This window comes from Macrococcus epidermidis (genome assembly GCF_024205965.1).
In the GTDB taxonomy this organism is placed as follows: Bacteria; Bacillota; Bacilli; order Staphylococcales; family Staphylococcaceae; genus Macrococcoides; species Macrococcoides epidermidis.
The window spans coordinates 865073-922743 of the sequence record NZ_CP073819.1; the positions used below are offsets into that span (position 1 = coordinate 865073).

At 30.6% G+C, this 57671-nt stretch carries 50 protein-coding genes and 1 pseudogene (2 of these 51 running past the window's edge); 34 read left to right on the forward strand and 17 right to left on the reverse strand.

Translation table 11 applies throughout. The features are described from left to right. The 3 genes from mgtE to fabI form a co-directional block, all read left to right on the forward strand. Positions 1-1063, forward strand: the 3' portion of a protein-coding gene (gene mgtE, locus KFV12_RS04650) for a magnesium transporter (protein ID WP_239242274.1). The gene continues 314 nt to the left of window position 1, outside the view; only the last 1063 of its 1377 coding nucleotides appear in the window; its start codon lies beyond the left edge, outside the window; it ends in the stop codon at positions 1061-1063. Between the two features lie 9 nt (positions 1064-1072). Continuing rightward, on the forward strand, positions 1073-2911 hold the full coding sequence (locus KFV12_RS04655) for a monovalent cation:proton antiporter family protein (protein WP_254257415.1): 1839 nt from the start codon (positions 1073-1075) through the stop codon (positions 2909-2911). Positions 2912-3064: 153 nt separating this feature from the next. Next, positions 3065-3838, forward strand: coding sequence for an enoyl-ACP reductase FabI (gene fabI, locus KFV12_RS04660; protein ID WP_111714398.1), 774 nt, complete (start codon positions 3065-3067; stop codon positions 3836-3838). A 28-nt stretch (positions 3839-3866) separates the two neighbouring features. Here the strand turns inward: fabI and KFV12_RS04665 are convergent, their stop codons facing one another. Together KFV12_RS04665 and KFV12_RS04670 are read right to left on the reverse strand one after the other, a co-directional pair. Further along, positions 3867-4376 carry a YjcG family protein gene (locus KFV12_RS04665; protein WP_111714399.1) on the reverse strand — a complete coding sequence of 170 codons (510 nt, stop codon included), beginning with the start codon at positions 4374-4376 and terminating at the stop codon, positions 3867-3869. Between the two features lie 44 nt (positions 4377-4420). Continuing rightward, on the reverse strand, positions 4421-5143 hold the full coding sequence (locus tag KFV12_RS04670) for an alpha/beta hydrolase (protein WP_170122430.1): 723 nt from the start codon (positions 5141-5143) through the stop codon (positions 4421-4423). A gap of 92 nt (positions 5144-5235) precedes the next feature. Between KFV12_RS04670 and KFV12_RS04675 the strand changes: the two genes are divergently transcribed. Both KFV12_RS04675 and galU read left to right on the forward strand, forming a co-directional pair. Further along, positions 5236-6333 (forward strand): AI-2E family transporter, encoded by a 1098-nt coding sequence (locus KFV12_RS04675; RefSeq protein WP_254257416.1) that lies wholly within the window; start codon positions 5236-5238, stop codon positions 6331-6333. 148 nt (positions 6334-6481) lie between these two features. Next, the gene (gene galU / locus KFV12_RS04680) at positions 6482-7357 is read left to right on the forward strand and encodes a UTP--glucose-1-phosphate uridylyltransferase GalU (RefSeq protein WP_111714402.1); all 876 of its coding nucleotides are present in this window, start codon (positions 6482-6484) and stop codon (positions 7355-7357) included. Between the two features lie 37 nt (positions 7358-7394). Here the strand turns inward: galU and ltaA are convergent, their stop codons facing one another. The 4 genes from ltaA to KFV12_RS04700 all read right to left on the reverse strand — a co-directional run bounded on the left by ltaA (position 7395) and on the right by KFV12_RS04700 (position 11783). After that, complete coding sequence (gene ltaA / locus KFV12_RS04685) at positions 7395-8594, reverse strand: lipoteichoic acid biosynthesis MFS flippase LtaA (protein WP_111714403.1); 1200 nt, start codon at positions 8592-8594, stop codon at positions 7395-7397. Continuing rightward, positions 8572-9741, reverse strand: a complete 1170-nt coding sequence (locus tag KFV12_RS04690; RefSeq protein ID WP_254257417.1) for a diglucosyl diacylglycerol synthase — start codon at positions 9739-9741, stop codon at positions 8572-8574. The genes ltaA and KFV12_RS04690 overlap by 23 nt, the downstream gene beginning before the upstream one ends. A gap of 141 nt (positions 9742-9882) precedes the next feature. Then, positions 9883-11070 carry an ABC transporter permease gene (locus KFV12_RS04695; RefSeq protein ID WP_254257418.1) on the reverse strand — a complete coding sequence of 396 codons (1188 nt, stop codon included), beginning with the start codon at positions 11068-11070 and terminating at the stop codon, positions 9883-9885. Continuing rightward, a complete protein-coding gene (locus KFV12_RS04700) occupies positions 11070-11783 on the reverse strand; it encodes an ABC transporter ATP-binding protein (protein ID WP_239242267.1) in 714 nt (237 codons plus the stop codon). Before KFV12_RS04700 ends, KFV12_RS04695 begins: the two co-directional genes overlap by 1 nt. A gap of 124 nt (positions 11784-11907) precedes the next feature. On the opposite strand from KFV12_RS04700, the gene KFV12_RS04705 reads away from it, so the two are divergent. The 6 genes from KFV12_RS04705 (at position 11908) to KFV12_RS04730 (ending at position 19029) form a co-directional block, all read left to right on the forward strand. After that, the gene (locus KFV12_RS04705; protein ID WP_254257419.1) at positions 11908-13404 is read left to right on the forward strand and encodes a UDP-N-acetylmuramoyl-L-alanyl-D-glutamate--L-lysine ligase; all 1497 of its coding nucleotides are present in this window, start codon (positions 11908-11910) and stop codon (positions 13402-13404) included. Beyond that, positions 13385-13624, forward strand: coding sequence for a YueH family protein (locus KFV12_RS04710; RefSeq protein ID WP_096076963.1), 240 nt, complete (start codon positions 13385-13387; stop codon positions 13622-13624). The genes KFV12_RS04705 and KFV12_RS04710 overlap by 20 nt, the downstream gene beginning before the upstream one ends. 11 nt (positions 13625-13635) lie before the next feature. Beyond that, complete coding sequence (locus tag KFV12_RS04715) at positions 13636-15198, forward strand: peptide chain release factor 3 (protein ID WP_111714408.1); 1563 nt, start codon at positions 13636-13638, stop codon at positions 15196-15198. Positions 15199-15276: 78 nt separating this feature from the next. Then, on the forward strand, positions 15277-16050 hold the full coding sequence (locus KFV12_RS04720) for a TerC family protein (RefSeq protein WP_111714409.1): 774 nt from the start codon (positions 15277-15279) through the stop codon (positions 16048-16050). 76 nt (positions 16051-16126) lie between these two features. After that, entirely contained in the window at positions 16127-17653 is a 1527-nt protein-coding gene (locus KFV12_RS04725) for a S1C family serine protease (protein ID WP_254257420.1), read from the forward strand. 32 nt (positions 17654-17685) lie between these two features. After that, positions 17686-19029, forward strand: coding sequence for a TrkH family potassium uptake protein (locus KFV12_RS04730; RefSeq protein WP_111714411.1), 1344 nt, complete (start codon positions 17686-17688; stop codon positions 19027-19029). 58 nt (positions 19030-19087) lie between these two features. On the opposite strand, the gene KFV12_RS04735 is transcribed toward KFV12_RS04730, so the two are convergent. After that, the gene (locus KFV12_RS04735) at positions 19088-20605 is read right to left on the reverse strand and encodes an ATP-binding protein (RefSeq protein ID WP_254257421.1); all 1518 of its coding nucleotides are present in this window, start codon (positions 20603-20605) and stop codon (positions 19088-19090) included. 64 nt (positions 20606-20669) lie between these two features. Here KFV12_RS04735 and KFV12_RS04740 point away from each other — a divergent pair, with 64 nt between their 5' ends. Further along, entirely contained in the window at positions 20670-21539 is an 870-nt protein-coding gene (locus tag KFV12_RS04740) for a bifunctional UDP-sugar hydrolase/5'-nucleotidase (RefSeq protein ID WP_239242263.1), read from the forward strand. Between the two features lie 7 nt (positions 21540-21546). Here KFV12_RS04740 and KFV12_RS04745 read toward each other — a convergent pair whose 3' ends face one another. The 3 genes from KFV12_RS04745 to KFV12_RS04755 all read right to left on the reverse strand — a co-directional run bounded on the left by KFV12_RS04745 (position 21547) and on the right by KFV12_RS04755 (position 22909). Beyond that, complete coding sequence (locus tag KFV12_RS04745; protein ID WP_111714414.1) at positions 21547-22146, reverse strand: CPBP family glutamic-type intramembrane protease; 600 nt, start codon at positions 22144-22146, stop codon at positions 21547-21549. 4 nt (positions 22147-22150) lie between these two features. After that, positions 22151-22333, reverse strand: a complete 183-nt coding sequence (locus tag KFV12_RS04750) for a YkvS family protein (RefSeq protein WP_111714415.1) — start codon at positions 22331-22333, stop codon at positions 22151-22153. Positions 22334-22435: 102 nt separating this feature from the next. Continuing rightward, positions 22436-22909, reverse strand: coding sequence for a sigma-70 family RNA polymerase sigma factor (locus tag KFV12_RS04755; RefSeq protein ID WP_111714416.1), 474 nt, complete (start codon positions 22907-22909; stop codon positions 22436-22438). A 217-nt stretch (positions 22910-23126) separates the two neighbouring features. Between KFV12_RS04755 and KFV12_RS04760 the strand changes: the two genes are divergently transcribed. After that, positions 23127-23606, forward strand: a complete 480-nt coding sequence (locus KFV12_RS04760; RefSeq protein WP_111714417.1) for a competence protein ComK — start codon at positions 23127-23129, stop codon at positions 23604-23606. 29 nt (positions 23607-23635) lie between these two features. On the opposite strand, the gene KFV12_RS04765 is transcribed toward KFV12_RS04760, so the two are convergent. Together KFV12_RS04765 and KFV12_RS04770 are read right to left on the reverse strand one after the other, a co-directional pair. After that, positions 23636-25219, reverse strand: a complete 1584-nt coding sequence (locus KFV12_RS04765) for a M20/M25/M40 family metallo-hydrolase (RefSeq protein ID WP_170122433.1) — start codon at positions 25217-25219, stop codon at positions 23636-23638. Positions 25220-25374: 155 nt separating this feature from the next. After that, on the reverse strand, positions 25375-26364 hold the full coding sequence (locus KFV12_RS04770) for an acyltransferase family protein (RefSeq protein ID WP_254257422.1): 990 nt from the start codon (positions 26362-26364) through the stop codon (positions 25375-25377). Positions 26365-26555: 191 nt separating this feature from the next. Here KFV12_RS04770 and KFV12_RS04775 point away from each other — a divergent pair, with 191 nt between their 5' ends. Further along, complete coding sequence (locus KFV12_RS04775; RefSeq protein ID WP_254257423.1) at positions 26556-27002, forward strand: MarR family winged helix-turn-helix transcriptional regulator; 447 nt, start codon at positions 26556-26558, stop codon at positions 27000-27002. A 115-nt stretch (positions 27003-27117) separates the two neighbouring features. On the opposite strand, the gene KFV12_RS04780 is transcribed toward KFV12_RS04775, so the two are convergent. The 3 genes and pseudogenes from KFV12_RS04780 to KFV12_RS04790 form a co-directional block, all read right to left on the reverse strand. Beyond that, on the reverse strand, positions 27118-30126 hold the full coding sequence (locus KFV12_RS04780; protein WP_254257424.1) for an N-acetylmuramoyl-L-alanine amidase: 3009 nt from the start codon (positions 30124-30126) through the stop codon (positions 27118-27120). A gap of 247 nt (positions 30127-30373) precedes the next feature. Next, entirely contained in the window at positions 30374-30841 is a 468-nt protein-coding gene (locus KFV12_RS04785) for a DUF2538 family protein (RefSeq protein WP_111714422.1), read from the reverse strand. 280 nt (positions 30842-31121) lie between these two features. Continuing rightward, a pseudogene (locus tag KFV12_RS04790) lies at positions 31122-32312 on the reverse strand (LCP family protein); the annotation flags it as partial. 345 nt (positions 32313-32657) lie between these two features. Between KFV12_RS04790 and KFV12_RS04795 the strand changes: the two are divergent. The 11 genes from KFV12_RS04795 (at position 32658) to KFV12_RS04845 (ending at position 47020) form a co-directional block, all read left to right on the forward strand. Continuing rightward, positions 32658-33467 carry an ABC transporter permease gene (locus KFV12_RS04795; RefSeq protein WP_111714424.1) on the forward strand — a complete coding sequence of 270 codons (810 nt, stop codon included), beginning with the start codon at positions 32658-32660 and terminating at the stop codon, positions 33465-33467. Between the two features lie 42 nt (positions 33468-33509). Continuing rightward, complete coding sequence (locus KFV12_RS04800; protein WP_254257426.1) at positions 33510-34412, forward strand: ABC transporter ATP-binding protein; 903 nt, start codon at positions 33510-33512, stop codon at positions 34410-34412. A 159-nt stretch (positions 34413-34571) separates the two neighbouring features. Further along, on the forward strand, positions 34572-35519 hold the full coding sequence (locus KFV12_RS04805; protein WP_254257427.1) for an SGNH hydrolase domain-containing protein: 948 nt from the start codon (positions 34572-34574) through the stop codon (positions 35517-35519). Between the two features lie 123 nt (positions 35520-35642). Beyond that, positions 35643-36926: a glycosyltransferase gene (locus KFV12_RS04810; protein ID WP_254257428.1), complete on the forward strand. Its 1284-nt coding sequence runs from the start codon at positions 35643-35645 to the stop codon at positions 36924-36926. 155 nt (positions 36927-37081) lie between these two features. After that, the gene (locus KFV12_RS04815) at positions 37082-38287 is read left to right on the forward strand and encodes a glycosyltransferase family 4 protein (protein ID WP_254257429.1); all 1206 of its coding nucleotides are present in this window, start codon (positions 37082-37084) and stop codon (positions 38285-38287) included. Further along, a complete protein-coding gene (locus KFV12_RS04820) occupies positions 38287-39213 on the forward strand; it encodes a hypothetical protein (protein ID WP_239242853.1) in 927 nt (308 codons plus the stop codon). The genes KFV12_RS04815 and KFV12_RS04820 overlap by 1 nt, the downstream gene beginning before the upstream one ends. Before the next feature lie 2 nt (positions 39214-39215). Beyond that, complete coding sequence (locus KFV12_RS04825) at positions 39216-41849, forward strand: glycosyltransferase (RefSeq protein WP_254257430.1); 2634 nt, start codon at positions 39216-39218, stop codon at positions 41847-41849. A 5-nt stretch (positions 41850-41854) separates the two neighbouring features. Beyond that, positions 41855-42655, forward strand: coding sequence for a glycosyl transferase (locus tag KFV12_RS04830; RefSeq protein WP_254257431.1), 801 nt, complete (start codon positions 41855-41857; stop codon positions 42653-42655). 13 nt (positions 42656-42668) lie between these two features. After that, positions 42669-44378 carry a heparinase II/III domain-containing protein gene (locus KFV12_RS04835; RefSeq protein ID WP_254257432.1) on the forward strand — a complete coding sequence of 570 codons (1710 nt, stop codon included), beginning with the start codon at positions 42669-42671 and terminating at the stop codon, positions 44376-44378. A 69-nt stretch (positions 44379-44447) separates the two neighbouring features. Beyond that, positions 44448-45227: an accessory Sec system protein Asp2 gene (locus tag KFV12_RS04840; RefSeq protein ID WP_111714431.1), complete on the forward strand. Its 780-nt coding sequence runs from the start codon at positions 44448-44450 to the stop codon at positions 45225-45227. A gap of 17 nt (positions 45228-45244) precedes the next feature. Then, positions 45245-47020, forward strand: coding sequence for a hypothetical protein (locus KFV12_RS04845; RefSeq protein ID WP_254257433.1), 1776 nt, complete (start codon positions 45245-45247; stop codon positions 47018-47020). A 39-nt stretch (positions 47021-47059) separates the two neighbouring features. Here the strand turns inward: KFV12_RS04845 and KFV12_RS04850 are convergent, their stop codons facing one another. Continuing rightward, a complete protein-coding gene (locus KFV12_RS04850) occupies positions 47060-48391 on the reverse strand; it encodes a trypsin-like serine protease (protein WP_254257434.1) in 1332 nt (443 codons plus the stop codon). 315 nt (positions 48392-48706) lie between these two features. On the opposite strand from KFV12_RS04850, the gene KFV12_RS04855 reads away from it, so the two are divergent. Further along, entirely contained in the window at positions 48707-49960 is a 1254-nt protein-coding gene (locus KFV12_RS04855; RefSeq protein WP_254257435.1) for a nucleotide sugar dehydrogenase, read from the forward strand. A 42-nt stretch (positions 49961-50002) separates the two neighbouring features. Here KFV12_RS04855 and KFV12_RS04860 read toward each other — a convergent pair whose 3' ends face one another. After that, positions 50003-50572, reverse strand: coding sequence for a hypothetical protein (locus KFV12_RS04860; RefSeq protein WP_254257436.1), 570 nt, complete (start codon positions 50570-50572; stop codon positions 50003-50005). 129 nt (positions 50573-50701) lie between these two features. Here KFV12_RS04860 and KFV12_RS04865 point away from each other — a divergent pair, with 129 nt between their 5' ends. The 8 genes from KFV12_RS04865 to KFV12_RS04900 all read left to right on the forward strand — a co-directional run. Beyond that, complete coding sequence (locus tag KFV12_RS04865; RefSeq protein ID WP_254257437.1) at positions 50702-51622, forward strand: glycosyltransferase family protein; 921 nt, start codon at positions 50702-50704, stop codon at positions 51620-51622. Next, positions 51622-52245, forward strand: a complete 624-nt coding sequence (locus KFV12_RS04870) for an acetyltransferase (protein WP_240838176.1) — start codon at positions 51622-51624, stop codon at positions 52243-52245. Before KFV12_RS04865 ends, KFV12_RS04870 begins: the two co-directional genes overlap by 1 nt. A gap of 10 nt (positions 52246-52255) precedes the next feature. Beyond that, the gene (locus KFV12_RS04875) at positions 52256-53269 is read left to right on the forward strand and encodes a glycosyltransferase (protein WP_254257438.1); all 1014 of its coding nucleotides are present in this window, start codon (positions 52256-52258) and stop codon (positions 53267-53269) included. Positions 53270-53311: 42 nt separating this feature from the next. Continuing rightward, positions 53312-54454, forward strand: coding sequence for a glycosyltransferase family 4 protein (locus KFV12_RS04880; RefSeq protein WP_254257439.1), 1143 nt, complete (start codon positions 53312-53314; stop codon positions 54452-54454). Further along, positions 54455-55735, forward strand: coding sequence for an oligosaccharide flippase family protein (locus KFV12_RS04885; RefSeq protein WP_254257440.1), 1281 nt, complete (start codon positions 54455-54457; stop codon positions 55733-55735). It begins immediately after the preceding gene. A gap of 171 nt (positions 55736-55906) precedes the next feature. Beyond that, positions 55907-56575: a YveK family protein gene (locus KFV12_RS04890; RefSeq protein WP_239242860.1), complete on the forward strand. Its 669-nt coding sequence runs from the start codon at positions 55907-55909 to the stop codon at positions 56573-56575. A 26-nt stretch (positions 56576-56601) separates the two neighbouring features. Beyond that, positions 56602-57303, forward strand: a complete 702-nt coding sequence (locus tag KFV12_RS04895; protein WP_099580633.1) for a CpsD/CapB family tyrosine-protein kinase — start codon at positions 56602-56604, stop codon at positions 57301-57303. Positions 57304-57327: 24 nt separating this feature from the next. Then, positions 57328-57671 carry the 5' portion of a polysaccharide biosynthesis protein gene (locus KFV12_RS04900; protein ID WP_254257441.1) on the forward strand. Its footprint extends 1468 nt past the window's final position, so 344 of the gene's 1812 nt are visible here — the first part of the coding sequence; its start codon is at positions 57328-57330; its stop codon lies off the right edge, out of view.

The following is a 57671-nucleotide window of genomic DNA, read 5'->3' on the forward strand; positions in this document are numbered from 1 at the left end:
TGATATTTTAAAGATGCTACCAAAGACGAAGATAGCGAGTTTGCTTCTGCTCATGGAAAAAGAGACAGCAGGTGAAATCAAAGCACTGTTACATTACGAAGAGGATACAGCCGGTGGTTTGATGACAACTGAATTTATTTCAGTATCTTCACTAAGCACTGTGCGTGAAGCAATGATTCAATTGAAGGAACAAGCACCTCAAGCGGAAACGATTTACTATATCTTTGTGCTGAATGAAAAGAAACAACTTGTCGGCGTAATCTCTCTTAGAGATCTCATCGTTGCAGAAAATGATGAATATATCGAAGACATAATGAATGAGAGAGTTATTAGCGTGAATGTTGCTGATGATCAGGAAGATGTCGCTAATATTATGAAAGACTATGATTTCTTAGCGATTCCTGTTGTAGATTATCAAAATCATTTGCTTGGTATCATTACTATCGATGATATTTTAGACGTTATTGATGAAGAGGCAAGTGAAGACTACTCAAAACTTGCCGGGGTAAGTGATATTGATTCTACAGATGATTCTATGTTTGCGACAGCCCGTAAACGTCTGCCATGGCTTATGGCATTAACTGTTATGGGAATGATCACAGCATCAATATTAGGACAATTTGAAGATACATTAAGTAAGGTCGCTTTACTTGCAGCATTTATTCCGCTTATCGGTGGGATGGCAGGTAATTCCGGTACACAAAGCTTAGCCGTTGTAGTTCGTGGTATTTCAACAGGCGAGATTGATGAACAAAGTAAGTTTAAATTAGCATTGCGAGAAGCGGGATCGGGATTTATTACCGGGTTAAGCTGCTCAGTTATGTTATTTATTATCATTTGCGTATTATATAAAACACCAGTGCTCGGGTTGATTGTCTGTTTTAGTTTAACGATTGCAATGACGGTAGCTACATTAGCCGGGGCAATGGTTCCTTTAGTGATGCATCGATTAAAGATAGATCCTGCTGTTGCCAGTGGTCCATTTATATCTACTACCAATGATATTATCAGTATGTTAATCTATTTCGGATTAGCAACCACTTTTATGAGTTATTTAACTTAGGAGGAAAAGATGGGAAATCATGCAGAATTATTATCACTCGTAATTGTTGTCGTTTGTGCTTTCTTAACACCAATATTACTAAATCGATTACGTATTAATTTCTTACCGGTAGTTGTCGCAGAGATATTGATGGGTATTATCGTAGGAAAGTCTCTATTTAACTGGGTAGATCGTACAGCGATGTTAAATATGTTATCAACTTTAGGATTTATATTCTTAATGTTCTTAAGTGGTTTAGAAATTGATTTTAAAGCATTTAAATCATCACCGAAACAGAAAAAAGCAAAACAAAAAGAACCAAACCCAATTGTAATCTCATCAATTATATTTACCGGCATTTTGATACTGTCGATTATTGCAGCTTATTTATTTAAATGGACGGGTATTATAGACGATGTATTATTGATGGTCATTATTATTTCTACCATTTCTTTAGGTGTGGTAGTACCTACCTTAAAAGAAATGAATATTATGCAGACTACAATTGGACAAATCATATTGTTGGTAGCAGTAATCGCTGATTTAGCCACAATTTTATTATTAACCTTATATGGTACGCTTTATGCTGAAGGCGATTCACCGATTTGGTTAATTGGCATATTAATCGTATTTACCGGATTATTTTATATTACCGGTAAGAATTTCAAAAAAGCGCCATTCCTGGAAAAACTGATGGCAGGGACCACTCAAATTGGAATTCGTGCAGTATTTGCCTTAATTATTCTGCTCGTTGCACTTGCAGAAGGTGTAGGTGCTGAAAATATATTAGGCGCCTTTTTAGCAGGATGTGTTGTGAGTCTTCTAGGTCCAGATAAAGATATGGTTAATAAACTAGATTCTTTTGGATATGGCTTCTTTATTCCGATGTTCTTTATTATGGTAGGTGTTGATTTAGATATACCAGCTTTATTTAAAGATCCTTCAGGATTAATTGTTATTCCATTCTTATTAATTGCATTCTATTTAACTAAAGTCATTCCGATAGCAATATTAAAAAAGTGGTATGATACTAAAACAGTTATTGCGTCTTCATTCTTACTGACATCAACGCTATCACTTGTTATCGCTTCGGCAAAAATCGCTGAACGATTAGGTACAATTGATGGTGCTACAAGTGGTACTTTAATATTAGCAGCTGTAATCACTTGTGTCATTGTTCCTATATTATTTAAGAAGACTTTCCCGGTTGCAATTACTGAAGAAAAAACGATTAAAGTGGCATTTATCGGTAAGAACCAGTTATCAATACCTGTCGCGCAAAGCTTTAAATCAGATTTATATTTACCGACGTTATTCTACTTAAAGAATAATGTCGATAAAAGAACGATTCAGGATCTGGAAACAATTGAACTTGATGAATATAGTTACGAGGCATTATCTGCATCTGGTCTGTTTGATTTTGACATTGTTGTTTGTTCGGCGAATGATGAATCAATTAATAGAAGTGTTGCAGAAATGGCGAAACAAGAAGGCGTACCACGTGTAATCTGCCGTTTAGAAACATTGCAGGAAGACGATAAGTTAACTGAAGCAGGTATTGAAGTATTCAGTGAATTCCAAAGTACAAAAACGTTATTAAAAGGTTTAATCGAATCACCAAACATGTTAAATCTTTTATCTAACGTTGAAACTTCATTATATGAAATTGAAATGTTAAATACAAAATATCATGAGATGCAATTACGTGAATTCCCATTTTCAGGTGATATTATCTTTGTGCGAATATTACGTGGAAATGATTCTATTGTGCCACATGGTGAAACGGAACTTCACTTTAAAGACCGATTAATTGTTACTGGTGAAAGAAACTATGTAGATGAAATAAAACGTGAATTAGAATTATTTTAAGTATCAACAATCTGGCCATGTCCCATAGAGACATGGCCAGATTGTTTTTTGTTTAAAGGAAAGATATGATTCGCTTTTTTTGAGTAATGATTTATGTTATAGTTAAATAAATTAGTACTAGATACTAGAAGTTGCATATAAAGGAGAACGATGATGTTAAATTTTAAGGATAAAGTTTACGTGATAATGGGGATAGCGAATAAAAGAAGTATTGCATATGGGGTCGCACAAGTTTTAGATGAAGTTGGCTGTAAACTTGTATTTACGTATCGTAAAGAAAGAAGTAAGAATGAATTAGAGAAGTTGCTACCTAACTTTAAGAATAATCAGAATGCAGAAATGATACAATGTGATGTACAGAGTGATGATGATGTTGTTAATGCATTTAAACAAATTGGAGATAAATTCGGACGAATTGATGGTGTATTTCATTCTATCGCGTTTGCAAATATGGAAGATTTGCGTGGTCGCTTTATCGATACGAGTCGTGAAGGATTTTTGCTGGCTCAGGACATCAGTTCATATTCATTAACAATTGTCGCTAGAGAAGCTTCAAAGTTAATGCGTGAAGGTGGAACTATCGTTACAACAACATATATCGGCGGAGAATTTGCTGTTCCTAACTATAACGTAATGGGTGTAGCGAAAGCATCGTTAGAAGCTAACGTTAAATATTTAGCATCTGATTTAGGACAAGATGGTATTCGAGTTAATGCAATTTCTGCGGGACCAATCAGAACATTGAGTGCCAAAGGTGTCGGTAGCTTTAATACGATACTAAAAGAAATTGAAGCGCATGCACCATTAAGAAGAAATGTTGATACTATTGAAGTAGGTAAAACTGCATTATATTTATTAACTGACTTATCAAGTGGGGTTACTGGTGAAAATATTCATGTAGATGGTGGATATCATATCGTTGGATAAAAATAAAAAAAGCCGAAATGGCTTTTTTTTATTCCCCTAATTTAAATGTTTCTTTTACATTCCATGTATCATTATCTAATTGATAACATAAACTAATCTTATCGATAACTTCAGAGTGTGTAACATCTTTCATTGATAATTGACCTTTTAAGTCTTCGAATTCCTGCGAAGAAAAACCCTGTCCAACTGTAAAGTGTGGCACGAATGGATATGTGTTCGTACCATAGAATGAACCATCATTCAATAATTCGAATAACTTAACGAGATTTTCATTTGGATTAACTTTTAAATAGATGATATTTTGAGTAGGTGCAAAATCTGATACTTTTTCTACGTTAATTTCTACTGGTTGTATAGTTTTTGCTACCTCTTTTAATTTATCAGTAACAGCGTCAATGTCATGATCATCTACCTCAAATGCTTCTTTAATCGTAATATGTGGTGTGATTAACGCATAATGAGAATCATAGCGCTTACGATACTGATTGATTTCATCCTGATATGCTTTTGATGGGTATAATACAATGCCTAGTTTCATAATGAATCCCCCTTTTTTTCTGATAATTCAATTATATCAGAATTTCAAATTAAGTAATAATTTAAACATTTTTCTATTTCTTTTTGCCATGTTTTCCATGTGTGTCCACCGTCCAATTCATCATAATAATGTGAAATATTATTATCTATTAGCACTTGATGTAATTGTCTAATTGGTGTTAAAAAATCGGCATAATCTCCAGTCAATAGTTTAAAATAATCTTCCTCTTTACCTACAATTAAATAGAGATTCAATTCGCTTTTTCTTTCTTGGGAAAGATTATTTATTTGATTTAATATTTTATCTGTTATCATTGGAGAGAATAGACAACATTTTGAAGTTAGTTCAGAATATTCTATAGCAAGTGTTAAAGAGATACTAGCTGCTAAACTATCTCCGATAACAATCGTATTATTTTTATCATGCACGAAATTAAAAGTGTCTTGTATGTAATCCAGCAATTCTTGAGACACAAATTTCTGGAATTTTTCACGGTGAATACCTTCTGGATGATATTCATCTTTTCTCTCATCAACATTATTATAATGTACGAAAAGAAATACTGAAGGGTTATCAAAATCATCTTTTAAAGTTTCATATTTACGATGAATTCTTCCTATCTGACTTAAATCCTGTCCATCAAAACAAATAAACAATGTGTGTTGTACGAATGGAGAGTAATCTTCTGGAAAGTATATGCCAAGTTTTACTGTTCTATTTAAATGTTCACTATTCATAGTAAATGGTGTTATAAGACCATTTTTCATCATCATCAACTCTTTTCATATAATTATTATTTTAAATTAATAATATCATTATTTTTGGGTATAATAGACTATATCATTTCTAGGAGGACATTATGACAAAAAAAGTGTGGTTTAGATTTGGGGTTGCATTATTATTATCATTTCTAATCATCAAGTATTTTTTAGAAATTAATCATATTTTTTACCCTATAATAGTAATTGTTAAGTCGATTATCTTACCTTTATTACTAGGCGGTTTTCTTTACTATGTAACTGTTCCATTTCAGGATAAACTGGAGAAGAGATATCATCTCAAGCGATGGCAGAGTTTAACAACAATTATGTTAACACTCGTTATATTAACGGGTCTATTTTTATCATTTGTTGGACCAATTATTATGAAACAGGGTAATAATTTTGTAGATAATTTTCCAACAATCCAAAAAGAATTTCAATCTTATGTTAATATCGCATTAGATCAACGTGAAAAACTACCAGAAAACGTTAAGGATGGTATCAATAATGGGATTGAAAAATTAAATAGTTTTTCAGGAAAAATTGTTTCAAACGCATTTTCATTTATCACTCAGTTTATTTCGACTTTATTTCTAATTATTTTAGTACCTTTCTTCTTAATTTATATGCTTAAAGATCATGATCGTTTTATTCCTTTTGTTGCTGCACCATTTTCAGGACGAAGAAAATTATTTGTCGTTAATTTATTTAAAGATATCGATAAAACGTTAAGATCTTACATACAAGGTCAAGTTACTGTTAGTGTTATCCTTGGTATTTTATTGTTGATAGGTTATCTAATCATTGGATTAGACTATGCATTGATTTTAGCGATGTGGGGTATGGTGACGAATTTAATTCCATTCTTAGGACCATACCTTGCAATAATTCCAGCAATAATCATTGCTTTAATACAAGATCCGGTAATGGTCGTGTATGTCATCATCATTATGTTTGTTGCACAACAATTAGAAGGAAATGTTATTACACCGAATATTATGGGTAAATCTTTAAATATTCATCCGCTCACAATTATTACTGTTATTTTAGCAGCTGGTAATTTGGGAGGATTTATGGCAATACTTGTTGCTGTTCCAACATATGCAGTCATAAAAACAATTGTACGCAACATCTATATGCATCGTCAGGACATAACTCATGAGGCAGTTAAATCTGTAAACGAACATCAGAAATAATATTACTTAATAGAAAGATAACCATTTATTTGGTTGTCCTTTTATTATTTATAAATTCTTAATATTAATCCTTGATTAAAGTATGTTAAACTATAATAGATTGAATATAAAATAGAAAATTTAATTTGAGTAAAGGATGGTTTCTCATATGTCAAAAGTTAGAAAAGCTGTCATTCCAGCTGCTGGTATCGGCTCGAGATTTTTACCTGCTACTAAAGCAATGCCAAAGGAGATATTACCGATTTTAGACAAACCGACAATTCAATATATAGTTGAAGAAGCAGTTGCAGCAGGTATTGAAGATATTATTATCGTAACTGGTAAGCATAAACGTGCGATTGAAGATCATTTTGATGCCCAAATGGAACTGGAATTTAACTTAGAAGAAAAAGGAAAGTATGATTTACTAGAGAAAGTACAGCATTCAACGAATCTAGCGAATATCTTTTATGTGAGACAAAAATCACCACAAGGATTAGGTCATGCAATTTGGACAGCGAAACAATTTATCGGTGAAGAACCTTTTGCTGTCTTACTCGGTGATGACATCGTTGATGGTGAAGTACCGGCAATTAAACAACTGATGGATGTTTATGATGATAAACAAAAATCAGTAATCGGTGCTAAAACTGTTTCATATGAAGATACAGAACGATACGGTATGATTGAATCCAAATCACAGGATGGCCGTTTATATGAGATCGATACTTTAATTGAAAAGCCGAAATTAGGAACGACAGATTCTAGATTAGCAATTATGGGTCGCTATGTTTTAACACCAGATATATTTAATTATCTTGAAGAACAGAATATTGGAGCAGGTGGAGAAATTCAACTTACAGATGCAATTGCTCGTGTTAATGAAGATGATGAAGTATATGCGTATGATTTCGAAGGTGAACGTTATGATGTTGGAGATAAAATTGGATTTGTTAAGACAACAATGGAATACGCGATGCGTTCAGAAATGAAAGATCAACTTATTCCGTTTTTAGAAGATCTCGTTAAGAAATACAAAAATTAATTACCAAGCTAATAAAAATTAAAACAGAGCTGATTCATTAATGATCAGCTCTGTTTTTCTGATGATGCATTCTTAAAAAATAAATCCCGTAAAATAAGGCAAGACTTAAAAATAAACTAGCTGAAGTAAATAAAGTAAAATTAGTATTATGAAATACTTCAGTAATTATGCCTGCTATAACAGGTCCAAGCATGGTGCCAATGCCTTGCAGGGAATTAAATACACCCCATGATTCCTCTTTCAATTTAGCTTCAACCTGACTCGCCATAAATGCATTCCATCCTGGTAATAATAAGCCGTAAAAGATACCGATAAGCACAGCTGCAATAAGTACCAGATAATAGTTATTGATTTGCGTCATAGTAAATATAGCAACACCAAAGATGACAAATCCAGTTAATATAACGATATGAGAATAAATTTTAGAAACTTCATCCATAAATTTTGAAATAAATAGCATTGATATCGTGCAACCAATACCTCCTGCAATTAATAGATAGGTATATTCAAGTGTTGTTACATGAAGGTGTTTAATTGCGTATATTGGTAATATAGGTACAAGCATACCTATGGCAAGTCCCTGTAAAACAATACCAGGAAATAATACTAAGTGTCGCATCATAACATGTTTAATGTGGGCAAATTGTGTCTTTATAGACTTCTTCTCAAAAAATGAGACTTCTACATGCACAAAAAAGTAAAGCAACCATGCAATCAAAACAAATACTGGCATGAGAAAAGTAAATTTTGTCGGATGGATTTTAAATATTAAGTTCATAACAATCATTCCAGCCATCATGCCGACTAACCATGCAAAATAAACATATCCCATCTGTTTTGACCGTTTTGTATCATCAATTGAACTTAACATAATGACCCAAATTGGACTTACAGCAATACCTGTCAGTATTGCCGCAATAATTAGTGCAATCGGGTTATTGAAGCATACCACTATAGATAAACCAAAAAATGCTAATAAAAATCCTAAATTTAAAACTTTCTTCGTACCAAATCTTTTTAACATAAATCCAATTCCAAAGTTTGTGAGCGAATCACTGATAAAGTGAAGTGTGATGGCAAAAGAAACAATACCAACAGTAATTTTTGAATTAGTTGTCGGCAATACTGGGAGATAGCTCAAAACATACATTCCACGTGCAAATTCCATTAAAAACAAAATCGAAATCATTAACCAAAAGTTTTTGCCTGTAAATCTACTTCGCGAAGAGTCTCGCATATAATCTCGCTTTCGATTGAATATCATTGTGGATTAGTGATTCGTTTAATATTTCGATAATAGAACTACAAATGTTTTGTGCAGAATTTGGAATGTAATCTTTTTTCATATTTTGAATTAAGCGTTCTAGCTCACGTTCATGATTTAATAAATCTAATGTGACATGAATTGTCTCAGCATATGAATGGGTAATACGAGCATAGCCTTTATTGCTAAAATAAACTGCATTTTCCCCTTCTTGTCCAGGTGCGGGATCAAAGAATACAAGGGGGATATGTTTACATAAACTTTCAGTAATGGTAATACCACCAGGCTTCGTTAACATGAGGTCACATGCTGACATCCATTCAGCCATCTCCTGCGTATAACCCATAACCAGTACATTTTTACCTTTAAAATGTTGTTGTAAATTGTTTACGAGTGTTTGATTCTTTCCACACACAACAACAAACTGGTGATTACTTTTATCAACTAATGCAGTAAGCATTTCTTTGAAACCATCCATTACCCCGAATGCACCTGCTACCATTAATAATGTCTTCTTTTCTGGATCTAGACCATGTTCAGTTAACCATGTATCTCTATCTACGGAAAAATTAAATTTTTCATGGATAGGTATGCCAGTTACGGTAATATTTGTAATAGGAACACCTACTGCAACTAACTCTTGCTTCAAATCTTCTGTCGCAACAAAATATTGTTCCGAGTCAGGTGTTATCCAGTTTTTATGTAGACGGTAGTCCGTAATAACTGTGCAAACTGGTGTATGAATTTTGAAATCACGTTTTAAAATGGATACAACAGGTGTAGGGAACGTTAAGAGAATTAAATCCGGCTTTTCTTTAATGATAAGATTGACAAGTTTATTCAATCCATAATATTTATAAAAGCAAGATTCAGTTCTCTCTGGTCTTGCATAGTAGAAATATTCATATGATCTTCTGAAATATTTATAACTATTAAGATAATATTTTTTAGCGATGCTATTGATGATAGGATGAGCTTCCTGAAACAAATCATGTTCAATTACAGTAACGTTCGGTAAGTGCATTTTATTAAATTGATTAACAAGTGCATTTGTCACTGAAATATGACCATTGCCGAAAGAACCTGTCAAAATCAGTATTTTTTTATTTTTAATCAGCATAATGACACTCCGATTCATTTGATTTATTGTAATGCTATCTTATTATCACATTGATGTGGTAATTTTTCTTGAAAATTACATAAAAATTACAATAATTTTGTTGATTCTTTACAAAACAATACTATTAAGTTAAATAGTACGTTATATGTTGCGATAACGTTTTAATAATGCGATGTTAAGTATCATTAAAAAGATGAACATAAAAATTAAAACAATTATATTAGGGATAATTTCAATACATTGTCCTTTTAACATGATACGTGATAAATTATCTGCACCAAACTTAAGTGGCATTATATAACTTATGATTTGTAAAGGTTTGTGCATATTCTCTATAGGTATAATACCACTAAACAGTAGTTGAGGTACAATGATGAGTGGAATAAATTGTATCATTTGGAATTCTGATTTTGTAAAAGTTGAGATAAATAAACCTAAGCTAAGCGCAACAAATGCAAGTATAATGTTACTGATGATGAGTAGCCAAATTGAACCTGCTACTTCCATTTTTAATACATATACTGCATATAGCACTAGCATAACAGTTTGAATTGTGCCAAACAAAGAGAAACCTAGCATATATCCTATTACAATCTCATATCTTTTGATTGGTGTTGAAAGTAACTTATTTAATGTACCAGTCGTGCGTTCTTTTAACAATGTAATTCCTGAAATTAAGAATGTAAAGAAAAAGATAAAGAAAGCAATCAATACTGGATTGATCATATCAAAGTAATTACTATTTTTATCGCCATAAATGTAGTGCGTCTTGAAAAGTACATCTTCATTAACAACTATCTGATTGTCTTTGTTATTAGTTTGTGGCAAATCTATGCCAATACGATCTAATAAAGGACCTAATTTTTTTAATTGATCTTTTAATTTATCCATCTGCTGATTAATATCTTCAAATTTCTGTTGCATATTATCAATAACAATTTGGGACTTTGAAAATTTTGTTTTAATTTTATATCCTTGTATTGCTGATTTTAACTTTATATTTTTGTTTGGATCTAGATTCGTATAATAAATTTCAATATCTTTTTTATTAGAAATAATAATGCCATCAAGTTTTTTATCTTCAATCGTATTTTTTAAATTTTTTGTCGAACTGATTTTGACGCGTTCTATATCATTCTCTATTAACTGTCGGTTAAGTTCTTCAGGAATATGATATATTCCAACACGTGCTTCTCCTTCATCAACTGTTTGAAATATATAATGAAGTAAAGTAAGTAACATAATAGGTGCTATAAATAAAAGCAGTAATGTCCGTTTGTCACGAATGATTTGGGTGATAATGCGTTGTGCGATTGTTAATATTTTCACTACAATTCACCTACTTTAATAAATATATCCTCGATTGTATCGACCTGATAATGTGATTTAAGACGAAGAGGTGTACCAAAACCAATCATTTCACTGTTATACAGCAATAGTAATTTATCACATGCTTCAGCTTCTTCCATTACATGCGTAGTAATGATGATTGTTGTACCGTTTCTATTTAAATCAATCAATGATTGCCATATTTTACGTTTTAATATCGGATCGACGCCAACAGTTGGTTCATCTAAAATTAAAAGTTGTGGCTGATGTAATAAACTGATTGCAAGTGATAATCTGCGTTTCATACCTCCAGAGTACTGAGCTACCCGCTTATTGAGATGTGAAGTCAATTCAGTAATTTTTGCTACATTATCAATTGCTGCTTGTAATTCTTTTTTATGCAATCGATAGAGTTTACCGAAGAATCTGAGGTTTTCTAGACCAGTTAAATCTTCATATAATGCGTCAGACTGAGCCATATAACCAATATTTCGTAATGAATTAAGATGCGGCATAAAATGATCATCTATCGTAACATTACCGCTATCACTTTTTAATATACCAAGTATACATTGTATAAGTGTCGTTTTTCCTGATCCAGAAGCGCCTACTATAGCTATACGTTCACCACTATTTACAGAAAAACTGATATCATTAAGTATTTTTTGATGATTAAAGGATTTTGAAAGTTGACTCACAATTACTTTTGACATAATAACCTCCCTTAATTTTATTTTTATTATACGCTTATTTATTTTGAATGAACATGTTTAACTTGTATAGGCGAATGTTTTAAAAAAGTGTATAATTAAGAATTGAACTAAAGGAGGTCACTGAATGGATACGAAAGAACTATTGAAAGTGATTAAAGCGAAGAAAATATATGGTCAATTTCCTCAACAAATTACTAATATTGTAGTAGATTCAAGACAGGCAAATGCAGATTCTGTATTCGTCGCAAGTCATGGATATACCGTTGATAGTCATAAATTCATTCCGAATGTCATTGCACAAGGTTGTAGAATGATTGTTGTTGATCATTTCATTGATGGATTACCTCAGGATGTTGGGCAGGTTGTTGTTAAGGACACACTTAAAGTTGCAAATATCTTCGGTCAATTTCTCATGGATTTTCCGAGTCAGAAATTAACGACATATGGTGTGACGGGGACTAATGGTAAGACAAGTGTTGCCACGATGATTCATCATATCTATAGAGCCTTACAAATTAATTCAGCTTATTTAGGAACAAATGGATTTCAGTATAACGAAGATGTCGCTAAAGGTTCTAACTCCACACCAGAGACAATAACATTAAATCAACATATTAAGGATGCATATCATAAAGGTGCTAAGGCAATGTCTATGGAGATGAGTAGTCATGGTCTGGCGCTTGGCAGAACAAATGGTGTTGATATTGATGCAGCAATATTCACTAATCTGACACAAGACCATTTAGATTTTCATCAGACGATGGAACGTTACGGATTTCATAAATCTTTATTGTTTGCTCAACTTGGCAATGATTATACTAAACCTAAATATGCTATTATCAATGGCGATGATGATTATTTATCTGAACTTATCATTGCTTCTCCTAGAGAGATAATCACATATGGAATTGAAAATGACTGTGATTTTAAAGCAGAGAATATACATGAAAGCTTAGAGGGCATCCAGTTTGATTTACAGACACCGGATGGCAAAGCACTAATTCGTTGCCCTTATATTGGTCGATTTAATGTGTATAATATGCTTGCAGCTCTATGTGCGATGTGGACACAAGGGCATGATATTGAGACACTAGCACAGGCTACTGAACGTTTAAATCCAGTAGAAGGTCGCCTGGAAGTTTTAGACAGAAATTTACCGGTTGATCTGATTATAGATTATGCACATACACCTGACGGTATGAATAAGTTAATTGATGCTGTTGAACCATTTAAGAAAGGAAAGCTTATTTTTCTAGTAGGTATGGCAGGTGAAAGAGATTTAACAAAGACGCCTGAAATGGGTGCGATTGCCTGTCGTGCTGATTATGTGATATTCACTCCGGACAATCCGGCAAATGATAATCCTAAAAAGTTAACAGATGCATTAGAGAAAGGTGTTACGCATAATCGATATATTTCTTTTTTAGATCGGGCTGAAGGCATACGTCATGCAATTGCGGTGAGCGAACCTGGTGATATGATAGTACTTGCATCTAAAGGTCGTGAACCATATCAGATAATGCCAGGTTATAAAAAAGTGCCGCATAGAGATGATTTAATTGGTCTTGAAGCAGCATATGAAAAATATGGGAGAGAAACGGATGAAAATAAGAACGAATAATGGTGAGTCATTACAATGCAAAGTATATATACATGAGAATAAAAAGGAAGAGACAATTCTTGTAAGTGTACCGGATATATTCTTTTCAATTCAATTTGATTATGATATTTATGGTGATGCATTAGTTGACCATCTGTATCATCATTTATTTAACATATTAGACGAAAAAGAAGCAAATCAGCTGGCTTTATCTATCGCCCAGTGGACAAGTGAAGTATAAGGAGTATAAATATGACATTAAAACAAGAAGTAGAAATAAGAAAAACGTTCGCCATCATCTCTCACCCGGATGCTGGTAAAACAACTTTAACAGAGAAGTTGTTATTATTCGGTGGTGCGATTCGTGAAGCGGGTACAGTTAAAGGTAAAAAGACAGGTAAGTTTGCAACGAGTGATTGGATGGATGTTGAAAAAGAACGTGGTATTTCGGTAACAAGTTCTGTTATGCAGTTTGATTATGATAACTTTAAAATCAATATTTTAGACACGCCAGGACATGAAGATTTCTCAGAAGATACGTATCGTACGTTAATGGCAGTAGATAGTGCGGTCATGGTAATAGACGTTGCTAAAGGTATTGAGCCTCAAACATTAAAGTTATTCAAAGTTTGTAAGATGCGTGGTATTCCAATCTTTACATTTATCAATAAGCTTGATCGTGTCGGTAAAGAACCCTTTGAATTATTAGAAGAAATTGAAAAGACTTTAGAAATTGAAACATATCCTATGAACTGGCCGATTGGAATGGGTCAATCATTCTTCGGTATCATTGACCGCAAAGAGAAAACGATTGAACCTTTCCGTGATGAAGAGAATACTTTACATTTAAATGAAGATTACGAACTTGTTGAAGAGCATGCTATTTCAAATGATTCTGCTTTCGAACAGGCAGTTGAAGAATTGATGTTAGTTGACGGTGCAGGTGAAACATTCGATAATGAAAAATTATTAACAGGAGATTTAACACCCGTGTTCTTTGGTTCAGCATTAGCGAACTTTGGTGTACAGAACTTCTTAAATGCCTATGTTGATCATGCACCGATGCCAAGTGGACGTAAAACAGAAGAAGGAGAAGTTGTATCTCCATTTGAAACAGATTTTTCTGGATTTATCTTTAAGATTCAGGCAAATATGAATCCTTTACACCGTGATAGAATTGCATTTATGCGTGTCGTGAGTGGTGCATTTGAACGTGGTATGGATGTGAAACTAACACGTACAGATAAAAAGATGAAAATATCTCGTTCCACATCATTTATGGCTGATGATACAAAAACGGTGAATCATGCAGTAAGTGGAGATATTATCGGTTTATATGACTCAGGAAATTTCCAGATTGGTGACACGCTCGTAGGGGGGAATCAAAAATTTAAATTTGAAAAGTTACCTCAGTTTACACCTGAAATCTTTATGAAAGTTAGCCCTAAAAATGTATTAAAACAAAAACATTTCCATAAAGGAATAGAGCAGCTTGTACAAGAAGGTGCGATTCAACTTTATAGAACACTGCATACGAATCAAATTATACTTGGAGCAGTTGGACAACTTCAGTTTGAAGTATTCGAGCACCGCATGAAAAATGAATATAACGTTGATGTCATTATGGAACCAGTTGGACGTAAAATAGCACGCTGGATTGAAAATGAAGAAGATATTAAAGATAGTATGAACGGAAGTCGTTCAATATTAGTAGATGATCGATATGGGAATAAAGTATTTTTATTTGAAAACGAATTTGCTACACGCTGGTTCCTGGATAAGTTTCCAGAGATTAAGTTATACAGTTTGTTATAAGCAGATTTACAATATAAAATGTATTAAAAGCGTATAATACAGTCATTAACATTATTATTAATGATACGGAGTGAGAAGATGGATATGTCAATATTGATAACGTACGCGTGGGTTGTAATAGTTCTTGTCGTTTTAGAGGGATTACTTGCAGCAGATAATGCGATCGTTATGGCAGTAATGGTAAAACATTTACCTGAAGAAGAAAGAAAGAAAGCGTTATTTTATGGATTACTCGGAGCATTTGTGTTTAGATTTGCGTCATTGTTTGCGATCGCTTATCTTGCTAAGTTTTGGCAAATACAAGCTTTAGGTGCTGCATACTTACTATTTATGTCGATAAAAAATTTATATGAATATTTTAAGACAGGTGATGCCACAAGTGAAGCTGAAGAAGCAGAACTAGAGAAATATAGTAAAAAGGGCAGTGGCTTCTGGATGACAGTTGCGAAAGTAGAGTTTGCAGACATTGCATTTGCAATCGATTCAATGCTCGCAGCGATAGCAATTGCTTTAACATTACCAGAAGTTGGACCACAATTTGGTGGGATGAACTTAGGACAATTTTTAGTGATGTTCACTGGCGGTATGCTAGGAGTAATTATTATGCGATTTGCAGCTACATGGTTTGTAAAACTTCTGCATGATAATCCTTCATTAGAAGCAGCAGCTTTTGCAATTGTAGGTTGGGTTGGGGTGAAGTTAGTCGTGATGGTACTTGCCCATGAATCAATTCATATCTTGCCACACGAATTTCCACACAGTATGCCATGGCAATTAACTTTCTGGGGCGTATTATTATTGATATTAGCAATAGGTTGGTTTAGTGGTAAGAAAAAACAATCAAATGCATAAAAAACTTGATATATCATATAAAACTTAGTGTATCTATATTATAATAGATACACTAAGTTTTTTTATGGAGGAAATCATGCAGCGTAAACATAAAATTGTCATCAAAAAGAAAAATTACAGTCGACCTAAACGATTGTTCTTTAAAGGTCAGAAAGTTAGAATGATTTATCCGTATTTACATAAAAAAGATAATATATTAGAAAAAATAGCACCAAAAGAAGATATTGAAATTGTGGATGATACAATAACAAAAAGTGACAAAGATAATCATATTAATGAAAATAAAGAATCACTGATCAACAGTAATTCAATTGCTACAGAAGAAGCGATTGATAAGGAAAATACTGTAGATGTAACAAAGCATATTGAGAATGAAGAAAGTCCTGAAACTAATGATTCCCAAAAACATGAAAATAATATAAACAAAACGTCTGAGGAAAATGAATTAGTAGAAGCATCTTTCAGTAGAAATGAGATAAATGACGATTTAAAAAATAGTAAAGAAAATCGTTCTTTTGGTTCACAACTGCCAAAAATTTTGATGGGTACACTTGCTGGAATATTGATCGGTATATTACTTATGAGCTTGTTTAATTCGAAGCCACAAGAAGTATCTAAACAATCTGAAGTTAAAACTTCTACAGAACAAGCAATTAAGAAAAATATTAAGAATGTGGTGAGTATTACAAATCTTCAAAAAGCTACTGATAGTGAGACGATAGATCCTGAGAGTGCAGTGAAAGCGCCTGAAGAGGTGGGGATTGGTACAGGTATTATCTATAAAACAGAAAAGAATTTAGCATATATACTAACAAACTATCATGTTGTCGGAAAAGCTAATGCAATTGAAGTGACTTATGAAGGAAAGAAAGAAAAAGCAAAGATGATAGGCTATGATGTCTGGACTGATATGGCTATTCTTACAATGCCTAAAGGTAATATAAACTCAGTTATTGAGATGACAAATAGTAATCATTTGGAACCTGGACAAGAAGTCATTGCATTAGGTAGTCCCTTAGGACAAATGTTTGCAGGAAGTGCATCTTCTGGAATTATATCTGGTTTATCACGTAATGTACCGGTAGACATTGATGGTGATGAGATTTATGATTGGGAAATGCATGTATTACAAACTGATGCTGCAATTAATCCAGGAAATTCTGGGGGTCCTTTATTAAATAAAGAAGGAAAGATGATTGGTCTGAATTCAATGAAGATTTCTATGGAAGGCGTAGAGGGTATTGCATTTAGTATTCCTGTGAACGAAGTAAAAAAAGTATTAAAGGAGCTTGAACAAAAAGGTAGTATAAATCGTCCAAAAATGGGTATTATGATTGAAGATGTGGGTACGCACAGCAACCCTAATGATCCTAACTCTCCGACTGATCAAACTGGTGTAGAAATTATGGAGATAGAACCAAACGCTTTAGCAGAGAAAAATGGATTAAAGTTAGGCGATATTATTAAAAAAATAGATGATAAAGAAATTAAATCTAAAATTCATTTTAGAAAGATTCTATTTAATGAAAAGAAAATTGGGGATACAATTACTTTGACAATCATTCGCAATGGTGCTGAAAAAAATATTAAAATTAAGTTATAAAATCTACATTGATTTAAGAAAGAAGTGAAATAATGAACAAGTTATTCCAAAAGTTAACACCACAACAAGGTATTGTGCTCTATTATCTTGTAGCAATATTCATTTCTTTCTTATTGCTCCGTATGCCATATGTACATCAACCAAACGTTGATATTAGTTACATTGATTCATTATTTGTTGCGGTGTCTGGTGTCAGTGTAACAGGTTTGTCACCTGTGTCTATTGCAGAAACTTATTCGACTTTTGGTCAGTGTGTCATCCTTGTCATTCTTAATCTTGGCGGTATTGGTGTTATGGCGATGGGTACTTTGCTATGGGTTATTCTTGGTAAGAAGATTGGGATGCGTGAAAGACAACTAATAATGGTGGATCATAATCAAAATAAGATGTCTGGCGTTGTAACAATGATTCTTGAAATTGTGAAGGCGATGTTATTTATAGAAATTCTGGGCGCCTTATTTTTAGCATTTTATTTCTATAAAGATATGGATTCAATAAAAGATGCATTATTCCATGGGTTATTCGCATCGATTTCTGCAACTACGAATGGTGGTTTAGATATAACAGGCGATTCACTTAATAGTTACGCCGACGATTATTTTGTACAAACAATTACGATGTTTCTAATTGTATTAGGGGCAATTGGATTTCCTGTTATTATTGAAATAAAAACTTATTTAACAAACAAAATTCCAAATTTCAGGTTTAGTTTATTCGCAAAACTAACGATTAGTACATATTTTTTATTGTTTATTGTCGGAACAGTTGTTATTTATTTATTTGAGTATAATAACGCTTTTAAAAATATTTCATGGCATAAAGGTCTTTTTTATGCATTATTTCAATCTTCAACAACTAGAAGTGCAGGTCTTACGACGATAGATTTAAATCAATTAACAGAGGCCACACGTTTTTTTATGGGGGGACTCATGTTTATCGGTTCTAGTCCAAGTTCAGTAGGAGGAGGTATTAGAACAACTACATTTGCGATACTAATTTTGTTTTTACTGAATTATAGTAATGGTAGAACAAACATTAAAGTATTCAATAAAGAAATTGATCCCATTGATATTCAAAGAACTTTTGCTGTAATGGTTCTTGCTACTATTATCTGCTTTGCAGGTTTATTATTTATATTGTTCTTTGAAAATGATAAATTCGATTTACTTTCAATTTTCTTCGAAGTGATGAGTGCTTTTGGAACTTGTGGTTTATCACTTGGTATAACAGGCGATTTAACAAGTGGTAGTAAGCTGGTCATTATGGCATTGATGTTTATAGGTCGTGTTGGATTAATCTCATTTATTATAATGCTCGGTGGTAAAGCAGAACCTGATAAATTTAGATATCCAAAAGAAAGAATTATGATTGGATAATCATATTTAATATAAATAGAAAAATATTTTGATAGCAAGAAAGACTAGCATTTGTTTGCTAGTCTCTTTTAATTTTATTATTATTTTGATCATATTCAGAAGGAATAGAGATTAGTGGCAGCTTAATAATAAATGTTGTACCGATATCTACTTTACTAATTACTTCAATTTCACCGTTATTTGCATCGATGATACTTTTAGAGACTGGTAATCCAAGGCCCGTACCAGTGACTTTAGTTGTGAAGAATGGGTTAAATAACTGTTTAAGTACTTCCTCATTCATGCCACTTCCATTATCTCGTATTGAAAGAATAGCTTGATTATGCGTGTGGTCCACCTTGATTTCAATGATCCCTTGTTTATGTTCCACCATAGCATCTTTTGCGTTTTGAATAAGGTTGATGATAATTTGTTTAAATTGGTCGACAGCTACATGAACTAGCGTTTGATGATTGGTATAGCTTTTTATCGTTCGAATGTTGTTCATCGATAAGTCATACTCTAGAAATGTTAATGTCTCTCTCACAATATCTCTTAAATCTACAATTTCTACATCAAGTTTTGTAGGTTTTCCGAGTAACAAGAATTGTCTGACTATTAAATTGATACGTTCTAATTCTGTTTTTACAATTTTAAAATATTGATTTTCATGTTTAGCATCATATTGCATTTCCAGTAGATCTACAAAGCCTTTAATAGATGTTAATGGGTTCTTTATTTCATGTGCAGTGTTAGCAGCAAGTTGACCAATCAATTCTTTCTTTTGAGAATTTATATCTGCAAGTAATAATTCACTTTCTTTCTGTGCTTTATAGCTATGATAGAAAAGTTGTAATGTCGCAATAAGTAATGAAAATACTAATGCTGCAAGTAGAACTTTTTCAAATACTTCACGATAAACATTCTTATTCGAATTGATTGTTAGATTCCAGTCAACTTTTAAAAATTTCTGTGATTCTTTTATATTAGTAAATACGGGGTGATTTGACTGAAAAATGATATGATCTTTAAAATCTGTAATCGTCACAGTATTATCTTTTTGAAGAGAGTCAATGACTGTACCAATCGTATTAATATCAATTTCTGCAACAACAAGATTACTTTTTCTCTCATCTGTAATATTTTTTGTAATGTAGACGACATTCTTATTCATATTATTTTTACGAACGTCACTAATCGCCACATTATTCAAAGTTCTTTTTTCAATATGATTGAAGAATTTCATGGATTCTATTTTTTTACCAATCATTGCTTCAGAATTTGAGTTGATAACCGTTGCTTTATAATCTAGAACATAAATATTGATGATACGGTGGTCACGATTTTTAAGCACTTGTATCTTTTTATCGATATTTACTTTATCTTTTTCATAGATAACAGTAGTAGCGACATTTTCAACTGCAGAAGTTGTTTCACTAAAAAACGAATCAACCTGTTCCGTATGTATTCCGATAGATTTCTTTATGTTTTCACGAAGATGTACTTCTTCGTTATGCGCTAATAAATACCATAATAATGCCGAAAATAACAATGTAATTATGATATTATAAATAACGTATTTTTTGATATTATTCATATATTTCTCCAATTTAAAAAGTCATATTAAAAATCATGCTATAATATCACAAAGAGGTGGAAGCATGAAAAAAGGATTAATTAATATACATATTATAACAACAAATAACATCAAAGGTGCAATGTTTCAAGAAAATAATACATTTAATATTTATAAAGCAGCAACTTATATTAAATTAGCTAGGCAAAGTGGACAAGTTCTGTTAATTAATAATGGTCAGCTGATCACAGGTTCACCAGTGAGTGAGTATTATGCAGGTTTAAAAGAATATAAACGCATTCCATTAATATCACTTATGAATCTTTTGAAATTTAATGCAACTAATATTACGATTAAAGACTTTTCTTTAGGCTTTAATTATTTTAGCCGGGCACATGCGATGAGTGAATTTCCATTTTTATCATGCAATATTTTAAATGAATCTACGAAAGAGCCGTATTTTAATACCCCATATATTATTCATCAATATAAAGGTATTAAAATTGGTGTAATTGCTTTATCAGAAGCAGTGCAAATAGATCATGAAACAATGATTGCATCCAATCCTATGGCATCGATTAAAACTTGGATGAGATACATGTACGATAATGAGAGTCCGGATTATGTCATTGCATTACATAATGGACAAATCTCAGATTTAATTACAGAAGAAGATATTTTATGTGTAGAAGGTGTTCATTTATTACTGACAAATAATATAGCCCAGGGTATTGAGCATGAATACACTGAAATTATTCAATTACCAGAAAGTTCGTCGCTACTACATATAAAACTGATGTTTAAAGAACGTACAGACTCCTTTGAGAACAAAGGATGTTCATATGAATTTATAGATGTTTCTAGATATGAAGAAGATTATTTATTAAAAGAATCCACTTATTACGAAGAAAAAGAATATTCACTTGTCAGAAAGAAAAAAATCCTTAGTGACTAAGGATTTTTTATCTATGGATGAGCGTTAATATTATTATTGCAAATATTTGACCTATAATAGGTGTAATCAAACGTTTCGTATTATGATAGCTCAGAGCTAAAATAAACTGAGTTAAAAAGATGAAAAGCAATAACTCAATACTTAAGGAATACATAAATAAGCTTGTTACACATAAACTGATGATACAAGCTGAAACAAACTGATTAAATCGATCATCAAGATAATTTTGCAACATATTACGAAAGAACAGTTCCTGCAACGGTATAGATATAAATAATGAAATAATAAGCTGCCATTTTACATAAACACCAAGTCCTACAATTACTTTCAGTAAATGAAAATAAGTAATATCTTTCATTATGAAAGATAAGAAGGTATATAATATAACGATCACAAAACTTGCAAGAATACCTGTGATGATCGCGTCTAATAAACGCTTAGAATGAATATTGCGTTCATAGAAGATATAACCGATAGAAGAGAATAACATTAAGCCGGTATATAAATGCCAGAACACCTGATGTTCACTTCTCATTCCGAACAATATAATGTGAAAGATAGTAAATAAAATTAAAAAACCATAGATAGGCTTTTTTAAAATGTTCATTATTTTATGCCTCTGTAATGATTGTATAACGTTTATGGTTAATAACAGTTTTTTCAGGGATTTCTAATTTTTCGAAGTTTTCCATAATCGTACAATCCACAATCACTGAATTCTCATTAACTTTCTCAACGATACCTTGTTTACCTTCGTGAAACTCAATAATATCTCCAACTTTAGCTGCCATAATTTTTCCTCCTTAAAAACATGCTAATTGCTATTATACTAAATTTGATGCATATTGAACATAAAAATTTATTGATTATTCAATAGATTTTTAATGAAGTTTATTTTAATGATTGTGATAAAAGAAGGTTAACTTCTTTTGTGCGTTTTTCTTATATTTTTTTATTGTAGACACACTAACCTTCATCTCATCTGCTATTTCCTTCATTGAATAACCTTTCAAAAATAACGTCAGCCACTGATATTCTTCAAGATTTAAATAATGCTTTATTTCTTTTAATGTCAAATGATCATATGAATCATTGAAATGATTACTATGATATATAATGTCGTCATTCATTAAGATAAACCGTTCATTTCTTTTAGATAACTTTCTAATTTCATCGATAAAGAAAAATTTGAGTTTTGTATAGACATAGTGATCTTTATTAGATGTTTTGTTGGAATCATAAGATTGATCTAATTCCCAAAGTTTTATTAATGCCATTTGATAAAACTCATCAAAGTCATAAGTTAATTGATATTTATGAATGAGGTGAAAGATTAACTTTTCATATTTATTCTTTGTTTCTTCAAACATATTTTCCCCATTGAATATCTAGATATTCTATTTTTATTTCCGGATGAAGTAAGTATAATCAAAATTTTTGTTAATTAAAAATTAACATTTCGATAATAATTGTTTAGTTTATTAAATAAATATAGTTTTATTGTCAAAAATTGATTAAAAAGTGAAGTATTTAGATGGATTTAATTATAATAATGTAGAAATGATAATTTGATAAGAGGTGAATATTATGTTAGAAATGCCGCTTTGTGCAACTGATATGTGTATTTATCAAAGTCCGGAAGCTGAAGGGAAGACTCAAATTTATTCCTTTTGTGGGGAAGTTAGAATGGTTGATGAAAGGCCAGAAAAGTTATTGGATCAAACATTAATTTTCTTTGGAAGTAATATAAAAACCCGTAAGCAGTCTGCAAAAGTATTAACCAGGCATATGCATCATCTTCCAATTATTATCGAACCATCTATTCAATGGATGTATTATCCAATCCATCAGTCAAAAACGCATTTTCAATTATTTATACAGCATCAGATGATTTATCATTTTGAAGGTAAGAAGGATCAGACAAGAATACTTTTTATAAATAATATGGAATTGATTGTGCCTCAAAATATAAATTTTATACATAAGCAACATCAAAAAGCACTGTTACTCGCAGACTTACAATCCAAAATAATAAAACGGCAATTGCACTTAAGCAATTACCGTTAGAAATGTTTTTAAGGATTATAATGAATTTATTATTTGTCGATAAAAAATTTGTGGAAAATTTTATTTAATACAAAAGGTACTTCTTCAGATACACTTTTAATATGAATACGCTCAGTTAACTGATGTGCATCTTTCCCAAAAGCACCGATATTAATTACTGGTGCTTTTAATTTTTTCATAGCTGAAAAAGGTATATCGTAATGTGTTTTGAAACCAGGTGTATTATCAGCAAATATATTAGTATCACTATCATCGTGTGTATAGTTAACATAACTTAAATCTGAAATTCCATTAAAGTAATGAATTTTTGTTGTCTCACGATTAAACTGTTTCTTCATTTGTTTAATTGCATATTTTGTAATTGATTTTATTAATTTATCTTGACTGCTATTAACAGAAGGATAATAAGGTGCATTAAAGTATGTCACGACCGTATAATCATTACTGTTATCTAAAAGCAATAAATCTTTAATAACTGTCTGAGCATATAGACGATTATCAGATTGTTCTGTATTACTGATAATATTATGGATAGTTTCATAGCCATGTTTCTTTTTCATAGATTTAATTAATGCTTCAAAAGTTATTACTTTTATTTTTGGTGATGTTTCAAATACTAATCCTAAGTCACGAGAACATTCTGCAACAGTACGTTCAACGATTTGATTAAATAGTTTAAAAACATGTGCTGCACTTTGTTCAAATATGAATACGTTGTAGTAACTTGATGCCATAAAAGGTGTCTGTACATTGTAATCTTCTTTTAGATCTTTCAAATAGAGACTAACAGGTAAAGGTGTTTCTTCATTTTTATATCGTTCAAGAAATTGTGTATTGTATTCAATTTCAGAGTTAATACGACTAATTAAATAATTGGCACTAAGTCCATTTAATGGTTCTCCAACATGTGTTTCTTTTCCATAAACAAATACAGATGGCATGACTTTACCGATGCTACCATTATAAATATAATAATTTTCATCATGTGGAAACTGACTAAATGCAGGCTCACCATTCATGATCAGCAATAATTTTAAGTTTTCCTGTTCAATAAATTCCGATAGTTCAGAAACAGCACTTCTCATACCCGAGGAATTTACTTCTTCGTCAGGAACAGTTAATAAAATAATGTTAATTGGCCATTCTTCATGGATTGCTTTTTCAAGTATGCTTAAATGCATCATTAATCCAGATTTCATATCCATGATGCCTCGTCCAAATAAATACTGATTTGATAATATATCAGATTGATGATACTCACTAAATTCATTAAGGTTATTAGCAAATGATTTTGCTAACGCATCACTATCGAATGCATATGCTTCAAATGATCCATAATCATTTGTATCAACAGTGTCATAGTGGCTCATAATAATCACCGTATCATCTGTTACATGTGAACGATACATTGCAGCTACAGCATTCTTGTGATCATTCGTCTCAATTAATTTAATATGTGAATCATGCTGTTTAAAATAATCTAATTGTTTTAGTGTCCGTTTAATATAAAAAGGAAAGTTGACTTCACCTTCAGTATCTGTGATGCTGTCATGTTTAACAAGGTCTTTTAAAAGTGCAATTCTGTCTTCTGGTGTTTGCCAAAGTAAACGCATAAAAAATCTCCTTAAATTCATATTTAAAAGCAATATGTAATTTTATTTATATCAGACATATCCGGCTCTCTTATAATAATTATACATATTTCTTCACAAATAAAAAATATTAAATAAAATTAATTCATATTAAATTTACAAAATTAAAAAAACCTCTAATGAGGTTTTTTAATTTCTACAACCGGTGAGGTTATCTTTTTAGTAGCATTCATACTAAGTGTATAAACTAAGAAGATGGTAACAAGAATCATAAAGATTAATATTGAAGCCACATGATCATTAAAATATTTCCCCCAATTATTTGCTCTGAATAACCCAATAAACATACCATGTAAGAGATAAATGAACATGGTTCTTGAGCCTATATACGTTAGAGGAAGTTTTCGGTTCGGTACAACATTTAAAAAGCTTGCAGTGCTAATTAGAATGATTACATAAATAATGGCACGTTTTAAGCCACTATACAGATCAGAAGCTTCATGTTCAAGTTTGATATAGGGTTTGCTCCCGAAAAGCCACTCAAAATTAAAATCTGTTAACATATAGAAAATAAAAACAATCGTCAACATAAATATAGAAACAGGAATATACTTCTTATTTCTAATATATTTAAATTGTTCTGGTTGCGCATAATACCCAATTAAAAACAAAGGAAAGAATACAAATGTTCTTGATAAACTTAAAGTATTATTAATAAATGGTAAATAGCCGACGATTATTCCTATGATGAATGAAACGATTAGGGTAACCCAAGGATTTATATCTTTTACGATAAATAGCATGACCTGCCATGAAAATAAGCTGAGTAGAAACCACATCGCCCATTGCGGATCGAATGGATTTAAATCAACGGTGTTTACGTCATCGATAAAATAATAATAAAAAGCATAAAAACTTTGAAAAATAATATAGGGTAATAATAACTTCTTAGTTACTTTTTTGATATACCCTGCTTTATGTATGCCTTTAGCAAAATAACCAGAAATCAATACAAATGCAGGCATATGAAAGCTATAGATAAACATATATAAAGCTTGTAAAAAATGGCTTTCATTTATGAAAGAACGTAATAAATGACCAAAAACTACTAAAACAATTAATAAAAATCTTGCGTTATCAAAATAATGATCTCTTTCTTTATTCATAAAAAATCTCCTTAAAAATATTCTCACAAAAAATTAATTATATTGCACACTTATGAATTAAATCTACAAATTAAATATGCTATGATAAAATATAAATAGCTCACAATTTTTTATTAATTCATTATATATCGTTGCTAAACTAAATAATTGGGCTTATAATCTATATAAGAAAAAAGTTGGGAGACAATAACATGGATGAAAAGCGACTTAAAAGATTTGGACAATTAATTTATTTTATGGATTCTAAAATTGATGAAATTGCTTCTGCAGAATTAACTGATGTAACTTTAACGCGTGAACAATTATATATGCTAGAACTTATTGCATCAGAAGAAAATATGACACAAAAAAAGTTAATCTATAAGTTAAATAAAGAACAGACAGCGGTTTCGAGAGCAATAAAAAAATTAGTTGATAACGGTTTTGTAAAAAAAGAGCAGAGTATTTATGATTTAAGATCTACCGTCTTAATTGCAACTGAACAAGGTGAAAAAGCATTAGAACGTGCAGAAGAAATTAAAGCTAAAGTTGTACGTAGCTTTATGCGAGAGCTAAATTCTGCAGAGTCTGAAGAATTGATTCAGTTACTTGAAAAAATATATCATTCATTTGCTATTAGAGATCCATTTCGTTTTTAATTGTAAATCATCAGCTATTAGTAAATCGACTTAAATATTCAATTTAGTATTATATAGCCTAAATGCCGAAAAAATAACCTTCCTAATAACTATTAGGAAGGTTATTTTTTTAACATTAGATATATTCATGAACGATATAATTTAATCCATCTAGACCTAATGACTTATATAAACGCGCGATATTTTTCGCGTTGTTAGCAGCCCATCTAACATCTGTTGCATATTGATGTGTTGCAGTATTTTCTGGATTCCAGCGCATTTGATGAAGCGTACGCTGACCGTTGTCAATATATGCTTTACGTACGTATTCTGCACCACCGATGATTGCTTTAGAAACAGAATCCCAACTGTTTTGCTTAGCGTATGCAATACCACCTAATTCTACATTATTATCAGTAGCTTTAGTACCATAAGTATTATAGTATTTCTTCGTTGCATTTTCAATAATACGCGTATTATCGTCACTGATACCTAGACCGTTTGATAATCTGCTTTTTCCATGTCCTGTTTCAACAAGCGCATGTGCGATTAAATAGATTTCATTAATTTTAAATTGTTTTGCTGCAGCTGCAAAAGCAGCCCCCTGATTTTCTAAAACACCTTTTCCAGCAAGTAGTTTATTTAAATTTTTAGCTGAAATACCTTCAGATTGCCCTAAATCTAAAAATTGATACTTTAACTCAGGATCATTTAAAGCATTTTTTGTATCCATATTCGCTTTAATTTCACTATCTTCTGCTAAACGTTCGTTATATACTCTTGCTGGTGTTGAGAATACTACTTTAGGGCCCGCATTACGTGCAGGATTTTTTAATCGAGATTGTTTCGCAACAGCAACTTCTAAACTTTCAGGTGCTTTTAATTTTACGACATTTTGTGAATAAAGATAGCTATCTGGAACATATCCAGTTGTTTTATCATCTAATAATACTTTATGCCAAACAGCATTGCCAACTTTATCTGTACGAATGACTTGTATAGTTTTAGAAGATAATGTACTTAATTTTTTAATACGTTGAGATTTAGAACCACCAGGAATTGAATAAATATATCCTGAAGATTTCTTAATCGTATAAGGCATCTTTGTCCATGATACTGTTTTAAATTGCTTTTCTTTAATAAATGTATCACTGATCCAACCTAAAAATTTATTTTTTGGATCGGCTACACCATAATATTGCTTGTTATTTTTCTTTGCTGACTGATTAATGTAGAGTTGCATATTAACCGGCTTTGTCTGTGCTTTTTTTGTAGATTTAATATCTGTATATAAAACAGTATTCTTAGCATCTGTGCGACCAATTAATTTAACATTTTTCATGTCAGTAATTTTAACGGCAGTCTTTGATGGAGAAACTGATTTTAAGGTCATTTGATTTAAATTAACCCAGCCAGTTAAAGCATTCACTGTGCCAAAATAATATGATGTTTGACCTACTTTTACAAATTGAGAAGCTTTAAATTCTTTTCCTGTTAATCCTTTTAAACTTCCAACCACTTGTTTTGAACTACCCCAAGGTGTTGAATAAATACTTTTAGCAGTACTATTTAATGTAAACCTTTTTGACGTTTTTGATGGTGGAGTAATCGAAAATGATTTTGTATCTTTTGCTTTTACCCAACCACGTGGGATGTTTTTATTGTCAGTTAATGAATAATAAGTAACACCATCTAACACAGCTTTCTTGTTTACATAATAAGCGGTGTTTGATTTTGAACCTGCTTTCGCTGTCGCAGGGTTACCAACTGAAGTATACACATCCGTATTTTGCCATTTAATTTTGGCAATACGACGTTCATTCGATGTGACGACTTTGCCCGTATTGTTTGGTGCAGGAGTCATCTTAGGTGGTGTGTTACCCGGTGCTGGCACAGGTGTGGCTGGCATCTTGCCAGTTAACTTATAATTATATTTTTCAGAAACAAGATTGTAGAATTCATCGAAAGAATAGTTGTTGGCCTGGAACCACCCGATTGGATCAGTATGATCAGTTCCACCAAGGAAGTTTGATACGCCTTTATGATTCCAAACAGTACCATTACCATCATAGTGAGCATTATCTAACGGTAAACCGTAATATAATAAATTTGTAGCAAAGTAATCTGCATAATTATTGATAGAGCGGCTAAATGCTTCTTTACCATATACACGAACTAATTCTACGTTGATGAAACGGGGGTTTGCAACAGGACCAGCTCCCCATGAAATATAATCAGTATCTGCAACTTCAACGATACGCTTATCATCGATAAATGCATGTACGAAAGCATTCGTGTAATTACGTTTCATATAAGCAATTTCACCATCAATTTTAGATGTAGGGTTAGCTGTTTCGTGTGCTACGATACCTTCCGGTTTAGCGACACCATTGCGATATGCAATTTTTGGTGAATTGAAAAAGCTTTTTTCATACACAGGAACTGTCCAGTTATTATATTTTATGACTTCATTAACTGACATAGAATCGATATTTTTTGCTTTAGTTGTTGCCGTAGTTCCTAAACTTCTTGTTTTTGTAGTTGAAGTAATTGCTGTTTTTTTAGGTTGAACAGCTGCAGTAGGCGCTTCAGAAGTAGCCGCTTCAACAGTTGGTGTTACCGTAGAAGTCGTATCTACATTAGGCATTTCAGTAGTAACCGCTTCAGCCGTTGGTGTTTCCGTAGAAGTCGTATCTACATTAGGCGCTTCAGTAGTAACCGCTTCAGCCGTTGGTGTTTCCGTAGAAGTCGTATCTATAGTAGGCACTTCAGAAGTAACCGCTTCAGCCGTTGGTGTTTCCGTAGTTGTCGTATCTACATTAGGCGCTTCAGTAGTAACTGCTTCAGCCGTTGGTGTTTCCGTAGTTGTTAGTTGTGTAGTTGAAGCTGTTTCAGTATTATTTTTTACTTGAGTTAATGAATATTGTTCAGCAATAGATGCAGGATTTGATAAATCATTTGTAGTAATCACATTAACTGGAACTTTTGATTCATTAGCAGTACTTGGATTAACTGTTTCGTTTGTCGTGCTATCAATTGCGTCTTTTTTTACAACCTCATTTTCTGCAGCATAAGCAGCTGTTGTTGTACCAGCAAACATCATTAACATTAGTGCAGGTGTTTTGTAATAAAATTTATTATCCATGTGTACTTCCTTTCTCAATTTAATTCATAATTTCATTCTCTTCTATTATAGGGACATTTATTCAATTAGTATATAAAGGATTTGAATTGTAATATTACTTTAATATATGAAATACTAAATTCATAATGTAAATTAATATATGCACACGTTTAAAGGATTTAATTTATTTTTTATTTTCTTAAAATTTTGTTGAATAAAAAAACCACCATCAATTTATATATCGAAATTGGTGGTGGTTTATATTTGTTTAATGCATTTTTAATATTGCAGTATATTGCCAAAATAATTGCATATGGTTCATATCCCAGTGAGTCATGCCCATCGCATACCCTGATGGTGTAAAGATCTGGATGTTGGATACTTCTAAAACGGCTGCAATTAAGTATTGATTAAATACATCAAGTGATGTGAATGTTTGACTTAAATTTTCACCATCAAATACGAAATCTAATGGCACTTCATAATCAAAAATATTAATTTGATTGAATATCGCTGGAATTGCTAATATATAGCATGCACCGTCCATAAGAGGATTGTTTCCTGCATCAGTATAATATATTAACAAAGCTTCGTAATTCTGCTGATGATAATCATCAACAAAATAAAAGTCTTTACGTTTATTTGATAAATCACGAGGTGAAGCAATGATTTCTTGTAATTTATCAAACATTTGGTTAATTTGTTCATACTTTTCATAGGTTTTACGAGTTGCCATAAAGGATCACTCCAATTTATTGTTGATATTGAGGAACAGTATTATTTTGATTTACTGGCTGCCTCACAACGTTTTGTGGTGCTTGACCACTTTGATTGTTACTATTTGCATTGTTATCACTTCTAATAATATTTGTATTAGTAACAGAATTACCATTTGAATTGTTTGGATTAACTTCTGAAGTAGCGGGTGCCTGATTGATTATCTGATTATTATTTTGTTGTGGAATTACTGGTGCCTCAGTAATAACAGGAGCAGGTGCAGGCTCTTCTATTACTGGTGGTGCTTGTTCAGTAACAGGCGCACTTTCTACAGTTTTTGGCGCTTCAGTTTCTATAGATTTTGATGAACTTTCATTATTAGTTTCGTTTGTTTTATTCTCTATTGTATTATTTTTCTTATTTTTCTTCTTTTTGTCTTTCATCAGTTGTTTAAAATCTTTTTCAATTTGTTCAAGGTCAATCTTTTCTAAAGGTATTAAATTTCCTTTTAAAGCGATAACTTTATAATCGAGTAATGACGATTTCTTCTCTTCAGGTAATTGTAAATCTTTGCGTAGAAGTTTAGATATCTTATAAATATGTTCAAATACTGGATTATAGTAGTAAACACCGTTATACATATAATCTGTACCTTTTAACTGCATTTGTTTGAACTCTACATCATTAGAAGTATAGTAGGAAGCCAATGATGTAATATTTTCAAAGGTTAAATTATGTTTTGCATTATTGCCGACAATTTCAACGAGTTCATCTAGTTTTGAAATAGAGTTGGTATCTTTCGCTTTTTTAACGATTGCTTCAATCATTTGCATTTGACGTTTGCCACGGCCTAAGTCTGTATCCACATGTCTACTTCTTACAAGGGCAAGTGCTTCATCACCGTTAATTAATTGTTTTCCTTTTTTTACTTTGATTCTACCTTTATCTAATTTTGTAGGTTCATCGATATCAAATGGTACATTAAATTCAATGCCACCTAATTCATCGACGATATCAACAAATGCCTGCATGTTTACACGTGCATAATAATCAACAGGAACATTAAAGATGTTTTCAACAGCATGCATAGAGCTTTCTGGACCACCCTCAGCATGTGCGTGCGTAATTTTATCATATTGCTTTACAGAAGGAATATAAGCTAAAGTATCACGAGGGATACTCACAAGTCTTATTTGTTTATTACTACGGTCAAATGTAGCTAGTATCATTGCATCCGTACGTGCTTCAGACACTTTCTGGCCATTTTCTCTTCTGGAAATGCTATCGTCAATACCTAAGAATAATACAGAAATATGATCCATTGAAGGATCGACAGCTTTTTCTCTCAAATTAGATTTATCACTATTTTTGCTAAACGACAAATCAATTGCACCTTTTGTTGTACTATATAAATATGCAGCATAGGATACAGGTACAATTACTAAACTCAAAGAGAGTAAAATTAATATTGCTCTGAAAGTCTTATTCATATTATGCTCCTCAAATTAGTTTAATAAACTATTAAATTATATAGCTAATTATGTAAAATAACAATAAAAATAATATCTTTTTATCTTTCGATATAATGTAATATGCTAATATAATTAGATTAGAATACAAAACATGAGTATTTAATAAGATACTTAGACAAAAATTCGTCAATATTTCATCAAAGCTACAATATAAAGGTTTTTAAATATTGAAAATGATTGTAAATAAAATTAAATTGTTGTAAATTAAAAGTTGCATATTATCGAGTGTATTAAATATTGAATTGAAATCTATTGACAATCTTCTTTGTTTTTAAATTTCAAAGTAAAAGGGAGTAATTACTTTTGAAAGAATTATTGAACTTAATAAAAGAACAAATTTTGCATTTTCATTTAATACGAAAACTTGCAATATATAATATCAAAAGTAAATATTCTAATCATTATCTAGGTGTATTTTGGAATATATTGCAACCATTAATGCAGGTAGGTTTATATTATGTCGTCTTTGGATTAGGTCTTCGTGGTGTTCGTCATGATGTTATAGGAGTCCCGTTTATTATTCATTTAATTAGTGGTCTGTTTCCTTGGATGTTTATATCACAATCAATTATTGGAGGATCTTTAGCGATTTACCAAAGGTTAGGATTAGTAACAAAGATGAAATTTCCGTCTAGTGTATTATTATCAATCTCTTTTACGAATACATTAATTAACTTAATGATTACAACAAGTATTTTATTCTTACTATCATTGTATTATCATCTAGTGCCGATTTGGCATTATTTATGGTTTTTCTATTTTATTATTGCGAGTTATGCACTAATTTTTGGAATTTCATTAATAATGAGTACATTAGTTATTATTGTTAGAGATACCAATAACATCCTACAAAACGTTATGCGTATGGCTTTCTTTGTAACCCCAATTTTTTGGGCTATTGAAAATGCAACACCTATAATGGTTAAAATTAACGCTTTTAATCCATTCGGTTATTTAGTAGGGACTTATCGTGTAGCATTTATCCGTGATCATGTAAATGTTTATGGTAGTTGGCATGATCATTTATATTATTGGATGATTTGTTTACTATTATTATTTATTGGAAGTCAAGTACATTATAAATTTAGAAATAAACTGGTTGATTATCTATAAACAAAATAACATTATAAAATAATAAAATTGGAATGATAAATTATGGAAAAAGTTATTGTACGTAATGTTTCTAAGGTATATGATTTAAACACAAATAAAAAAGATAAGATTTTATCTTTGTTTAGTTTTAAAAAGAAAAATATATTAAAACCATACTATGCTTTGCGGGATATAAGTTTCACTGTCAATGAAGGGGAATCTGTAGGAATTATAGGATTGAATGGATCTGGAAAATCGACGTTAAGTAATTTAATCGCAGAAGTGACACAACCAACTACTGGGAGTATACAAATCAATGGAAAAAGTTCATTGATAGCAATATCAGCTGGACTTAATAATGATTTGACAGGTGAAGAGAATATTAGAATGAAATGTCTTATGCATGGTTTAAGTGAGCAACAAATAAATGAAAGATTTGATGATATAGTATCTTTTTCAGAACTTGATAAGTTCATATATCAACCTATAAAATCATATTCAAGTGGTATGAGATCAAGATTAGGTTTTGCAATCGCTATACATACGGAACCAGATGTATTAATTGTAGATGAAGCTCTCAGTGTTGGAGATGAAACATTTTCAAACAAATGTCTAGAACGTATGAAAGATTTCCAAAAACAAGGAAAGACAATATTCTTCGTGTCTCACTCAACACCTCAAATTAAGAAATTTTGTGATAAGGCTTTGTGGTTAAGCTATGGTGAAATGGTGGAGTATGGTAATACAACTGATATAATAAATAAATATACAAGATTTGTTCGTGGATTCAGAAACAAATCTAAAGAAGAACAAAATGAATATAAAAGAGAAATGATTGCAAAACAACAAATAGGCTACTTAACAAAAAGTGAAAAGAATAGTTTGGATTATAGGAATATTTTTGTATTTATTGTATTAACTTTAGGAACAGTTATTTCTACTATAATACAGTATTTTTATAACTAACTAAGTTAATTTAGGAGTTACCTTGAGTAATTCCTTTTTTTAAAACTCGAAAATATTTTAGATTAATTGTATCTTTTTTGTAAATTTCAAAAATTTCTATACAATTTTTGAAATTATAATTATAATATAAATTAAATAAGTTAATAAAAAGGAGTTATTATGAAGAAATTATTTATATTAGTCAGCTTTTTTATTTTTACAGCATTTTTTGGACTACAATCTGAATCTCAAGCTGCAACTGAAAATTTGAAGACACATCCAGGAGTATACGAAAATAGGTTAAATTGGTATCCATTCAAATCATTAAAACCTTATACTAAGCAAGCTTTTACGGATCATAATCAAGGTTTTATAGACGGTTGTCATGCTGGAAAACGAGAATCAATTACTAAAAAAGTTTGTAAGTATGGAAAAGTGAAAGATTATAAATATACTTTAGCAATATTAGGAGATTCACATTCTGCACACTGGTTAGCTGCTGCGAACAAATATGCTGGACAAAATGATATTCGTATTATTTATGCAACAAAGAGTGGATGTTTATTAACAACCTCAAAAGTACAGAATTATGAAAGCTGTAATGCTTGGAATAAACAAATTATTCCTGCTATTAAGAGATACAGACCGGAAGTGGTTCTAACAAAAGCGAATAATACTCAAAATGGTTATAGACATGATGAAGGAATAAATGAAAAGTTTAAAGAATTAGCTGACAATAATATGAAAGTTTTTGCTATAAGAGATACTCCTTATTTTAAAGTAAATATACCTGAATGTTTGAGAAAGTATGGTAGAAAATCAATTAAGTGTGCAGTACCTAAATCTCACATACCTCCAAGAGCTGCATGGATAGATAGAATGAAAGCACAACCAAACGTAAAATATGTAGATTATACAAATTTAATTTGTAATAAAGGTAAATATTGTTTCCCGGTTCAAGGTAATGTTATTATGGTTAGAGATAGACATCACTTAACAAATACATATTCTTCAACTTTTGGTTATTATATTTTTAAAGATGTTTTCCCATATTTAAAAGAAGCAAAGGCAGAAAAAATTGCTAAAAAGAAAGCTGAAAAATTATCCCAAAATCAAACAGCTTTTTAATAATTACAAATAAAGAAAACACAGGTAAAAATTTTTCCTGTGTTTTCTTTATTCGTTAGTAATTTAGAATAATATGATAAAATATTATAGAATAATAAAAAGTGAATTCGAAGGTGAAGAGAATTGAAAAAAGTTACGATGTTTGTCTGGAATCATTTTACGAACGATGCTCGTGTGAATAGAGAGTGCACCGCGTTGTCTGATAATAACTTTGATGTACATCTTATAGCGATCGATGATCCTAAAGATGAAAAAGTATTACAAGAAGAAAACGTGAAAGATAACTTTAAAGTATCGCGTGTGCAACGCTATCCTTCTTTCATTACAGCATATCAAAAAGACAAAAATTCATTTCTGATAAAAGTAGGTACAGTAAGTACTGTCATTGGCGTTACACTTCTTTATTTTAATCTTATGCTGTTAATATACTTTGCATCTTTATTATTGATGATGGCGCTGAGCGTTAAACTTAGAAAAGTTCGTAAAAATATTGTCAATGCAGCAATTATCGGTCGAATGATAATTAAAGGTTATAAAGATAATGCCGATATATATCATTCAAATGATTTAAATACGCTACCGCAGGGGATTATTTGTTCAAAATTTAGATTGAAACCTAAAAAGTTAGTTTATGATTCACATGAAGTTCAAACTTCAAGAACAGGTTATAATCCTAAAACGATAAAATTTTTTGAGTCATTCATGATAAAATTTGTTGATGAAATGATGGTAGAAAATCATACACGTGCGAAAAAGAATGAAGAGTTATACGGTTTTTATCCAAAAACACTATATAATTATTCGGAATTATATGATATTGAAGAAAAACCTGATGTTGACTTACATGCTGAGCTAGGATTACCGAAAGAAGAAAAGATATTATTATATCAAGGTGGTTTGCAGCAAGGTCGTGGTTTAGAACTTCTAATTGAAATGATGCCTCAAATTAAAGAAGGTACACTTGTATTTTTAGGGGCAGGTAAACTTGAGAAGACACTGAAAGAAATGGCGACACAAAGTTCTGAAAGTGATCGCATTAAATTTGTTGAAAAAGTTCACTTCAAAGCACTTCCTTCATATACAAAACAAGCATATTTAGGGTTTCAGGTACTACAAAATATTTGTTTTAATCATTATTCTGCAAGCTCAAATAAATTGTTTGAATATATTATGGCTCATGTACCAGTAGTGAGTTGTAATTTTCCTGAAGTTAAAGCAGTGGTGGATCAAGGTGTCGGTATTTCAGTAGATAGTCACGATATCAATCAAATAGCAGAAGCGGTAAATAAACTTGTTGCAGATGAGACATTACGTGATCAATATAGTGAAAAATGTAAAGTGATAAAACGTATCTATAACTGGGAAAATGAAAAACAAAAATTATTAGATGTTTATAATGCCCTATAAATTAATGCCCGTAAATGTTTATATTTACGGGTATTATTTTTGAATTAATGTTTTAATGTATTGTTATAAATATCTTTTATTAATTGGTATAATATAAACAATATATTAAATATACAAAATTTCACGTTAACTATTTAGATGATTGGAGTTATTCTATGGGTCGAGTTTTATTGGTTACTCAAAATTTTTATCCTGAAATTGGTAGTGGCGCAAATCGGTATAAAAATATTTTTACATTATTAAATAAGAATGGTATCGAAGCAGATGTGCTGACATCTGATCCTTCATATCCCAATGCTTCGATGTACAGGACTGATGAATATTGGAATGATACATATATCAATGATAAGAAGCGTCAAATTTATAGAATTAAGACGTTATTAGACAAACAATCTAAATCTCATATTAAACGTATTATGTATTACATAGAGATTATGCTACATACGTATAAGTTCATTAATAAAAACGCTAATCATTATGAAAGTATTATTGTTACAAGTCCAAATATATTTATGCCACTTGCAATTGCACCGCTTAGGAAGAAAATTGATGCTGAAATTATTTTAGATGTCCGAGATTTATGGCCAGATAGTATTTATGCTTTAAATATTAAATGGATTAATTTATTTAAGCCTGTTCTTAATTATCTTGAAAGATATATTTATAATCAAAGTGCAAAAATTATATATAACCATCGAGGTTTTAAAAATCATATTCTTAAAAGAATGAAAAGAAAAGATAAACCTTTACTATATTTACCTAACAGTATAAATAAAGAAGAATTAAATTCAGTATTAACAAAAAAAGTAGAAGAGTTTACAGTTTTCTATTCTGGTAATTTAGGATTTGCCCAAAATTCTGATGAACTTTTAGCCATAGCACAACGATTGAATCAATTAAATATAAAATTTGATGCGATTGTATATGGATTACATGCAAATGAATTTAAAGAAAATGTACGCAAATTAAATTTAGAGCATGTTACGATTTACGACGTTTTACCACGTTTAGAATGTTTAAAATTTATGAAAGCAAGGCATTTATCGTTATCTTTACTCATAGAAGATGATATTTTTATGAATATTTTACCTGGGAAAATTATAGACTCTATCAGCTTAGGAATTCCAGTAATCACAAATATAGGTAACGAAGCTTCAGAGATGATTAACAATAATTTTCTTGGTTATGCAAAAGAGAAAGCCAGTATCGATGATATTATTACAAACATTCAGACATTCAAATTAGATTCAGAAAAGTATGAACATTATTGTAATAATTGTTCCGACTATACAACGAAACATCTTGTTTGGGATAATAATATTAAATCATTGATTGAATTAATTAATAAGGAGAATAAATAATGAATCTTTTAGAATTATATGCGACGAGAGATTTGTCATTCTATATTTTATGTCAGGAAAATGAAGATGAATTAATAACAGCAGTAGATGATAAATCTGAAGCGATTGGTGTATTGAGTGAACTTAATCAGAAAGTAGTAAAAGTAATAACTACAGAAAAAATAGATGAACAAGTTTGGGGATTGATTGAACAAAACGGCGAGCTTAGAGGATGGATTAAAATTATTTCGTCAATTTTATTAACGAGTATCGATCCTTTGACGGTTAAAGTAAACTTAGATCATTTCGAAGTTGTACCTATTAATAAAATGATAAATGCGAAACGTGATTATCAGCTCTTTTTTAATACAGGTAGTTTTACAGCTCGTGTAGCGCTTGAAGTAGAAGGTAGAATGACTTTAGGACTTTATAAAAAATCTCAATTCATAGGTTTCGTTTATGAAGATGATATTCATTATTCAAAGAAAATGAGCGAGCCGATGATAGCTAAAAATCTTACTACAGATGTATGTTACAAAGATTCTGATTTAAAATCTCAATTCAGTCAATTTATAGACTTTAGTGATGAACCTATAACGATTGTATTAGCTTTTCCATCAATAGATTTAGTTCGTTTCCATCATAGAAATAAATATTATTATACTAAAGCACAAAATTTACATGGCTTTGATATCACTTCAATTGAATTTACTAAACCTATACTAGATACTAATTCAAGTTTAATTAATAATCTTCTCGGTTTATTTGATGAAGAGAGAGAAACTTCGCGAAGTATCATACAAAAATTAATCAATGAAAATATTGCTTTGACGGAGCAAATTTATAAAGCAGAAGACCGTAAAGCACGTTTAGAAGAACTTTATAATAATTTATCTAATTCTAAATTAGGAAGAATCCAAAGACAAATATGGAAGAGGAGACGTTAGTTGTGGTAAATGATGATAAGAAAGCAATTGAAACTGATCAAACTGTAGAAGATATTAATTTTGAAGAAATGTCTAAAATTGAAAGATATAAAACATACTATGATATGCTGGAAACGAATTATAATCTAGCAAAATTTCATTTACTGAATGATTCTGATTATCATTCTTTCCATAATTATTTTAAATTAGTTGATGAAAAAGCTAAAATTGACTTCTTTAATGAAGTCGAATCATATTTTCCGAATTTAAAAAAAGTTCAACCAAGTACTTATTTCAAAAAGTCGGGTAAAAAAGTGGCGATTATCTGTGATGAGTTTTTGTATAATTCATTTAAAGATGTTTCTGATCTAATATATATTTCACATAATGATATTGACAAAGTCTCTTCATTAGATGTTGATTATTTTATGTATGCAACGAGTTGGCGAGGCATTGATATGTCCTGGGAAGGTAGCGCTAGCCCGAACAGTGAATTGAGACAAGATATTTATAACATCATTAAAAAATTTAAGGACAGAAAAATAAAGACAGTATTTTATTCTAAAGAAGATCCCGTCAATTACAACTTATTTAAAGATGTTGCTGAATTATGTGATGTAGTATTTACTAGTGCAAGTGAGATGGTACCGACGTATGTTGAATTATGTGGTCATGTTAATGTCCACAGTCTTCAGTTTGGAATTAACCCTTATTACCATAACCCTATTGGAACGCGTTCAGATTATGCGAAAAAAGTTAAAGATGAAGTTTTATTTGCTGGAAGCTGGCTAACAAAATATCCGACGCGTAATAAAGAGACAAGCATGATTTTAGACGGTTTAATTCATGCAGAAAAAGAGTTTACAATTATTGATAGAAACTTAAATCTTAAGAAAGATCGTTATCTATTCCCTGCAAAATATATTCCATACCTTACTTATCCGATGAATCATGAAGATTTAATGAATACACATAAATTATATAGATGGGCGATTAACTTAAATTCTGTAAAATACAGCGAAACGATGTTTGCGAATCGTATTTTTGAATTACAAGCCTTTGGTAACCTGTTGTTATCTAACTATAGTGTAGGCGTTAATAATCAGTTCCCAAATGTTTTTATGATTAATAATAATGCTGATGTTAGTCCGATTGTAAATAATTATAATGAATTAGATTTACGTGAATTCCAAGGTAAAGCAATACGTAATGTATTTAGAGAACATACAACTTATCATCGTTTATCTTATATTGAAAATATTGTTTTAGATACACCACTTTTGGAAGAACATAATCGAATTTTAGTGGTAAACGTAGAAGATAGTGAAGTGGTAAAAGAAAATTTCGAACGCCAGCTATACGTTGATAAAACATTAGTAAATGCATCAGAACTCTCAACAATTAATTTAAATGAATATGATTATATAACATATATGAGTAAACAAAATGTTTATGGAGAATATTATTTAGAGGACTTGTTAACGCCATTTAAGTTTGTAGAAGTTGATTTTGTAACTAAAAAAGGAAATGGCGAAGTCCATAACCTGATCAATCAATTCTCTGATGAGACACTAACGATGTTTAAATTATCAAGCTTAAAAAACATTGAAGAAAAAGAGGCTTTAACCAATGGTTATTTAGCTGATGACATAGAAATTGAAAATAACAGACGCGTGCCAAAGTCATCTAAAAAATTAAGTGTTATCGTTCCTATTCATAACAATGGCGTTTACCTAGAAGATAAATGCTTTGCAAGTTTAAGACGTTCTAGTATTTTCAATAAAATGGAAATTGTATTTATAAATGATGGTAGTACGGACGAAGAAACGATAAAAATCATTAATCGTATCCGAAGAAGATACCCAAATCATATTGTTTATAAAGCGTTTGAGCAAGGATCAGGCTCTGCATCACGACCTAGAAACGTAGGTATTGAACTTGCAACGTCACCTTACATAACATATCTAGATCCAGATAATGAGGCGATGGGTGACGGATATGCTAAATTATTTGAACGATTAATGAGTGATTCTAGTTTAGATTTAGTAGTAGGTAATATAATGAAAGAAGATAACGTGCGCCGCTCTAATTTCAACTTTGCACAAACGATAAAAAAATATAATCAAAATCAATTGTTGATAGAAAATACGCATCAGTTTATGAAAGATTCTGGTTTAAGAGCGCAAAGTATTCAGGCATTAATTGTTAAAAAATCAATTATTGAAAATAATAATATTAGGATGGTTGAAGGGGCTGCTGGACAAGATACAATGTTCTTCCAGGAGTTGATGCTTTATTCAAATAAAGTGGAAGCGATGAATGTATATGTTCATATGTATTATGCAGCTGTATCAGGGTCTGTTACGAATACAATTGGCGCAAAATTCTTTGATAAATATTACAAATTAGAGACGGAACGTATCCCTTTCCTAAAAAAGCATAAATTATTAGATGCTTACATGACAGAAAGATTTAATTTTTACGTTAAAGGTTGGTACATGGTTAGGTTTGATAGAATTAAACCGGAAGAAAGACATCAGGCTATCACAAGATTTTTAGATATTTATAGCTTGTATGATGGTATTAAACGACCTCAGGATATTGAATTAAATGAAACAATTGCTCAGCTTAAAAAAGAGGTAAATTATAAGGGGTGAAATAAATGTTAGAGATTAATTTCGAGGCATTGCAAAATTATAAATTTCAAGATGGTTTTAATGATGATTTTTGCGTGATATTAGAAAACAAAAAATATTATTTTCATTTAAAGTTTAATGAGAAATATGGAAATTTAATATGCTTTAGTAACGGAGCAATTGATCCAAGTAAGAAAAAACCACCATTATTTCAAAGATCATCATGGAAAGGAAGTTTTAGAGCTAGTTGTCTATTTATAGATGATCCAACACTTCATGGGAATGGATTGAAAATTGGTTGGGGCCAAGGTTCTATGGATTCATTTGGATTAGAAAAAATGGCTATTATAATAGAAGCAATTATTCATTCAATGAATTATTCAAAAGAACAAACTACTTTTTATGGGTCTTCTGCAGGGGGCTATATGTCTATCTACTTAGGTACATTGTTAAAAGGAACGAAAGTAATAGTGAATAATCCTCAAACATATGTATTAAATTATCACGAAGTTGCAGTAAATAAATTGTTAGAAACGATATATCCCAATCTAAATTTAGATGAGATTAAAGAAAAATATGCGTATAGACTAAGTCTGACTCAAGCTTTCTCAAAATATAAAAATACGCCAAAAATTTTATATATGCAAAATAGAGCATGTATATCGGATATGAGAGGTCATGTTGATCCTTTTATGAAGAACATTGCTAAATATAAAGGGATTCAAGATATTAATATTGAATTCTATTTCTATAAGCATCCGAAAGAAGGACACAATCCACTACCAAAAGAACAAACGATTAGAATGATTCATAACTTTATTTCTTAAAGGAGGAATTTTATTGTTTAGTAATAACAAAGAAATATTAAATCGTATCGATTCATTAGAAAATAAAATTATAGCAGAATTAACACATCAAAAAAATCAACAACATTTTAGAAGCATAAAGAAAGAAGATGTGTTGCCATTAGCGAAATATAATAAATCAACATTAAAATATGCCAAATTAGCATTAGAAAATACAATTGTTCCGTTTCCGGGTTTTGATCCGATTCAATTTGATGATAAATTTGATTGGTCATATATCCATCACAAAAATCATGTAAGTTATCAATTGTATCTTCAAAGCTTAAGAATAGTGGGACAATTATTAGCAGCATATGATCAATTTGATGAAAAAAAATACTTACTTAAAGCACAAGAAATTACGGAATCTTGGATGTCATTTGTTGAAAGTGGAAAGAGTACAGATATGACTTGGTATGATCATCCAGTGGGTAATAGAACACAAATTCTGATTCATTTATTATATAGTTTAAACAAGGAAAAGATTCAAGTAAACTCTGATAGATATTTTGAATTGTTATATAAACATGCTGAGTATTTAATGGATGATGCTAATTATAGAAAGAATAATCACGGTATTATGGTCGATAGAGGATTAATGATGCTCGGATTTGTTATGAATGATGAATTATTATTTAACAAAGGATTTTATCGTGTCGTTGATACATTTTGGCAAAGTTTTAGTTATAAAGGTGGCCATTTAGAGAACTCTCCTGAATATCATAATATGGTACTTAGAATGTATGTAGGTATAGAAGAATATTTAAATGCACATGATAAAACTTTAGGTAACGATGTTGTTAAACATATGGAAGCAGCAGATAACTATATGAACATCCTCCTAAAACCAAATAGAAGACTACCAGCAATAGGTGATTCAGGACATACTTCTTTACCTGAAAGAACACCAATTTATATGAACTTTGTTGACGAAGAAGCAGGTATTGCGGTAATAAAACAAAATTTGAATAACAAGATTTATATGTCTTTTGTATGTGGCTATAGTACAATCACACATAAGCACTCAGATGATTTAAGTATTACTTTTAGTATCAATGGTGTTGATTTTATTGAAGATGGAGCGAAATTCGATTACTCTAAAAGTCCGATTAGACGTTATATTGTTACACCTAGAGCACATTCAAGTTTACAACTTGAGAATAAGTTCTATCAAAAAGAAAAAGATAATAAATATACTCAGAAAATCTGGATAGAAAAATACTTTGATCATAAAAATTATTTTATTGTTAAGGGTAGGAATAGAGGATTCAATGATGGCACCTCATTATATCGAACAATATTATTTTTAAAAGATTATGAAATGTTTATTATTATTAACGAAGGAAATTCTGATCATAATCATACTTTTATAGAGAACTATAATTTACATCATGAAGTGGCTGTTAAGTCACTATCGGAAAATATTTTTGAATTAACAAGAAATGATGAGAAAATTATTATCGAATCATATTATAGAAATGCACCAGAAATAGTAGAAGGAAATAAAGATCCAATACAAGCAATTAATGCAACAGGTCCAAGTAAATTTAATCTAACCAACCATTTGCAGTTTAAAGATAATGGTACTGAAACTTCAACTGTTACTTTGATTAAGTCGAAAGATATTAAGGTTGATGAACTAGACTTAACAAGTAATCATATTAAATTGAAAATAAATAATGAGGAAATATTAATTGCTAGATAATATATATTTAAGAGCTAAAGATAAGTTTAATCATTTATTTCTTTAGCTCTTTTTTCAAAGGATGATTAAATGAAGTTTTTTAATAAAGTAAAACAATTGAGTGTTGCTAAATTAATAGAAGAAAAAGAAAGTAAATTTGATGGCAAACAACATCAAATTAAATATATGTTTCTTCCAGAACAAAATTCTCCATATTTGATAGTTGTCCTTTCAGGTTTTAGTGGTAGAGAAGCCTATCAAGAAAATGCTAAGTTTAATTATATAAAAACATTATTAAACGTAAAATGTAATAAACTTTATATTATGGATGAGGTAGAAAACATTCCAACATATTATTATGGAACTAAAAGTGAGCCAAGTTATTTGGAAGATTGTGTTAATCTAATTCGAGAAATTATGGAAAAACATAATATTCTAATTGAGAATACTATGATAGCAGGTTCTTCTAAGGGGGGGACTGGTGCAATATTAATAGGTAATGAATTAAAAGCAGGTTACATTATTGCAGGTGCACCTCAATATTTTCCACTTGACTATTTAAATGAAATAAATGAAAAAGCTAGAAACCTGATTATAAATAATATTCTTTTAAGTGAAGATGATTTTGAAAAGGTTCAAAAAGATATTAAAGAAAAAATGCTTGATTTAAATGAATCAACAAAACTCTATTTACATGCAGGGAATCAAGATTTGCATTATATAAAACATTTAAGACCGTATATGTCAATGTTGACTAAAAGAAAAAAATTATATGCATTAGATTTACAACATTATGAAGGACATCAAAATTTGAAATATAAATTTCCAATATTCTTAACTAGAATCATACATGAAATCATTTCTGATTAATAGGAAGGAGTAAAATAATGGAGAATTTTAAATTACATAAAGCGTTTATTATAACGGATAAAGAAATTTATAATGAAAATGTACCGATTAAAGTAAATTTAACAAATGATTATCATCTTTATATTTCAGAAGATGTAACTTTCGAATCATATATTTATAATGAAGATGCGGTACATATATTAGGGTATGCAATTGATATTACGAAACCTAATGATTCTACATATCATATATTGAAAGGAATCTTTAATGAAAAGTTATCAGCGAAAAGCCATTATGTAAATATGTTAAATGGCTCATTTGTTATCATCAAAGTTAAGGGTGGTTTGGTAGAATTATTTTCAGATGCTGCTGGTTTCAGATCTCCTTATTATACATCGGACTTAATGGTTGTATCTTCACACGACAAACTTATCGGTGATTTATTCAATAAAAAGAAAAAATATCAACGCATTAATGCATTAGATTATTCTAGATATGAAGATGTATATAAGCTTGTCCCTTCACTAAAATTATCAATTGGAAATGAAACGGAAAGGGTTTTTCCAAATCCAAACTTTAATCATCATCGATATCAAGAAATATTATCAGAGATGAAAAAGCATGTTAAAAATTTAAATATTGCTTTAAATGAACGTGATAATAAATTACTAGTTGGTATTACAGGTGGGATTGATTCGAAATGTACTTTAGCGCTATCCAAAGCATTAGGTAACAAAATAGGTACATTTACGTATATGAAAGATATCTATGGTATTCAAGATAAAAGAGCACGACAAATTTATAAAAATGACAAAATGATTGTTAATAGATTAATAAAAAATATCAATATTAATCATGAATTCATTGAGTTTAATGTAAATGATGTTGATCAAGTCTATTCAAAAAATATGTTCGAATGGACAGGTACAACTTTTAATCATCCCATTGCTGAGATTTTTGAAAAGAAATATGAAAAAGAATTGGATGATGTATTACAATTTAGAAGTGTTATATTTTCAAATGCAAAATTTGATTATCCAAAAGAGTTCTTAAATAAAGATTTATCTATGCAAGATATATATGAACATATCCATCATAAACAATTAAAAGATTTAAGTTATGATAAAGTAGTAGATGCGACGAATGACTATATAAAAAGAACACAAACAAATATTCATACGGATAACTTTATTGAACTACTAGATATTATCCATATTGATTCAAGAATGGGGAATTGGCATAGTCAATTAGTAAAAGAGACAGATAAAGTTATGGATTTCTTTAATTATTTAAATGATAGAAAGACATTAAATTTATTACTTCATTTACCACATGAAATTAGAATGAATAATTTATTCCATAAAGATCTTATCAATACGTATTGGCCAATACTGAACTTTTTTGAAGATAATGGTAGCGGCACTTTATATGATCATGAACGTAATGAGATATTACAAACGATTGCTGCACATGGTGGAATATTAAATGAAACAAATATGAAATTTGATTTAGATGAAGAAATGTACGTGTTAATACCTAAAGTAAATTTAAAGGATACTCAAAAGTTAAAGTACAAAGTGGATATCAAGAGAAAAAAAGAAGGTTTACTTTTCTCCAAATATAGCAATCCAAAAGGTAAAAATTATATTAGTGTTAAAATTTTGAATGATAATAAAGAAGAAGTTATTGATGTGGTCGATTTAAGTAAAGGGTATCATCTATTACCAAATCAATTTTATGAAATTGAGATTTTATACCACAAACCAACAACTACGGCGTCATGGGTTAAAGCGGGGACATTATTTATAGAATAAAAATAACCACAACCAATCAGTGGTTGTGGTTATTAAAAATTATTTACTAATAATTAAATCATCATTAGTAAAGTAAAGATCCTTCATTATTTCTGTAATATGACTATAAATTCCATAGGTTTCATTTACTTTATCTATAGGGCCACCAGAATTCACACCAAGTATTGTTTTTTTCTCTCCAGAAAAGGGACTGAATACAGGTGCTCCACTATCTCCTCCGACTGATGAATAGGATGCCTTTCTCATATTATAATATATAACTTCCTCAGTTGATTTGTTATAGGATACTGCATAAGTATTAGTAATAAGATTACCGCATTTTGTTCCTTTTCCATCGAGTACAGGAGTATTGTTAATATAGCCAACACCAGATTTACAAACAATTGATCCCGGTTTATCCTTTAACATAGCTGATTCCTCATCTAATGTTTGGATATCAGCCATTTTGTTTTGTACGCCATTTGTAGTACCCCATAAATAAGAACTTGCTAATGATTGATCAATTGAAATAGCAGCAATATCACTATTATATCCTGTTTTAAATTTAGAAACTGAAGTTTTTCCAATATAAGTATTTCCAATTTTTATAATATCACCATAATTTGTACAATGTCCAGCAGTCATTAAAAAGTATGATGTATTTCTTTTATACATATAAGCTGCAGTACAACCAGACTCTCTGATTTGTTGACCTGCCATTATAGGTTTTGTAAAAACATTTCTATCAGGATAAGAATGAGTTTGATTCTCATGTTTAGAAATTTCAACTTTATATAAATTGTTATACTTGCTAGTTTTTAATTCATTAAATAATAAAATTGAGTTTTTATTTACCCCAATCACCACTTTATTGATTTTCTCATCAATATATGTGTAATCAATATTGTATTTATTAATTTTCCATTCATTGTTAAATTGTATTTGCGCATTTTTTAAATCCTGATATGAATTTTTAATGCTATAAAAATGTAATTTGTTCCCGTATTTTAGTTTTAACAATTCTATTTTATTTTTATTTGAATTTTTATCAATTATACCTACCTTTATATTATTATTTTTATGATCTATGATTATTGAACCTAGTTCCTTTTCATTAAAATATTTATTTAAATCACTAGAAATATGCTTTTCAGAGATTTCCAATGATTTTAATTTATCATATTCATTATTAGATAAATCAATACCAAGGGAATTATTATTTTTAGAATTTTTAATATTTAGTATTTTAGATTTATCAATAGTTAATCCATTTGCTTTTCTGAAAGTTAAATCATCTTTACTAATTTCATCTGCTAAGATAAGTTCATTTTCAATAAAAAAATTTGTCAAAAATAAAATCATAAATATTAAAAATAATCTTAGTAAATTCATGTAAATCCCTCCTGTTTTCATAGTGTTATTTTACACCACAGTCAGAGTGGTGTCAAATTTTTTCAATAATATTAAAATTATCTATTACATTTAATGATCATATTAATTTAACATAAAAATATCATTAGTTAATTCTAAATCATTAAAATCAAATAATATCAAATAATATAAGTAGATTATTGTAGCAATTATAGCTATAATGATGTAACATAAATTTGGAAAAGTATATTTACCGCATAGAACTTTTTAACTTCTTTCAAAAGTAAATATATGAAAAATATACGCAAAGCGTAAACTAAAGGATAGGTGTTTATTTTGAAATTAACAACAATCGGATTAGGCTACATAGGTTTACCTACTTCTATTATGTTCGCTAAACATGGGGTAGATGTATTAGGAGTAGACATTAAACAAGATGCAGTTGATAAATTAAATAGTGGTCAAATTCATATCGAAGAACCAGGTCTTCAGGAAGCTTTAGATGAAGTAATAGCGAGTGGTAAATTCAGAGCATCAACTAAACCTGAAGAAGCTGATGTATATATTATTGCTGTACCAACGCCAAATAACGATGACGAGCACAAATCTTGTGATAATTCGATCGTAATGGCTGGTGTAGAAAGTATCGTACCATTGCTTAAAAAAGGTGATACAGTTATTGTTGAATCTACAATTGCACCACGTACAATGGATGACTTTGTAAAACCTTATTTAGAATCAAAAGGTTTTGTTATTGGAGAAGATATTTATTTAGTTCACTGTCCGGAACGTGTATTACCTGGACAAATTATGCATGAATTAATATACAACAACCGTATTATCGGTGGTATCACACCTGCATGTGTGGAAGCTGGTAAAAAAGTATATGGTATTTTTGTAAAAGGTGAAATGATTGAAACACAAGCTAAAACTGCTGAAATGTCTAAGTTAATGGAAAATACTTATCGCGACGTAAATATCGCATTAGCTAATGAATTAGCTAAGATTTGTAACAAATTAAACATTAATGTTCATGATGTTATTTCTATGGCAAATAAACACCCACGTGTAAACTTACATACACCTGGTCCTGGCGTTGGAGGTCACTGTTTAGCAGTAGATCCATACTTTATCATTGCAGAGGCTCCTGAAGTTGCTAAATTAATTAAATTATCACGTGATATTAACGTTTCTATGCCAGAATATGTAGTTGAATATGCTAAAAAAGCACTAGCTAAAGTTGGTGGTAACAAAGTTACTGTTTTCGGCTTAACGTACAAAGGTGATGTTGATGATATTCGTGAATCACCAGCATTTGACATCTATGAAATGCTTAAAGCTGAAAAAGATTTAGAAGTATCTGCATTTGATCCACATGTGCAATTAGATTGGGTTGAAAAAGATATCGATAAAGCATTAGAAGGCAGTTCATTAGTATTAGTATTAAGTGATCATTCTGAATTTAAATTATTAAAAGATGAAGATTTCAAAGCGATGAAAGATAAAGTCATCTTTGATACGAAAAACGTAGTACCTAATGAATTTAAGGAAGTAAAATACTACAACTATGGAAATATCCAAAATTTATAATCCATAAAAAAACAGAAACAGCAGCGCTGTTTCTGTTTTTTTTTATGAGTTCTGGTTAATTACTTCATTCATTTGACCTTTAAATTGGCGATATGCTTCATTCACTTGACCATAATAATTACGATTGATTTCGATTACTTTATTTTCATAAATACGGTCAGCTTCTGCACGCATTCCTTCGTGTTGTCTTACTGCATCTGCATTAGAACTACTATTTAATAATGCATCAGCTTTTTGGTATGTTGCATTTCTTTCAGATAAAGCAGCTTGTAATGCATTATTTCGCGTTGATACGGCATTTTGAATAGCTTCATCACGATTTGCCACTGAAGTTTTTATTTCTTCCGGTGTTTGTTCATCATTAGTTTCTTTTTGTGGCGTTTCAGTAGTAACAGTTTCATTTGTTTTTTCTTCGGTAGAAGTGTTTTTGCTATTTTTCTCTTTTTCAGCTTTTAATTCTTCTTCTTTTTCTTTTAATTTGTCTTTAGCGATTTGTGCTTCCTTTTTAGCTTTTTCTATTGCTTTTTCTTCTTTGTTATCCCCACCACAAGCAGTAAGAAATAATGTAGATGACAAAAATAGAATAGAAAGATTTTTAAGTTGTTTGTGCATAATATGCCTCCTTTTATATCTTGTCTATCAATATAACATAAGTTCCATTTTATTGGAATTCTGATGTATATCTATGTAAATAATGCTATAATAAATTAAGTTTAAAACTAATGTGTGGAGGATTAACTTGTGATAAAAATAGCTATCTTACATGAAGGTAAAGCATATATGCCAGAAATCGGTGCTTATGCTTCTTATTTAAATGAATCTGGAGAATTTTTGGTTGATGTTGTAGAAGATGCTGCTCAAATTACGGAAGAATACGATATCGTCTGGAAAGTCATGGGACTAGACCGTAAACGTAATAACAAGCAAGCTTTGATTCATGAATATAACACGATAACAGTAGGAAAAAATGCTAAAATAAAAGACTTCCTAAAAAAATTATTAAATGCAAAACCTGATGGTCGTATTTTCCAAAATAGAAAGGTGCATCAAGTTTTTAATTTTAAAGATAATCAACCATTTATATATAGAGATATGGGGATTAACAAGCAATACTTTCTGCAAAATGATGTAGAAAAAGAATATGATTTTGTATACATAGGTACGATGGATCCATCAAGAGAACTCAATAAGATGCTGGAAATGTTTAAGAAAAATAGTGACCTTTCAATTATTTTAATCGGAACACCTGATCCGAATCTGGAAAAAGATTATGGTGAGTTGCCGAATGTTCATTTCATTGGCCGTGTACCATATGAAGAACTACCTTTAACAGCAGCGAAAGCACGCTATGGTATGAATTATATTCCTGATGTATTTCCATTTAACAAACAAACTTCCACGAAATTACTTGAATATTGCGCTTTAAATTTAAAAGTGGTGACGACAAGTTATGAATGGGTGAATGAATTTGAGAAAGAAAATAATGCACGTTTTTACAAATTAAATGGTGATTTATCAAATTTAAATCGAGACGCATTAGAAAAATTCGCTTTTGTTACACCTGACTTAAGTCATTTTGAATGGCATACATTATTTGATAAAGCTGAATTAATACCTTTTATTAAAGCAGTATATGAAAATCACAAAAGGAAACAAAAGTAATGAAGTTAATCATTATTGGAAATAGCGGACATAAAAAGGTTGTTTCGGAAGTAGCTACTCACTTGGGCTATACAATAGTAGGTATCGCTGATGATGCTTTTGAGAAAAGATTTGAAAAGAATGGTGTGTTATATGGTAACTCACATCACATCTCTGAAATGGTAAAAGAAACAAACGCATTGCTTTTCTTCGGCATTGGAAATAATAAAGTTCGTAAATTAATTATTGAAAGAGAAAATTTAACAGATGAAATGTTTGCTCGGTTACTCTCTCCGCTTGCGATTATTTCTAAAAGTGCCCAAATAGGTAGTGGTACTTTAGTTATGCCAGGCGCAATAATCAATGCTGATGCAAAAATAAATAAACAGGTGATCATTAACAGTGGGGCAATCGTTGAACATGATTGTGTTGTAAATAATTATGCTCATATTTCTCCAAATGCTACTTTAACAGGTGCTGTCAAAATTGGTGAAGGAACACAAATCGGTGCTTCAGCTGTGGTGAATCCCACGATAAGTGTGGGAGATTGGGTCACTATAGGTAGTGGTGCGAGTGTCGTAAAAGATATTCAGTCAAATGTAATTGCTGTAGGTGTACCTGCAAAAGTGATAAAGAATACATAAGGAGCATTTTATGAAATTAAGTATAATTATGCCAGTTTATAATGTTGAACAATACTTACCTGAATGTATAGAAAGTATACTTAAACAGGACGTCGATCCTAATTTATATGAAATGATTATTGTAAATGATGATTCTCCGGACAATTCATTACATATTGCAGAAGATTATAAAAAGAATCATTCAAATATTAAAATAATCAGTCAGGCTAATGGTGGAATAGCTGCTGCTAGAAATACAGGTATTCGCGCAGCACAGGGTGAATACATTGTAATGCTTGACTCAGATGATTTTTATTCAAAAGTATTTTTTGATGATATTTTTAGCTTTATTGAGCAAAATAATCATCCAGATATTGTGCTATTTGATTATAATTACTTTTATATGCTTGATAATAAACATGAACGTGTTAAAAGACCATTTATGCCAGAAGATTTTAAAGGTTTATCTGGTAAGCAAGTTTTAGAAATGATTTTAGATAAAGAATTGATGTTTAGTTGGTATGCATGGCCATTTTTTGTAAAAACTAAAATTATTAAAGATAATGAACTTTATTTTATTAGGAATAAGAATTACGAAGATATGATGTGGACACCGATTGTATTTGCCTTAGCAAAGTCAGTTGCATACTTTGATGAAGCGGTATTAGAATACCGTCAACAACGAGCAGGTCAAATTACGGGTACGATGAGTTACAAAAATATTGTTGATCCTCTATATGCTTCAAAAATCGTTGATGATTTATTTGAAAAGCATGATATAAAATTGAATGAAAACACTGAATTTAAATTGAAGTGCAATATAGCGAATAAATATTTTATTGCTTTCATCTATGGTGCACTATTAAATAGAAATGAGCGAAATCAATTAATAGCCGAATTAAAATCTCATGATTATTTGCGTCAATATGCATATACTAAGTTAACGAAACGTATAAATTTATTGATAAGTGGTATAGGTATTAAAAATACGATTAAATTATTTAGTATCGTTTTACCTATCTACAGAAAAATTAAGGGCAAATAATCGTAGCGATATTGATAAAACATTAATAAAAGAGGGATTAAAATGAAAAAGGTATTATTTTCAGCGAATGTATTTCGTCATTTTACTGCGTTCCATACGCCGTATATGAAAATGTTAATGGATAAAGGTTATGAAGTTTATGCTATAGCGAATGAAGATTATGGCGGTCATAAAGAACAGCTAGATCAAATTGGTGTACATACGATTGAAGTACCGATAAATCGTAATCCACTATCTACAGATAATTTAAAAAGTTATCAAATATTAAAAGAAACGATGAAAAGTGAAGATTTTGATATTGTTCATGTTCATACACCTATAGCAGCATTCTTAACGCGTTTAGCAAAACCGGCCCATATGAAAGGGAAATTAATCTATACAGCTCATGGATTTCATTTCTTTAAAGATGCGCCGCTGATGAACTGGTTGTTGTATTTTCCATTAGAAAAAATGACTGCTGCAAAAACTGATTTATTAATTACTACTAATAATGAAGATACTGTTACAGCTAAACGATTAGGGTTTTCAAATGACAATTTAATACATATTAAAGGTGTAGGGGTTGAAATTGATCACCCACAATTAACAGATGAAGAGAAATTAAATTTGAGAACTGAATTAGGTTTGTCTTCATCAGACAAAGTGATTATTTGTGTTGCTGAAATGAATGACAATAAAAATCAAATGTTTATTTTACAAAATTGGAATAATATCAAGGAAGCAGTACCAGAAGCTGTATTATTATTTGCTGGTATTGGCCCAAATCTGGAATTATATGAACAGTATAAAACTAACAATCACTTAAAAGATGTACATTTCTTAGGGTTCAGAAGGGATGTTCCTAACTTATTGCAAATTTCTGATGTTATGACATTATTAAGTCATCGTGAAGGCTTACCTAAAAGTATTATGGAGGGTATGGCACAAGGTTTGCCATGTGTTGTAACTGATACACGTGGTTTAGTAGATTTAGTAGATGATAATGAAAATGGTTATATCGTAGAAAAAGGAAATGATGAAAGTTTAACTTATGCATTTGTTAAATTATTAAAAGATGATAATCTACGTAAGAATATGGGTGATAAAAGTAAGGAAAAGGTTGAATCTTTCACTTTAGATTCTGTAATGAAGGATTATGAACAGGCATATCTTAATCAATATGCACGTGATTGGAGTTTTTTCTAGATGAAAAAAATGAATTTTGTTTGGATGTTTTTAGGCACTGGTATGGGTGCCATTATGGGGTTACTCATGAACATTCTCCTTGCACGTAATCTTGCTAAGGAAGATTACGGTATCTTTGGTATAGGTCTAACTTTTATTAATATATTATCAGTGATAATTGGCTTTGGTGTAGCAGATTTTATTGTTAAAAGTTTCGCTGTAGAAGGTAGAAGAGCATATCGTTATGTGAACGCATGTATTTCATTATTTACCATTAGCTTTACGATCACCTTGTTAATACTTTTAATAGTTGTATTCTCGCCAATGTATGATTTTGAAACAAAATACTTTCTATTATTAATTGTACCGAATATTTTCTTGCAAGGTATATATGCCATAAACAATTCAATCAACCAAATTGAAGAAAACTTTAAAGCTGTTTCATTAAGCAACTTCTTATTATACTTTGTACGCTTTTTTGCAGCCGTACTAGCAGTATTAACATTCAAAGATATTATTGCATTAGGATGGTATATTGTAATTCTATCTATACTTGCTATTTTTCCTTTTTGGCGTGTTGTTAGAAAGTTATATACTCGCGAAATAAAAGTGCCTGTATTACAAGATGCCAAGATTCCTGAAGATGCTACAGTGTTAGAAACATTTAAAGAAACTTATCCTTTCGGTTTGATAGGTATATTTTATTTTATTTATTATCAAAGTAATGTATTATTATTATCATTTTTAGTTGGAAAAGTAGCAGTAGGTGAATACAATGCTGCATTTGCAATAATTCAACTTGCATTTATGTTTCCGGATTTAATATTTAGACGTATTTTTTATACACGAATACATGTCTGGGCAACCCATGATCCAGTACAGCTAAAAAGGTTTAACAAAAGAAGCTCGATTATATTATTATTACTTGGTGTAGTAGGGATTGTATTTATATGGTTCACAGCGAAGTACTTAATATTGTTCACAGCTGGAGAAAAATATTTAGATTCAGTGTTTTATCTTCAACTATTGAGTCTGGCGATTTTATTTAAATTTGCTACTGCGGTAAATGGCACAATACTTTCTACGCAACATATGGTCTATAAAATGATGAGAATCAATGCGATAATTGCAATCATCAACCTCATTGCAAATATTATATTAATTCCAATATTTAAAGTGGAAGGTGCTATATTTGCTACACTTATTTCTGAATTTACAATGGCAATCATTGTATTTATCGTATCTCATAAATATTTAAATCGATTAGTAGCTAATGCAACTGAAAATAATTTGGATAGTTAGCGACGAATATCTTATTGTAAAGTTTTTGTAAATATCACTTAAAATTTTTGTAAATTCATTTTGAAATAGACATTTTATAAACAAAATTTCTAAAATGTAGTAAAAACATAAATTTCTTATGGTAAAATAAATTGATTATAAAATTAATTAGAACTTTTTGGAGGTAACAAAATGCAAGATACCATGAATTTCACTCAAATTTTTGAGGCATTAAAGAAAGGTTGGAAATTTATTCTAGGTGTTACGATTTTATTTGCTTTACTCGCTGCAGCAATTTCTTATTTTTTACTAACACCAGTGTACAAGTCAGAAGCTACTTTACTTGTAAATCAAGAAACGCGTACAAGCAAGAGTAATGATGCTGTAGATTTACAAACGAACTTACAATCTATTACTACATATGCAAGTATCGCAAAATTACCAGACACACTTTTACCGGTAATAGATAAGTTGAATCTTAATGTATTACCAGAAGATTTAGCAAAAGATATCGATGCAACAGCTGTTCAAAACTCGACATTATTAACGATTACAGTTGAGAACCCTTCACAAAAACGTGCTGTAGATATTGCAAACGAAATTACGAAGACAATGGTAGAAAAAAACTCATTAGATTTAAACAACTTAAAAGTTGCTTCTAAAGCACGTGTTATCCGCAATGCAAAACCAGTTGAACCTACGCCTTTAATCAATATCGGTATTGGTGCAGCTTTAGGTCTGTTATTAAGTCTATTCTATGTTTTAACTAAAGCTTTAATGGATGTATCTCTTAAAACTTCAGAGCAAGTTGAACGTGAAATTGGCGTTTCAGTAATCGGTAACATTCCATATATCAAATAATCATTGAATGACAAAGGAGTTTTATTATGTTCAAGAAAAGTAAAAGTAAGATAAAAAATAGAACGGAAAAAGCTAGAAAATTAATCACTTTAGAAGATCCTAAATCGCCTGTGTCAGAGCAATTCAGAACTTTACGAACAAACATTTCATTTTCGACACCAGGTAGCCAATTACAAAAGTTACTTGTAACATCTTCTGTACAACAAGAGGGTAAGTCAACAGTTTCAGCAAATCTTGCCTGTGTATTTGCGCAAAATAATACAAAGGTTTTATTCATTGATGCAGATATGCGAAAACCGACTGTTCATAATACGTTTGGAGTAAAAAATGCTGTTGGTCTGTCGACATATCTCACAGAACAAAGCACATTGAAACAAACTATTCAACCAACTGAAGTAGAAAACTTAGATATTATGTCAGCTGGGCCTGTCCCACCAAATCCTTCTGAGTTATTAAACTCAAAAAATTTAGACATAATGCTTGATGAATTATGCACATACTATGATTTAATAATCTTTGACAGTCCTCCAGTTTTATCTGTAACTGATTCACAAATTATTTCCGCAAAAGTAGATGGCATGGTATTAGTTATTGATAAACAAGAAAATAATAAATCCAATGTTAAAGAAGCGCGTGATTTATTAACTGTAAGTGAAAACTCTAAATTATTAGGTATAGTATTTAATAATGACGAGTATGACACAGATAAATATTACGTTTATCAATAATTAGTTATAGAGAGGATTTTTTGTATGCATAAGAATTTCAAAACGTTACTACTCGTCTTAATCGATACCTTAATAGTAATTGGCTCAGTATTTCTTGCCTGGTTAATTATTAAAGGATCGACTCCTGAGCCGAATATATACTTTGTAGTAACAGCTGTATCGATATTATTAGCCTATCTCTTATTTGCCTTTTTATTTAATTTATTTAATAGATTATGGATTTACGCAAGTGTTAAAGAATTATTATCTATTGTTTATGCCGTAACATTAGCAGTATTTGTCGGTACAGTATTAACATATTTAGTTTTAACTTTAATGAGAGAAACGAACAACATTATCTTTGGTGCAGTAATCATCATTTGGTTATG

Bases quoted from the DNA above. Each gene is read 5' to 3' on its own strand.
- KFV12_RS04655 (WP_254257415.1), top strand. From the start codon at position 1,073: ATGGGAAATCATGCAGAATTATTATCACTCGTAATTGTTGTCGTTTGT.
- fabI (WP_111714398.1), top strand. From the start codon at position 3,065: ATGTTAAATTTTAAGGATAAAGTTTACGTGATAATGGGGATAGCGAAT.
- KFV12_RS04665 (WP_111714399.1), bottom strand. From the start codon at position 4,376: ATGAAACTAGGCATTGTATTATACCCATCAAAAGCATATCAGGATGAA.
- KFV12_RS04670 (WP_170122430.1), bottom strand. From the start codon at position 5,143: ATGAAAAATGGTCTTATAACACCATTTACTATGAATAGTGAACATTTA.
- KFV12_RS04675 (WP_254257416.1), top strand. From the start codon at position 5,236: ATGACAAAAAAAGTGTGGTTTAGATTTGGGGTTGCATTATTATTATCA.
- galU (WP_111714402.1), top strand. From the start codon at position 6,482: ATGTCAAAAGTTAGAAAAGCTGTCATTCCAGCTGCTGGTATCGGCTCG.
- ltaA (WP_111714403.1), bottom strand. From the start codon at position 8,594: ATGCGAGACTCTTCGCGAAGTAGATTTACAGGCAAAAACTTTTGGTTA.
- KFV12_RS04690 (WP_254257417.1), bottom strand. From the start codon at position 9,741: ATGCTGATTAAAAATAAAAAAATACTGATTTTGACAGGTTCTTTCGGC.
- KFV12_RS04700 (WP_239242267.1), bottom strand. From the start codon at position 11,783: ATGTCAAAAGTAATTGTGAGTCAACTTTCAAAATCCTTTAATCATCAA.
- KFV12_RS04705 (WP_254257419.1), top strand. From the start codon at position 11,908: ATGGATACGAAAGAACTATTGAAAGTGATTAAAGCGAAGAAAATATAT.
- KFV12_RS04710 (WP_096076963.1), top strand. From the start codon at position 13,385: ATGAAAATAAGAACGAATAATGGTGAGTCATTACAATGCAAAGTATAT.
- KFV12_RS04715 (WP_111714408.1), top strand. From the start codon at position 13,636: ATGACATTAAAACAAGAAGTAGAAATAAGAAAAACGTTCGCCATCATC.
- KFV12_RS04720 (WP_111714409.1), top strand. From the start codon at position 15,277: ATGGATATGTCAATATTGATAACGTACGCGTGGGTTGTAATAGTTCTT.
- KFV12_RS04725 (WP_254257420.1), top strand. From the start codon at position 16,127: ATGCAGCGTAAACATAAAATTGTCATCAAAAAGAAAAATTACAGTCGA.
- KFV12_RS04730 (WP_111714411.1), top strand. From the start codon at position 17,686: ATGAACAAGTTATTCCAAAAGTTAACACCACAACAAGGTATTGTGCTC.
- KFV12_RS04735 (WP_254257421.1), bottom strand. From the start codon at position 20,605: ATGAATAATATCAAAAAATACGTTATTTATAATATCATAATTACATTG.
- KFV12_RS04740 (WP_239242263.1), top strand. From the start codon at position 20,670: ATGAAAAAAGGATTAATTAATATACATATTATAACAACAAATAACATC.
- KFV12_RS04745 (WP_111714414.1), bottom strand. From the start codon at position 22,146: ATGAACATTTTAAAAAAGCCTATCTATGGTTTTTTAATTTTATTTACT.
- KFV12_RS04755 (WP_111714416.1), bottom strand. From the start codon at position 22,909: ATGTTTGAAGAAACAAAGAATAAATATGAAAAGTTAATCTTTCACCTC.
- KFV12_RS04760 (WP_111714417.1), top strand. From the start codon at position 23,127: ATGTTAGAAATGCCGCTTTGTGCAACTGATATGTGTATTTATCAAAGT.
- KFV12_RS04765 (WP_170122433.1), bottom strand. From the start codon at position 25,219: ATGCGTTTACTTTGGCAAACACCAGAAGACAGAATTGCACTTTTAAAA.
- KFV12_RS04770 (WP_254257422.1), bottom strand. From the start codon at position 26,364: ATGAATAAAGAAAGAGATCATTATTTTGATAACGCAAGATTTTTATTA.
- KFV12_RS04775 (WP_254257423.1), top strand. From the start codon at position 26,556: ATGGATGAAAAGCGACTTAAAAGATTTGGACAATTAATTTATTTTATG.
- KFV12_RS04780 (WP_254257424.1), bottom strand. From the start codon at position 30,126: ATGGATAATAAATTTTATTACAAAACACCTGCACTAATGTTAATGATG.
- KFV12_RS04785 (WP_111714422.1), bottom strand. From the start codon at position 30,841: ATGGCAACTCGTAAAACCTATGAAAAGTATGAACAAATTAACCAAATG.
- KFV12_RS04800 (WP_254257426.1), top strand. From the start codon at position 33,510: ATGGAAAAAGTTATTGTACGTAATGTTTCTAAGGTATATGATTTAAAC.
- KFV12_RS04805 (WP_254257427.1), top strand. From the start codon at position 34,572: ATGAAGAAATTATTTATATTAGTCAGCTTTTTTATTTTTACAGCATTT.
- KFV12_RS04815 (WP_254257429.1), top strand. From the start codon at position 37,082: ATGGGTCGAGTTTTATTGGTTACTCAAAATTTTTATCCTGAAATTGGT.
- KFV12_RS04820 (WP_239242853.1), top strand. From the start codon at position 38,287: ATGAATCTTTTAGAATTATATGCGACGAGAGATTTGTCATTCTATATT.
- KFV12_RS04830 (WP_254257431.1), top strand. From the start codon at position 41,855: ATGTTAGAGATTAATTTCGAGGCATTGCAAAATTATAAATTTCAAGAT.
- KFV12_RS04840 (WP_111714431.1), top strand. From the start codon at position 44,448: ATGAAGTTTTTTAATAAAGTAAAACAATTGAGTGTTGCTAAATTAATA.
- KFV12_RS04845 (WP_254257433.1), top strand. From the start codon at position 45,245: ATGGAGAATTTTAAATTACATAAAGCGTTTATTATAACGGATAAAGAA.
- KFV12_RS04850 (WP_254257434.1), bottom strand. From the start codon at position 48,391: ATGAATTTACTAAGATTATTTTTAATATTTATGATTTTATTTTTGACA.
- KFV12_RS04860 (WP_254257436.1), bottom strand. From the start codon at position 50,572: ATGCACAAACAACTTAAAAATCTTTCTATTCTATTTTTGTCATCTACA.
- KFV12_RS04870 (WP_240838176.1), top strand. From the start codon at position 51,622: ATGAAGTTAATCATTATTGGAAATAGCGGACATAAAAAGGTTGTTTCG.
- KFV12_RS04875 (WP_254257438.1), top strand. From the start codon at position 52,256: ATGAAATTAAGTATAATTATGCCAGTTTATAATGTTGAACAATACTTA.
- KFV12_RS04880 (WP_254257439.1), top strand. From the start codon at position 53,312: ATGAAAAAGGTATTATTTTCAGCGAATGTATTTCGTCATTTTACTGCG.
- KFV12_RS04885 (WP_254257440.1), top strand. From the start codon at position 54,455: ATGAAAAAAATGAATTTTGTTTGGATGTTTTTAGGCACTGGTATGGGT.
- KFV12_RS04890 (WP_239242860.1), top strand. From the start codon at position 55,907: ATGCAAGATACCATGAATTTCACTCAAATTTTTGAGGCATTAAAGAAA.
- KFV12_RS04895 (WP_099580633.1), top strand. From the start codon at position 56,602: ATGTTCAAGAAAAGTAAAAGTAAGATAAAAAATAGAACGGAAAAAGCT.